This window comes from Staphylococcus sp. ZWU0021 (assembly GCF_000798895.1).
Lineage (GTDB): Bacteria > Bacillota > Bacilli > Staphylococcales > Staphylococcaceae > Staphylococcus > Staphylococcus saprophyticus.
The window spans coordinates 1-57,671 of the sequence record NZ_JTLN01000005.1 but is presented as its reverse complement, the minus strand read 5'-3'; the positions used below and the strand labels follow the sequence as shown (position 1 = coordinate 57,671).

Annotated in this window: 55 protein-coding genes, 1 pseudogene and 1 riboswitch (1 of these 57 running past the window's edge); of the genes and pseudogenes, 39 read left to right on the top strand and 17 right to left on the bottom strand. The window is 32.6% G+C overall.

Going from position 1 to position 57,671, the window contains the following annotated elements:
• The 5 genes in view from purF to purD are tightly spaced (at most 24 nt apart) and all read left to right on the top strand, a layout consistent with a single transcriptional unit that may run on beyond the window.
• On the top strand, window positions 1-454 hold the end of the coding sequence (purF, locus tag L987_RS00915; protein ID WP_011303435.1) for an amidophosphoribosyltransferase. The gene continues 1,034 nt to the left of window position 1, outside the view; the window shows 454 of its 1,488 coding nt (coding positions 1,035-1,488); the start codon falls outside the window, past its left edge; the stop codon is at window positions 452-454.
• Window positions 447-1,475 carry a phosphoribosylformylglycinamidine cyclo-ligase gene (gene purM / locus L987_RS00910; protein ID WP_011303434.1) on the top strand — a complete coding sequence of 343 codons (1,029 nt, stop codon included), beginning with the start codon at window positions 447-449 and terminating at the stop codon, window positions 1,473-1,475. The genes purF and purM overlap by 8 nt, the downstream gene beginning before the upstream one ends.
• A 2-nt stretch (window positions 1,476-1,477) precedes the next feature.
• Window positions 1,478-2,044, top strand: a complete 567-nt coding sequence (gene purN / locus L987_RS00905) for a phosphoribosylglycinamide formyltransferase (protein WP_011303433.1) — start codon at window positions 1,478-1,480, stop codon at window positions 2,042-2,044.
• Window positions 2,045-2,059: 15 nt separating this feature from the next.
• Window positions 2,060-3,538: a bifunctional phosphoribosylaminoimidazolecarboxamide formyltransferase/IMP cyclohydrolase gene (gene purH / locus L987_RS00900; RefSeq protein WP_047502464.1), complete on the top strand. Its 1,479-nt coding sequence runs from the start codon at window positions 2,060-2,062 to the stop codon at window positions 3,536-3,538.
• 24 nt (window positions 3,539-3,562) lie between these two features.
• A complete protein-coding gene (purD, locus tag L987_RS00895) occupies window positions 3,563-4,807 on the top strand; it encodes a phosphoribosylamine--glycine ligase (RefSeq protein WP_047502461.1) in 1,245 nt (414 codons plus the stop codon).
• Between the two features lie 92 nt (window positions 4,808-4,899).
• On the opposite strand, the gene L987_RS00890 is transcribed toward purD, so the two are convergent.
• From L987_RS00890 to graF, 4 genes are all read right to left on the bottom strand, one after another.
• Window positions 4,900-5,706 (bottom strand): energy-coupling factor transporter transmembrane component T family protein, encoded by an 807-nt coding sequence (locus L987_RS00890; protein ID WP_011303430.1) that lies wholly within the window; start codon window positions 5,704-5,706, stop codon window positions 4,900-4,902.
• Window positions 5,699-7,111 (bottom strand): ABC transporter ATP-binding protein, encoded by a 1,413-nt coding sequence (locus tag L987_RS00885; protein WP_047502894.1) that lies wholly within the window; start codon window positions 7,109-7,111, stop codon window positions 5,699-5,701. Before L987_RS00885 ends, L987_RS00890 begins: the two co-directional genes overlap by 8 nt.
• A 12-nt stretch (window positions 7,112-7,123) precedes the next feature.
• Window positions 7,124-7,699: an ECF transporter S component gene (locus tag L987_RS00880; RefSeq protein ID WP_037538842.1), complete on the bottom strand. Its 576-nt coding sequence runs from the start codon at window positions 7,697-7,699 to the stop codon at window positions 7,124-7,126.
• Between the two features lie 86 nt (window positions 7,700-7,785).
• A riboswitch (TPP riboswitch) is annotated at window positions 7,786-7,887 on the bottom strand.
• Between the two features lie 248 nt (window positions 7,888-8,135).
• On the bottom strand, window positions 8,136-8,270 hold the full coding sequence (gene graF, locus L987_RS13845) for a glycopeptide resistance-associated protein GraF (RefSeq protein ID WP_197050266.1): 135 nt from the start codon (window positions 8,268-8,270) through the stop codon (window positions 8,136-8,138).
• A gap of 300 nt (window positions 8,271-8,570) precedes the next feature.
• Here graF and auxA point away from each other — a divergent pair, with 300 nt between their 5' ends.
• The 5 genes from auxA (at window position 8,571) to ptsP (ending at window position 14,137) form a co-directional block, all read left to right on the top strand.
• Window positions 8,571-9,872 carry a lipoteichoic acid stability factor AuxA gene (gene auxA / locus L987_RS00875; protein WP_011303427.1) on the top strand — a complete coding sequence of 434 codons (1,302 nt, stop codon included), beginning with the start codon at window positions 8,571-8,573 and terminating at the stop codon, window positions 9,870-9,872.
• A gap of 345 nt (window positions 9,873-10,217) precedes the next feature.
• Window positions 10,218-11,387, top strand: coding sequence for a class I SAM-dependent rRNA methyltransferase (locus L987_RS00870; RefSeq protein ID WP_047502458.1), 1,170 nt, complete (start codon window positions 10,218-10,220; stop codon window positions 11,385-11,387).
• A 58-nt stretch (window positions 11,388-11,445) separates the two neighbouring features.
• Window positions 11,446-11,988, top strand: a complete 543-nt coding sequence (locus L987_RS00865; protein ID WP_002483689.1) for a hypothetical protein — start codon at window positions 11,446-11,448, stop codon at window positions 11,986-11,988.
• A gap of 164 nt (window positions 11,989-12,152) precedes the next feature.
• Window positions 12,153-12,419 carry a phosphocarrier protein HPr gene (locus L987_RS00860; RefSeq protein ID WP_002483688.1) on the top strand — a complete coding sequence of 89 codons (267 nt, stop codon included), beginning with the start codon at window positions 12,153-12,155 and terminating at the stop codon, window positions 12,417-12,419.
• Between the two features lie 2 nt (window positions 12,420-12,421).
• Window positions 12,422-14,137: a phosphoenolpyruvate--protein phosphotransferase gene (gene ptsP / locus L987_RS00855; RefSeq protein WP_011303425.1), complete on the top strand. Its 1,716-nt coding sequence runs from the start codon at window positions 12,422-12,424 to the stop codon at window positions 14,135-14,137.
• A 301-nt stretch (window positions 14,138-14,438) separates the two neighbouring features.
• On the opposite strand, the gene L987_RS00850 is transcribed toward ptsP, so the two are convergent.
• Window positions 14,439-14,669, bottom strand: a complete 231-nt coding sequence (locus L987_RS00850) for a glutaredoxin family protein (RefSeq protein ID WP_002483686.1) — start codon at window positions 14,667-14,669, stop codon at window positions 14,439-14,441.
• A gap of 199 nt (window positions 14,670-14,868) precedes the next feature.
• Between L987_RS00850 and L987_RS00845 the strand changes: the two genes are divergently transcribed.
• The 3 genes from L987_RS00845 to L987_RS00835 all read left to right on the top strand — a co-directional run bounded on the left by L987_RS00845 (window position 14,869) and on the right by L987_RS00835 (window position 17,991).
• A complete protein-coding gene (locus tag L987_RS00845) occupies window positions 14,869-16,221 on the top strand; it encodes a cytochrome ubiquinol oxidase subunit I (RefSeq protein ID WP_047502454.1) in 1,353 nt (450 codons plus the stop codon).
• Window positions 16,221-17,237 (top strand): cytochrome d ubiquinol oxidase subunit II, encoded by a 1,017-nt coding sequence (locus tag L987_RS00840; protein ID WP_011303423.1) that lies wholly within the window; start codon window positions 16,221-16,223, stop codon window positions 17,235-17,237. The genes L987_RS00845 and L987_RS00840 overlap by 1 nt, the downstream gene beginning before the upstream one ends.
• A 94-nt stretch (window positions 17,238-17,331) precedes the next feature.
• Complete coding sequence (locus L987_RS00835; protein ID WP_011303422.1) at window positions 17,332-17,991, top strand: potassium channel family protein; 660 nt, start codon at window positions 17,332-17,334, stop codon at window positions 17,989-17,991.
• Window positions 17,992-18,722: 731 nt separating this feature from the next.
• Here the strand turns inward: L987_RS00835 and rnjA are convergent.
• Window positions 18,723-20,585 carry a ribonuclease J1 gene (gene rnjA / locus L987_RS00825; RefSeq protein ID WP_047502451.1) on the bottom strand — a complete coding sequence of 621 codons (1,863 nt, stop codon included), beginning with the start codon at window positions 20,583-20,585 and terminating at the stop codon, window positions 18,723-18,725.
• The gene (locus L987_RS00820) at window positions 20,585-20,800 is read right to left on the bottom strand and encodes a DNA-dependent RNA polymerase subunit epsilon (protein ID WP_002483681.1); all 216 of its coding nucleotides are present in this window, start codon (window positions 20,798-20,800) and stop codon (window positions 20,585-20,587) included. The genes rnjA and L987_RS00820 overlap by 1 nt, the downstream gene beginning before the upstream one ends.
• 501 nt (window positions 20,801-21,301) lie before the next feature.
• Between L987_RS00820 and L987_RS00815 the strand changes: the two genes are divergently transcribed.
• Complete coding sequence (locus L987_RS00815; RefSeq protein WP_011303418.1) at window positions 21,302-21,574, top strand: hypothetical protein; 273 nt, start codon at window positions 21,302-21,304, stop codon at window positions 21,572-21,574.
• A 214-nt stretch (window positions 21,575-21,788) separates the two neighbouring features.
• Here the strand turns inward: L987_RS00815 and def are convergent, their stop codons facing one another.
• Window positions 21,789-22,340, bottom strand: coding sequence for a peptide deformylase (gene def / locus L987_RS00810; protein ID WP_011303417.1), 552 nt, complete (start codon window positions 22,338-22,340; stop codon window positions 21,789-21,791).
• A 124-nt stretch (window positions 22,341-22,464) separates the two neighbouring features.
• Between def and L987_RS00805 the strand changes: the two genes are divergently transcribed.
• The 12 genes from L987_RS00805 to auxB all read left to right on the top strand — a co-directional run bounded on the left by L987_RS00805 (window position 22,465) and on the right by auxB (window position 34,491).
• Window positions 22,465-23,091 (top strand): YkyA family protein, encoded by a 627-nt coding sequence (locus tag L987_RS00805; protein ID WP_011303416.1) that lies wholly within the window; start codon window positions 22,465-22,467, stop codon window positions 23,089-23,091.
• Between the two features lie 266 nt (window positions 23,092-23,357).
• On the top strand, window positions 23,358-24,470 hold the full coding sequence (gene pdhA, locus L987_RS00800) for a pyruvate dehydrogenase (acetyl-transferring) E1 component subunit alpha (RefSeq protein WP_002483677.1): 1,113 nt from the start codon (window positions 23,358-23,360) through the stop codon (window positions 24,468-24,470).
• Window positions 24,471-24,473: 3 nt separating this feature from the next.
• Window positions 24,474-25,451, top strand: coding sequence for an alpha-ketoacid dehydrogenase subunit beta (locus tag L987_RS00795; protein ID WP_002483676.1), 978 nt, complete (start codon window positions 24,474-24,476; stop codon window positions 25,449-25,451).
• A gap of 144 nt (window positions 25,452-25,595) precedes the next feature.
• The gene (locus L987_RS00790; protein WP_047502447.1) at window positions 25,596-26,897 is read left to right on the top strand and encodes a dihydrolipoamide acetyltransferase family protein; all 1,302 of its coding nucleotides are present in this window, start codon (window positions 25,596-25,598) and stop codon (window positions 26,895-26,897) included.
• A gap of 3 nt (window positions 26,898-26,900) precedes the next feature.
• Window positions 26,901-28,307 carry a dihydrolipoyl dehydrogenase gene (gene lpdA / locus L987_RS00785; protein WP_002483674.1) on the top strand — a complete coding sequence of 469 codons (1,407 nt, stop codon included), beginning with the start codon at window positions 26,901-26,903 and terminating at the stop codon, window positions 28,305-28,307.
• A gap of 232 nt (window positions 28,308-28,539) precedes the next feature.
• Window positions 28,540-28,818 carry a UPF0223 family protein gene (locus L987_RS00780; protein ID WP_002483673.1) on the top strand — a complete coding sequence of 93 codons (279 nt, stop codon included), beginning with the start codon at window positions 28,540-28,542 and terminating at the stop codon, window positions 28,816-28,818.
• A 141-nt stretch (window positions 28,819-28,959) separates the two neighbouring features.
• A complete protein-coding gene (locus L987_RS00775; protein WP_011303414.1) occupies window positions 28,960-29,499 on the top strand; it encodes a helix-turn-helix domain-containing protein in 540 nt (179 codons plus the stop codon).
• Window positions 29,500-29,511: 12 nt separating this feature from the next.
• The gene (locus L987_RS00770; protein WP_011303413.1) at window positions 29,512-30,606 is read left to right on the top strand and encodes an ABC transporter ATP-binding protein; all 1,095 of its coding nucleotides are present in this window, start codon (window positions 29,512-29,514) and stop codon (window positions 30,604-30,606) included.
• Window positions 30,599-31,402 (top strand): ABC transporter permease, encoded by an 804-nt coding sequence (locus L987_RS00765; RefSeq protein ID WP_011303412.1) that lies wholly within the window; start codon window positions 30,599-30,601, stop codon window positions 31,400-31,402. The genes L987_RS00770 and L987_RS00765 overlap by 8 nt, the downstream gene beginning before the upstream one ends.
• A 5-nt stretch (window positions 31,403-31,407) precedes the next feature.
• Entirely contained in the window at window positions 31,408-32,220 is an 813-nt protein-coding gene (locus L987_RS00760; RefSeq protein WP_011303411.1) for an ABC transporter permease, read from the top strand.
• The gene (locus tag L987_RS00755; RefSeq protein WP_011303410.1) at window positions 32,217-33,290 is read left to right on the top strand and encodes an ABC transporter substrate-binding protein; all 1,074 of its coding nucleotides are present in this window, start codon (window positions 32,217-32,219) and stop codon (window positions 33,288-33,290) included. The genes L987_RS00760 and L987_RS00755 overlap by 4 nt, the downstream gene beginning before the upstream one ends.
• Before the next feature lie 73 nt (window positions 33,291-33,363).
• A complete protein-coding gene (gene auxB, locus L987_RS00750; protein WP_011303409.1) occupies window positions 33,364-34,491 on the top strand; it encodes a lipoteichoic acid stability factor AuxB in 1,128 nt (375 codons plus the stop codon).
• A gap of 119 nt (window positions 34,492-34,610) precedes the next feature.
• Here the strand turns inward: auxB and L987_RS00745 are convergent, their stop codons facing one another.
• Window positions 34,611-35,966, bottom strand: coding sequence for an Nramp family divalent metal transporter (locus tag L987_RS00745; protein ID WP_046199698.1), 1,356 nt, complete (start codon window positions 35,964-35,966; stop codon window positions 34,611-34,613).
• A gap of 199 nt (window positions 35,967-36,165) precedes the next feature.
• Here L987_RS00745 and L987_RS00740 point away from each other — a divergent pair, with 199 nt between their 5' ends.
• Window positions 36,166-36,669, top strand: a complete 504-nt coding sequence (locus L987_RS00740) for a DUF4064 domain-containing protein (RefSeq protein ID WP_002483665.1) — start codon at window positions 36,166-36,168, stop codon at window positions 36,667-36,669.
• 162 nt (window positions 36,670-36,831) lie between these two features.
• On the opposite strand, the gene L987_RS00735 is transcribed toward L987_RS00740, so the two are convergent.
• Window positions 36,832-37,443, bottom strand: coding sequence for a YktB family protein (locus L987_RS00735; RefSeq protein ID WP_011303407.1), 612 nt, complete (start codon window positions 37,441-37,443; stop codon window positions 36,832-36,834).
• Between the two features lie 263 nt (window positions 37,444-37,706).
• Between L987_RS00735 and L987_RS00730 the strand changes: the two genes are divergently transcribed.
• On the top strand, window positions 37,707-38,531 hold the full coding sequence (locus tag L987_RS00730) for an inositol monophosphatase family protein (protein WP_002483663.1): 825 nt from the start codon (window positions 37,707-37,709) through the stop codon (window positions 38,529-38,531).
• An 89-nt stretch (window positions 38,532-38,620) separates the two neighbouring features.
• Here the strand turns inward: L987_RS00730 and L987_RS00725 are convergent, their stop codons facing one another.
• Window positions 38,621-38,812 (bottom strand): DUF5325 family protein, encoded by a 192-nt coding sequence (locus tag L987_RS00725; RefSeq protein ID WP_037538825.1) that lies wholly within the window; start codon window positions 38,810-38,812, stop codon window positions 38,621-38,623.
• A 101-nt stretch (window positions 38,813-38,913) separates the two neighbouring features.
• Here L987_RS00725 and typA point away from each other — a divergent pair, with 101 nt between their 5' ends.
• The gene (gene typA, locus L987_RS00720; protein ID WP_002483661.1) at window positions 38,914-40,761 is read left to right on the top strand and encodes a translational GTPase TypA; all 1,848 of its coding nucleotides are present in this window, start codon (window positions 38,914-38,916) and stop codon (window positions 40,759-40,761) included.
• 356 nt (window positions 40,762-41,117) lie between these two features.
• Here typA and L987_RS13350 read toward each other — a convergent pair whose 3' ends face one another.
• Window positions 41,118-41,291 (bottom strand): DUF2197 domain-containing protein, encoded by a 174-nt coding sequence (locus tag L987_RS13350; protein ID WP_011303405.1) that lies wholly within the window; start codon window positions 41,289-41,291, stop codon window positions 41,118-41,120.
• A 2-nt stretch (window positions 41,292-41,293) separates the two neighbouring features.
• Window positions 41,294-41,776: a hypothetical protein gene (locus L987_RS00715; RefSeq protein ID WP_002483659.1), complete on the bottom strand. Its 483-nt coding sequence runs from the start codon at window positions 41,774-41,776 to the stop codon at window positions 41,294-41,296.
• A gap of 334 nt (window positions 41,777-42,110) precedes the next feature.
• On the opposite strand from L987_RS00715, the gene L987_RS00710 reads away from it, so the two are divergent.
• The 3 genes from L987_RS00710 to L987_RS00700 all read left to right on the top strand — a co-directional run bounded on the left by L987_RS00710 (window position 42,111) and on the right by L987_RS00700 (window position 47,854).
• On the top strand, window positions 42,111-42,386 hold the full coding sequence (locus L987_RS00710) for a YlaN family protein (protein WP_002483658.1): 276 nt from the start codon (window positions 42,111-42,113) through the stop codon (window positions 42,384-42,386).
• Window positions 42,387-42,762: 376 nt separating this feature from the next.
• Complete coding sequence (gene ftsW, locus L987_RS00705; RefSeq protein WP_047502441.1) at window positions 42,763-43,998, top strand: cell division peptidoglycan polymerase FtsW; 1,236 nt, start codon at window positions 42,763-42,765, stop codon at window positions 43,996-43,998.
• 400 nt (window positions 43,999-44,398) lie between these two features.
• Window positions 44,399-47,854 carry a pyruvate carboxylase gene (locus L987_RS00700; protein WP_047502438.1) on the top strand — a complete coding sequence of 1,152 codons (3,456 nt, stop codon included), beginning with the start codon at window positions 44,399-44,401 and terminating at the stop codon, window positions 47,852-47,854.
• 78 nt (window positions 47,855-47,932) lie between these two features.
• On the opposite strand, the gene L987_RS00695 is transcribed toward L987_RS00700, so the two are convergent.
• Entirely contained in the window at window positions 47,933-48,841 is a 909-nt protein-coding gene (locus L987_RS00695) for a COX15/CtaA family protein (RefSeq protein ID WP_011303402.1), read from the bottom strand.
• A 282-nt stretch (window positions 48,842-49,123) separates the two neighbouring features.
• Here L987_RS00695 and cyoE point away from each other — a divergent pair, with 282 nt between their 5' ends.
• Both cyoE and L987_RS00685 read left to right on the top strand, forming a co-directional pair.
• Entirely contained in the window at window positions 49,124-50,035 is a 912-nt protein-coding gene (gene cyoE / locus L987_RS00690) for a heme o synthase (RefSeq protein ID WP_002483654.1), read from the top strand.
• A 24-nt stretch (window positions 50,036-50,059) separates the two neighbouring features.
• Entirely contained in the window at window positions 50,060-50,521 is a 462-nt protein-coding gene (locus L987_RS00685; protein WP_011303401.1) for a DUF420 domain-containing protein, read from the top strand.
• Between the two features lie 96 nt (window positions 50,522-50,617).
• On the opposite strand, the pseudogene L987_RS00680 reads toward L987_RS00685, so the two are convergent.
• A pseudogene (locus L987_RS00680) lies at window positions 50,618-52,875 on the bottom strand (ATP-binding cassette domain-containing protein).
• A 189-nt stretch (window positions 52,876-53,064) separates the two neighbouring features.
• Here L987_RS00680 and L987_RS00675 point away from each other — a divergent pair.
• On the top strand, window positions 53,065-54,114 hold the full coding sequence (locus L987_RS00675; RefSeq protein WP_011303398.1) for a CAP-associated domain-containing protein: 1,050 nt from the start codon (window positions 53,065-53,067) through the stop codon (window positions 54,112-54,114).
• 17 nt (window positions 54,115-54,131) lie between these two features.
• A complete protein-coding gene (locus L987_RS00670) occupies window positions 54,132-54,566 on the top strand; it encodes a YlbF family regulator (protein ID WP_002483650.1) in 435 nt (144 codons plus the stop codon).
• A gap of 129 nt (window positions 54,567-54,695) precedes the next feature.
• On the opposite strand, the gene L987_RS00665 is transcribed toward L987_RS00670, so the two are convergent.
• Window positions 54,696-55,619, bottom strand: coding sequence for a glycerophosphodiester phosphodiesterase (locus tag L987_RS00665; RefSeq protein WP_047502433.1), 924 nt, complete (start codon window positions 55,617-55,619; stop codon window positions 54,696-54,698).
• Between the two features lie 131 nt (window positions 55,620-55,750).
• On the opposite strand from L987_RS00665, the gene L987_RS00660 reads away from it, so the two are divergent.
• Window positions 55,751-56,002, top strand: a complete 252-nt coding sequence (locus L987_RS00660) for a YlbG family protein (protein WP_011303396.1) — start codon at window positions 55,751-55,753, stop codon at window positions 56,000-56,002.
• Window positions 56,003-56,112: 110 nt separating this feature from the next.
• On the opposite strand, the gene L987_RS00655 is transcribed toward L987_RS00660, so the two are convergent.
• Window positions 56,113-56,502 carry a DUF7147 family protein gene (locus tag L987_RS00655; RefSeq protein WP_011303395.1) on the bottom strand — a complete coding sequence of 130 codons (390 nt, stop codon included), beginning with the start codon at window positions 56,500-56,502 and terminating at the stop codon, window positions 56,113-56,115.
• 69 nt (window positions 56,503-56,571) lie between these two features.
• On the opposite strand from L987_RS00655, the gene rsmD reads away from it, so the two are divergent.
• Window positions 56,572-57,114 (top strand): 16S rRNA (guanine(966)-N(2))-methyltransferase RsmD, encoded by a 543-nt coding sequence (rsmD, locus tag L987_RS00650; RefSeq protein WP_047502430.1) that lies wholly within the window; start codon window positions 56,572-56,574, stop codon window positions 57,112-57,114.
• 1 nt (window position 57,115) lies between these two features.
• Entirely contained in the window at window positions 57,116-57,601 is a 486-nt protein-coding gene (gene coaD / locus L987_RS00645) for a pantetheine-phosphate adenylyltransferase (protein ID WP_011303393.1), read from the top strand.
• Window positions 57,602-57,671: the final 70 nt, after the last annotated feature.

The window sequence follows — 57,671 nt, the reverse complement described above, 5'->3', positions numbered from 1 at the left end:
AGATATTGTCTATGATAAAAATATTGTCTTAGTAGATGATTCGATTGTCAGAGGTACTACGAGTAAACGTATAGTACAAATGTTGAAAGACGCAGGCGCTAAGGAAGTTCATGTACGCATTGCTTCTCCTGAGTTTATGTTTCCAAGTTTTTATGGCATAGATGTTTCAACAACGGCAGAGCTTATTTCATCAAATAAATCGCCCGAGGAGATTAGTGATTATATTGGAGCAGATTCACTGGCTTATTTAACAGTCGAAGGTCTAATTGATTCTATTGGACTTGATTGCGATGCGCCTTATAGTGGACTTTGTGTTGAAAGTTTCACAGGTGATTATCCTGCAGGTTTATATGATTATGAGCAAGATTATGTAGCGCATTTAAGTGAACGTCAAAAAGCGTACTTAGCAAATCATCAACAATACTTTGATAGAGAGGGTAATTTAAATGTCTAAAGCATATCAACAAGCAGGCGTCGATATTAATGCAGGGTATGAAGCGGTAGAACGAATGACAAGTCATGTCCAAAGAACAATGCGCAAAGAAGTACTTGGTGGATTGGGTGGCTTTGGTGCTACATTTGATTTGTCACAGTTAAATATGAAAGCACCTTTACTTGTATCAGGTACAGATGGTGTAGGTACAAAATTAAAATTAGCCATCGATAACGATAAACATGACACGATTGGTATAGATGCTGTCGCAATGTGTGTCAATGATATTTTAACTACAGGTGCAGAACCACTTTACTTTTTAGATTATATTGCAACTAATAAAGTCGTTCCTGAAGTCATTGAGCAAATTGTCAAAGGGGTAAGTGATGGCTGTGAAGAGACCAATACAGCTTTAATCGGTGGAGAAACAGCTGAAATGGGAGAAATGTATCACGAGGGTGAATATGATTTAGCAGGCTTCGCAGTAGGTGCAGTAGAAAAGGATGACTATATTGATGGCTCATCTGTTGAACCTGGACAAGCAATTATAGGTCTTGAATCTAGTGGCATACATTCCAATGGTTATAGTTTAGTTAGAAAATTAATACAACAATCAGGTATTAAATTAAGTGAACCATTCAATCAAGAACAGACATTTTTAGATGCTTTTTTGAAACCCACACGTTTATATGTAAAACCCGTGTTAGCTGTTAAATCATCTATTAAGATATATGCCATGACCCATATTACAGGGGGCGGTTTTTATGAAAATATACCTAGAGCCTTACCTGAGGGGATAACAGCCAAGATTGATGTCACGCAATTTCCTACGCCAGCTATATTTGATTGGTTACAAGAACAAGGAAACATCTCAACTGATGAAATGTATAACATTTTTAACATGGGTATTGGCTTTACTTTAGTCGTTGATAATAACCAAGTTGAATCAACATTAGAAATACTTAATGGTCAAAATATCAAGGCATATAAAATTGGTGAAACTGTTAAAGGCAACGAACCAATCCAATTAACGGGGGTATAAAATTGACCAAAATAGCTATATTTGCTTCTGGTTCTGGAAGTAATTTTGAAAGTATTATGTCTAAAATCAAACAAGGGGAACTACCAAATATTGAAGTAACCTCACTTTATACAGATCAAGTAAATGCATATTGTATTGAACGCGCGCGCAAATATCATTTAGATGTTCATATTAATGAATTGAAAAATTTTGATTCTAAAGCGGATTATGAACGTAAAATTATAGAATGGTTAACGTCTGAAAAAGTAGAGTGGATTGTTCTAGCTGGCTATATGAAATTAATAGGTGAAAATATTTTAAGAGCTTATGATAAACGCATTTTAAATATTCACCCTTCATTATTACCAAAATATAAAGGGAAAGATGCTATAGGACAAGCGCTAGCAAGTGGCGATACAATAACTGGTTCAACAGTACATTATGTTGACAGTGGTATGGATACGGGAGAAATTATTGAACAACGTCAATGTGATATTTATCCGGACGATAATAAATCTGATCTTGAAGAAAGAATTAAAGCAATAGAGCATGAATTATATCCAGAAGTCATATCAAAAATCATTCAATAAGAGGTGCTAATTTAAATGAAGAAAGCAATATTAAGTGTGTCTAATAAAGCAGGTATTGTAACCTTTGGTCAATCATTAATAGAGCAAAATTATGAATTATATTCAACGGGCGGAACAATGCGTGAATTAGCCAATGCCGGGTTACCTGTGAAGTCGATTTCAGAGTTGACAGAGTTTGAAGAAATTATGGATGGCAGAGTTAAAACATTACATCCATCTGTACACGGCGGTATTTTAGCTGATAGAGATAAACCTGAACATTTAGAACAACTGCAAGCACAAGGTATTGATTTAATAGATATGGTAGTTGTCAATTTATATCCATTTAAAGAAACGGTTGCAAACCCTAATGTGACAGAAGAAGATGCAATTGAAAACATTGATATCGGTGGACCAACGATGCTGCGTGCTGCAGCAAAGAACTTCAAACATGTTATCACCGTTGTACATCCTGCTGATTATAATGAAGTGATTGATAAATTGAAAAATGGCACATTAAATGAAGCTTATCGCAAATCACTTATGATTAAAGTATTTGAACATACAAATGAATATGACGCAGCGATTGTAGACTATTTTAAAGATAATAAGGAAAGTTTACGTTATGGTGAAAATCCACAACAATCAGCTTATTTTGTTAGAACATCTGATGCCAAACATACTTTAGCAGGTGCCAAACAATTACATGGCAAGCAATTAAGCTATAACAATATCAAAGATGCGGATGCAGCGTTATCATTGGTGAAACAATTTGAACAACCTGCTGCTGTTGCTGTTAAGCATATGAATCCATGTGGCGTGGGCGTTGCTGAAACAATTGATGAGGCATATAAACATGCTTTCGATGCAGATAATCAGTCTATTTTTGGTGGTATTGTTGCTTTGAATAGAACTGTAGAAAAATCATTGGCAGAAGTATTGCATGGTATCTTTTTAGAAGTTGTTATTGCACCAAAATTTACACAAGAAGCTCTAGAAGTGTTAGGTAAAAAGAAAAATATTAGGCTTTTAGAGATTGATATGACAATTGATAATAGTGAACAAGAACTTGTCTCTGTATCAGGAGGTTATCTTGTACAAGATAAAGATAATGTCAAATTAAATAGAGAAGACATGACAGTCGTTACAGAAGTTGAGCCAACAGAAGCGCAATGGGATGCTATGCTTCTTGGATGGAAAGTTGTTGCATCAGTTAAAAGTAATGCTGTTATCTTAAGTAATGCAAAACAAACAGTGGGTATTGGTGCAGGTCAAATGAATAGAGTAGGTTCTGCTCAAATTGCAATTGAAAGAGCGATTGAAATAAACGATGACGTTGCTATGGTTTCAGATGGTTTCTTCCCTATGGATGACACGGTAGAATTAGCTGCAAATTCTGGTATTAAAGCAATTATTCAACCAGGTGGTTCTATCAAAGATCAAGAATCTATTGATATGGCAAATAAACATGGTATTGCAATGGTTACAACAGGCGTAAGACATTTTAAACATTAATTAATATTGGAGGAAATGTAGCTTATGAAAGTACTCGTAATTGGTGCAGGTGGTAGAGAGCATGTATTAGCATTTAAATTAAAACAGTCTCCACTTATTAATGAAATTCATGTGATACCAGGCAATGACGCTATGAAAAATATAGCGACAGTACATACAGATATAGATGAAGCGAATCATGAAAAAATTGTAGATTTTGCTAAGACACAGAATGTTTCATGGGTAATTATTGGACCTGAACAGCCATTAACCGAAGGATTAACCGATAAATTGCAAACAGAAAATATAAAAGTATTTGGTCCAAATGAAGCTGCAGCACAAATTGAAGGTTCAAAATTATTTGCAAAACAACTCATGGAAAAGTATGACATTCCAACTGCAGCTTACAAAGAAACAAATAACAAAACAGATGCATTAGCCTATATTGACACATGTGAATTTCCAATTGTACTGAAAAAAGATGGATTAGCCGCAGGTAAAGGTGTTATTATTGCTAATAATATCGATGAAGCACGTGAAGGAATAGACATTTTATATTCTGAAGAAAATGGCACAGTTGTATTTGAACAATTTCTTGAAGGCGAGGAATTTTCACTTATGACATTTGTTAATCAAGATTATGCTGTGCCATTTGATTGTATTGCGCAAGATCATAAACGTGCGTTTGACAATGATGAAGGTCCTAATACTGGTGGTATGGGAGCATACTGTCCGGTACCTCATATTGATAAGGGTATGATAGAACGTACAAATAAAGAAATTGCTCAGCCAATTGCACAAGCAATGGCGAAAGAGGGCTATTCATTTTTTGGTGTGCTATATATAGGCGCAATTATAACAAAAGATGGTCCTAAGGTGATTGAGTTTAATGCAAGGTTTGGAGATCCAGAAGCGCAAGTGTTGTTGACTCGAATGGAAAGTGATTTGATGCAACACATTTTAGATTTAGAGGCGAAGCAACCGATTCAATTTAAGTGGAAAAAAGATGCGGTTGTAGGGGTTATGCTTGCGTCTAAAGGCTATCCAGGTACTTATAATAAAGGTGAGGTCGTTTCAGGGTTTACATTAGATGGAAGATACTTTGTAAGTGGTTTAAATAAAGTTGATCAACATTACGTAACTTCAGGAGGTCGTGTTATTCTCGCTTTAGGCGAAGGTAGCGACATTAGTGAAGCTAAAGCTAATGCTTATGAAGCGGTTGACCAAATTCAAAGTAATGCATTATTTTATCGTTCTGACATCAGTGACAAAGCGATAAAACAAAAATAGCAAAAAAGCGATGGAACAAACTGGTTTAGGTTTTGTTCCATCGCTTTTATTTTTTTGGATAAAAATGATTTCGAAAAGTTAGTTGAACTTTTTTAATAAATACTTGTTATACGGACATCGTCGATTCCAGTTATTGGGAAATATAGTGATAAGTAATAGGCACTTATTAATATGAGTCCCATAACTATAATTAACAGAATATCTTTATACGAGAAAGGTGCAGGATAATAATATGTTCGAGGCCCATCTTTGAAGCCTTTTTTTTCCATTGCTACTGAAAGCTGATGTGCCTTCCTGATGTTTTGACTTAATAACGGAATGATGAGGTGCTTGACTCTTTTTATACCTCGATAATTTTGGGCACTTATTAATTGATAACGTATTTTTAATGATTTTCTTAATTGTAAAAAAGACATAAACATTAATGGCACCATGCGTATTGCCGCCATAAAGGCATATGCTACTTTGGGTTTTACTTTTAAATGTTGCATTAAACTATAAAATACAAGAACGATTTGTGAAGTAAAAGCAATTAAGATTCCAAAAAATGAAACCGTTGTTGTACGCATCGCTAAATGTAAGCCACGATACAAACTTTCAGTTGTTATTTGTATAAACCCAAATTTGAATAGTAAGTGCGTCCCATCACCATAAAAAATCATGAATAATGCGGACACTAAACTGAAAAGTATCGTAAAAGTGATAAATACTAAGGTAATTTTAAATTGCAAGCCATTGAATATTAATAATAGAGCAAGCATTAAGCACGTAATATAAAACATATAATCGAATTGATGAACAAATATGACAAAGAAGAATAATATAACAGCAATCCCTAATTTAGTAATGATATTTACATCATCGATAAAGGAATGGTGTTTTTTCCACATATCAAACATACGTATCACCTGTCTTTTCTATTAAATGGTGATGTTCGAGATGTAGTCTTCGAGTTGGGTAACGTGCAATAATTTCTGGGTCATGTGTAACCATGATAATGGTTTGTCCTTGTTTAATTCTCTGTTGAAACAGCTTAATTAGGTTAAATGTATTGTGACTATCAAGTCCAAATGTAGGTTCGTCAAGTAAAATTAAATCAGAAGAAGCACTTAAAGCAATGGCAACACTTAAGCGTCGTTTTTGTCCCATAGATAATTCATAAGGGTGTTGTATTTGTACTGATGTTAAGTTAAGCGTTTTTAATAATGATTCAGTTTGCTGTTTAGCTTCATCCGTTGAATTAAATTTGTTTTTGTTTTGTATATGAATTTCGTCGTATACAGAATTTGTTATAAATTGTAATTCGGGATTTTGATACACAAGATACATAGATTTTGCTGCAGATTTAATTTTAGTGTAAATATGATGATTGATGTACATCTGACCTTCATATTTAATTAATTGCATCATTGATTCGAGCAGTGAAGTTTTACCTGAACCATTGGACCCGGTAATGGATATCCATTCTCCCGCATTGACATTTAACTTAGGAATGTTAATGAGTTGCTGCTTTCCACGTTTAATAACTGCATCTTGAATTTGGAAATTAAAATGAGATGAATCAGAATCTGAAAAATTTAGTGCTTTTGGTGCAGAATGCCAAGCTTTTGGATGCCAAACACCATATTCAGTTAATAGCGCTTCATAATAATTTAAAATTTGAGAAGGTGGGGCATCTGCAATGATGGCACCATCATAATTCATTAAAACGACACGATCGACATGTTGCCATATATGTTCGACTTTGTGTTCTACTATAAGTACAGTTTGGTCTCGCCACAATGATTGAATTTTTTGCCATAAATCAGCAGTTGACTCTACATCTAACATCGCGGTAGGTTCATCTAAAAATAGTGTCGTTGCTTGTTGTAAAATTGTCTCAGCAATCGCAAGTTTTTGTTTCATGCCGCCACTTAATTCATTAATATATTGATTTTTGTCCACGTTTAATCCAACTGTCATTAGTGCTTCCTCAATACGATGATCCATTTCTTCCCGAGGAACTTGTTGATTTTCTAGTACAAATGCAAGTTCTTCATAAACTTTAGGCATACAAAATTGAGTATCTGGATCTTGGAATATGACACCACTTGAAGGATCGACTTCTAATGCATCATATTTTAACAGCAAATCTATCAAGTTTGGCACAATGCCACTAAGTACGTTTAATAAAGTACTTTTACCTGAACCAGAAGGACCTAATAATAATACCTTTTCTTTATCTTTTATTTGAATAGACAAATTGTCGAATATTTTTTTTTGACCATTTGGATATTTCAAGCGTAAATTTTTAGTAGCTATCAACATTATTACTCCTTATAGATTGTCATAATCACTCTGGGTTGCTGGTCTGAATAATTTTGTTACACCAGTTTGGTCAAGTGCTTTAACAATATAATAAGATAAGAGACCGGCAACGATAATACCGCTAATTAATCTAAATATGATGTATAAAGCAAGATTCCAACCCGCGACTTCTCCTAGATAACCATAGGCAAAATCTAAAGGTAGTGTTGCAACTGAAGCTAAAAATCCTGCTAGCATCGCAACCATTGCTGAACGTGATTTATATCGAAAAATAGCAAATATAATTTCGCAAGCTAAACCTTGTAATAATGCATAGACCATCGTTGCAATATCAAAACGACCCATTACAATTGTTTCACCAGCACCTGCAGCAAATTCTGCAAGCACAGCAATACCGGCTTTTGGAATTATGAGATAAGCTACGACTGCTGCCATAAACCAGGCACCATAAGTGAGTTCTTCAAAATGAAGTCCAGTTACCTGTACAGCTTTATAGACAAAATTCCAAACATTATAAATAATAGCGAAAACAACTGCGATAAGCACAGTTACAAGTATTTCGGATAGTTTTAAACCTTTTGACATCATTGTTCCTCCTAATATAAAAAACGCACAACCTTCTAGAAAGTTGCGCGTTTTTATATAGGCATACGGATACCAAAGTTACTCAGTGATATCGCAATACACTTTCCTACGCTAGTTTAATCTAGATCAGGTTCAAAGGGTTTGAGGGTATACCTCATCTCAGTCACAAAACACCCCTAGTGCGAATGATTTATTTAAATTTAATTATAATGTATGACTTTTCGTCGTTTATGTCAAGGTTATGCTAGAAATTGTTGGTTAATAGAGTGATTATTTTAAGGACAAACGTTGTTATTTAAGTTTATTACATGTAATCATGTTATAAAACCCTTAAAAATAGGAATGGACACAAACCTCATTTCGATAAGATTTGATGTCGCACTCCCATATCGGATTTACATTTATATTGAATTACTATTAATACCAAGTATCTATACTAGTCTAAAGTATCTTGAATATTTTGTTTAGTTTCTTCAGTGTTATCTTTTGCAGATTCTTTTTCTTTTTTTAATTTATCCTCTGCTTTTTTAGCTTTTTCAGCTGCTTCTTTATTTAATTCTTCTTTACTCATAATTAAAGCACTCCTTCATAGTTATGATTATCTATATTTAGTATATACCACAATTGAATAAAATATAAACACTTCAATATAATTACAATAGTTTGATATGAGATTAATGTTAATTAATGGATAATGTAAATAATGCATCGATAATGTACTTAATAAGTTAAATTTATAAAATTGTTTAAACATGAATTGTAAGTGGGAATTTGACTATAAGTCATTTTATATCATACTATGGACTTATTTATTAGATAATTAAAGACAAGAACTAAATGTTCATATATAATAACTTTTGAGGTGAATGGTATGTCTTTTTTGAAGAAACACGCTGAGATATTATATAGTTATGTTATAGGCATCGTTTCGCTTTTCACAGGTCTTATCATTTTAATTAATTTACCATTAATTAATAAATTAAATGGTAAAGGTAAAATTGATTTGCACATTCATAATGTATGGGATTTTATAAATGCATTTTTTAGTGAAATAATTAGAGTAATGAGTAATTACATAGGTAATTTCCCGATAATTAGTGCCATCATTATTGCTTTATTTGGTATTGGTGTCATTATGATTGGCTTTACTTTATATAGAACGACAAGATATGACTATGATATTTCAGTATTCTTTTTAGTTATTGGTATTCTTTTTTTCATCATAACACTGATATTGATGACTCAAGTTTATAGCTTTTTTGCTATTATTTTCGTAATACCATTTGCAATTCATATTGGTTATATCGTTTATAAGGACGAGTTAAATACAGAACATAGAAAATATCATTATTTATGGATTATTTTCAGTTATGGGATAAGTTACTTAATAACGCAAATTGTTTTATACGGAAGAATTGAAAGCGATGAAATCATTCCTATTGATATTTTGAGTGTTAACACATTCTTTATTATCATGTGGTTACTTGGACAAATGTCTATTTGGAACTTCTTATTTTTAAGAAGATCACTTCCTTTAACAAAACAAGAACTTGGGGAAGAAGAACCAGAATTATCAAGAACTAACAAAGGATCAGTAACAAATCAAACGAAAGAAACATGGAAGACACTACAAGATAAAACAACAGAATTTACACGTAAAACGCGCAGAAGTGTTGATATTCAAAAAGCTAGAGATAAAAAAGATAAATTTATTGCTAAATGGAAAGAAATTATCGATATTCAAGAGGATGATATTCCAAATTGGATGAAAAAACCTAAATGGATTAAACCTGCATATGTAGAGTTGTTCTGTGGAGCCATCTTATTATTCTTTACTTTAATTGAATTTAACAATAGGAATTCACTTTTTGTTTCAGGTAATTGGGAAATTTCCCAAACACAATATGTGATAGAATGGATTACGCTATTCTTTTTAATGATTATTATCATTATTTATATATTGACAACATTAACGAATTTCTTAAAAGATAGGTTCTATTATCTGCAAATGTTTATGGTCAGTTTATTATTCTTCAAATTACTGACTGAGTTTATGAACATTATGGTTCACGGATTATTATTATCCATCTTTATCACACCAATTTTAATCATTATGCTATTGGCTATATTTGTAGCATTTGTTATGAAGTTACGTGAACCAACTAAATATTAATTACTTTAATAGAAACAAGGAAGAAGTCTGGGACATGGCATTGTCTCAGGCTTTTTTTATTTGAAAGTAAAGGTAAAACACAACTTCTAAATAGAATTTCTTTCACATTTTATGTGGATTAGTCGCACTTATTCATGAGCATCGGCTGATGTCATTCACTATATTTGATAAGGTGAGGCGACCCAATCTTTATTGAAAAATTAAATTTCTATAAAAATACTTATGAAGTTTCAGATATAATATTTTGGTGAATTGTAGATAATTGATGTTACGATGTTAATGAGATGATAAAATGAATAAGCAAATAATAAATATAAATAAAAGTAGAAAGGCTGACATAAATTTATGAAAATTGCCACGTTAAATAGAGGAAAAGAAACGAAATATTTAAATGAATACCCATTAGTAGATGAAGAAGATATTTATGCACACGATCATTTAAAAGAGGGGGACCTATTTTATTTAATGAACGATAGAGATCAATATATAGCTACTGCTTATGTTGGTAGACAGCATAAAGGCGTTGGCTGGGTATTGAGCTATGACAAAGATGAAGTCATTAACACACAATTTTTTGAAACATTATTTAAAAATGCCAAAGCTGAACGTGAATATTTCTATAATATTGATGGGACGAATGCTTTTCGTGTTTTTAATGGTGAAGGCGATGGTATAGGTGGTTTAACCATAGATAACTATGATGGTCATTTCTTAATCCAATGGTATTCAAAAGGCATTTATAAATTCCGTTATAATGTATTATCAGCGTTAGAAAATGTATTCGAATATACGTCTATATTTGAAAAAATGAGATTTAAAGACGCAGAAATTCAAGGTGGATTTGTTGATGGTGAAGCACCTGAGTTTCCAATTATTATTGAAGAAAATTTCACATTCTATAATGTAGATTTAAATGATGGACCTATGACAGGCATATTTTTAGATCAAAAAGAAGTACGAAAAAAATTAAAAGATCATTATGCTGAAGATAAAGAAATATTAAATGTATTTAGTTATACGGGTGCATTTTCTGTTATAGCTGCCGAAAACGCAACAATGACAACAAGCGTAGATTTAGCAAACCGATCACGTGCACTTACAGAAGAAAATTTTGGCTTGAATGGTATTGATCCTAAGTCACAATATATTTATGTAATGGATACTTTTGATTACTTTAATTATGCGCGTCGTCATGACTTGTTTTACGATACGATTGTTATTGATCCACCAAGTTTTGCTAGAAACAAGAAAAAAACTTTTTCCGTATTAAAAGATTACGATAAATTAATTAAAGGTGCACTTGAAATATTAGGGCCTGACGGTACATTACTGTTATGCACAAATAATAGTACGTTTTCTTTGAAATCATTCAAAAATGTAATCAATCAAACATTAACAGAAGAAGAAGTAGATTATGAAATTGTAGAAGTAATGGGCTTGCCAAAAGATTTCAAAACACATCCACACTATAAACCTTCTAAATATTTAAAGGCTGTTTTTGTAAAAATAAAGTAAAATTATGAAAAAAGGGTATTCTTTTTAATACGAAGTAATTTACTAAGGAGTGAATAAAATGGGTTTTAAAAATAAAATCACAAATAATGTTACACAAAAAGTTGGTAATAAAGTATTAAAAATTGAAGATATCAAACAAAAAAGTAATATACCTACCACAAATATAGAAATTGAAGAACGACGTAAACGTGCACAGGCACTAGTTAGAAAAAAATCTGTTTTATCATCAAGTATCAGTATTGTGCCAATACCCGGTTTAGATTTTGGTGTCGATATTAAATTGATGAGAGATATTATTGAAGATGTTAATAAAATTTATGGATTAGATCATAAACAAGTGAATAACATGGGCGATGATATGAAAGAGCGTGTCTTAGCTGCCGCGGCGATTCAAGGTAGTCAATTTATAGGTAAAAAAATATCGAATGCGATATTAAAAGTTGTCGTTAGAGATGTTGCAAAACGTGTAGCTGCGAAACAAACGAAATGGTTCCCGGTTGTGGGGCAGGCTATTTCAGCATCAATTAGTTATTACTTTATGAAAAAAATTGGAGATGAACATATTCAAAAATGTGAAAAAGTTGTGAAAGAACTTGTTTAAAACTATAGCGTTTTCACAAATTAGCTAAAATTCTCTGAATATTGTCATGTCATGGGTGCAACGAATTGAATTTATAATAATAATTTGGTAATGTTATTATATAAAACTATGCTAGGTTTTATAATAAACCAACGATTCTAACTATACGAAGGAGAAATCATTTTATGGAACAAAAATCATATGTAATTATCGACGAAACAGGTATTCACGCTCGTCCAGCGACAATGCTTGTTCAAACTGCCTCAAAATTTGATTCTGATATTCAATTAGAATATAACGGTAAAAAAGTTAACTTGAAATCAATCATGGGTGTTATGAGTTTAGGTGTAGGTAAAGATGCTGAAATTACAATCTACGCTGACGGTAGCGATGAAAAAGATGCAATTGAAGCAATCACTGACATTTTATCTAAAGAAGGATTAACTAAATAATTATGTCTAATTATATAAATGGTATAGCTGCATCTGACGGTGTAGCTATAGCTAAAGCATACTTATTAGTTGAACCAGATTTATCATTTGATAGCGAAAAAGTGTCAGATGTAGATGCTGAGATTGCAAAGTTCAATAATGCTATTCAAACATCCAAAGTTGAATTAACTAAAATTAGAAATAATGCTGAACAAAATTTAGGTGCTGATAAAGCAGCAATTTTTGATGCGCATTTACTTGTTTTAGATGATCCTGAATTAATTCAACCAATCGAAGAAAAAATTAAGAATGAACAAGTTAACGCACCAACTGCATTATCTGATGTAACTGGACAATTCATTACTATTTTTGAATCAATGGATAATGAATATATGAAAGAACGTGCTGCTGATATCCGCGATGTTTCAAAACGTGTGTTAGCACATATTTTAGGTGTAGAATTACCAAATCCTAGTATGATTGATGAAAGCGTTGTTATAATCGGTAACGATTTAACACCTTCAGATACTGCTCAATTAAATAAAGAATTTGTACAAGGATTTGTAACTAATATAGGTGGTAGAACTTCACATTCAGCAATTATGAGTCGCTCATTAGAAATTGCTGCAGTTGTAGGTACTAAATCTATTACTCAAGAAGTTAAACAAGGTGACATGATTATTGTTGACGGTTTAACAGGTGAAGTCATCATTGATCCTACTGAAGATGAAGTCATTGCTTATCAAAACAAGCGTGAACGTTTCTTTGAAGACAAGCAAGAATTACAAAAATTACGCGATGAAGAGACAACTACAATTGATGGTAGACACGCTGAACTTACTGCCAATATCGGTACACCGAATGATTTAAAAGGTGTAATTGAAAATGGTGCAGAGGGCATTGGATTATACCGTACTGAATTTTTATATATGGGTAGAGACGAAATGCCAACTGAAGATGAGCAGTTCGAAGCTTATAAAAAAGTATTAGAAACGATGGAAGATAAACGCGTTGTTGTACGTACTTTAGATATTGGTGGAGATAAAGAACTACCTTATCTGAATTTACCTGAAGAAATGAATCCTTTCTTAGGTTACCGTGCTATCCGTTTATGCCTAGATCAACCTGATATTTTCAGACCACAGTTGCGTGCATTATTACGTGCATCTGCTTTTGGTAAATTGAATATCATGTTCCCTATGGTAGCTACAATCCAAGAGTTCCGTGATGCTAAAGCATTGTTACTTGAAGAAAAAGATAACTTAACAAATGAAGGCATTGAAGTTTCTGATGATATCGAACTTGGTATTATGGTAGAAATTCCTTCTACTGCTGCGTTGGCAGATGTATTTGCTAAAGAAGTTGATTTCTTCAGTATAGGAACGAATGATTTAATTCAATATACAATGGCTGCTGATAGAATGTCAGAACGTGTTTCTTACTTGTATCAACCATATAATCCTTCAATATTACGTTTAGTAAAACAAGTAATAGAAGCTTCTCATAAAGAAGGTAAATGGACTGGTATGTGTGGAGAAATGGCTGGCGATGAAATTGCAATTCCATTGTTATTAGGCTTAGGATTAGATGAGTTCTCAATGAGTGCTACCTCAGTACTTAAAGCACGTCGTCAAATCAAAGGTTTAAGTCAAAATGAAATGGAAGAATTAGCTCAAAGAGCAATTGATTGTGCTACTTCTGAAGAAGTTCAAGATTTAGTAAATCAATACGCTAAATAAAATGAGTACTTATTAAAAAATAAAGATATGTCTTGGATATAAACATCTGAGATTAACTAAAAACGCCGATTTCTATTGTAATTAAATAGAAATTGGCGTTTTTTATGTTTGGAAAGTGAATTTAAAGGCTGGAGGGTTTGCATAGAGTGTTTAATATTAATAAATTCTATTTAGAAATGGCTAAAGAAACACGAATGATTAATTTTTAATTTTGTAAAAAGTTACAAAATACGTTACTTTATAATTAGTACTTAATTAACTTTACAACATAATTAAATTGTTAACTTTGAGAATGCATCGCTTATTTAATATTTAATGTGCTATTTATTTTATCCATGTCAATTTGGTGCATTGGTTCACCATTTAATAAAATAAAAGGTGTTGCAAATGCATCATAATCAATCATTTCATTTCTATATTGTGTATTACTGATATTTTTTTCACGATATGCGACATCATTGTCAGCTAAGTAGTTTTTGATGAAAGTACAAGGTGGACAATCATTTTGTGTGTATATGATAATCTCGTTCATAATCGGTTTATCCTTTCTTTATTCAATTTACTATAATATAAGAGACTTTAGAATATATTTCAAGTCTTTTAAATTGTATGAAATTAGACATTAATTTGTCACTTTATTTTGAGAGAAATAAATTTAAAAAATATGTACACCGGTTTATAATGGAAAGACGTTGTGATTTTTGTCACAAATAAATAAAAAAGGTGATATTATGGATTCAGTTGAATTAGCACGGTTTTTAACTGCGATGACACTCGCAGTGCATATAATTTTTGCAACAATTGGTGTGGGGATGCCAGTCATGTTCGCTGTTGCCGAATTTATTGGTATTAAGAAAAATAATCCACTATACACAACATTAGCCAAAAGATGGTCCAAAGGTTATACGATAACAGTAGCTGTAGGTGTCGTGACAGGTACAATTATAGGTCTACAGTTGTCATTACTATGGCCAACATTTATGCAAATGGGTGGACATGTTATAGCATTACCATTATTTATGGAAACATTTGCTTTCTTCTTTGAAGCGATATTCTTGAGTATATATCTATATACATGGGATCGTTTTAAAGGAAAATGGACGCACTTTTTAATTAGTATACCAGTTATCCTTGGTGGATCATTCTCGGCGTTCTTTATTACTGCCGTTAACTCATTTATGAATACACCTGCTGGATTTGAAATGAAAAATGGCAAAATGGTTAATGTAGAACCATTAGCAGCAATGTTTAATGATTCGTTTTTAATTAGATCATTCCATGTGGTTGCAACTGCACTTATGACAATGGCGTTTGTATTAGCGGCTATCGCTGCTTTCAAATTACTCAAAAATAAATTTAAAAAAGATACAGAATATCATAAAAAAGCACTAAAACTAACTATGATCTTAGGTGTTGTTTTTACATTAGGATCTATGTTAGCAGGTGACTTATCTGCTAAGTTCTTACATCAAGAGCAACCAGAGAAATTAGCAGCTTATGAATGGCACTTTGATACGGAATCACATGCAGATTTAGTTTTATTTGGTTCCTTAGATGAAAAAACGCAAGAAGTAAATGGCGCAATTAAAATTCCTGGTCTCCTTAGCTTTTTAGCTGATAATAATACTAATACAGAAGTTAAAGGTCTGGATGAATTTCCAAAAGATTTACAACCACCAATGATTGTACATTATTACTTTGATCTCATGGTTTCGATGGGGGTATTTTGTTTAGTCGTTTCCGGTGCATATGTACTTACACTTATATTTAAAAAACTGCGGAAATTTACACATTCAAAACCTATGTTATATGGTGCACTATTGACTGGTCCAGCGGCTATGCTAGCAATCGAGTTTGGTTGGTTCTTAACAGAGCAAGGTCGTCAGCCATGGATTGTTCGTGGTTATCTTAAAGTAGCAGATGCTGCGACACAAGCAGGAGGATTAACCCTAGTTACAATTCTATTCGGCTTGTTATACCTTGTGTTAATGGTTACCTCTGCTTATGTATTAATTCGTATGTTTAAAGAGAAACCAGCTTATAAAGAAGTTGAAGCACTAGCTTCAGAAAGAGGTGATGCATAATGATATTCGCATATATTGGCATTTCCGTACTTTGGATTTTCTTATTCTGTTACATCATTATTGCATCCATAGATTTTGGTGCAGGTTTCTTTACATTACATGCCAAAATTACAAAGCAAGATAAGAAAATAAATCATTTAATAGCACGTTATTTAAACCCAGTTTGGGAAGTGACAAATGTTTTCTTTGTATTCTTCTTTGTTGGTGTGGTAGGTTTTTTCCCTGACACTGCAATGTATTTTGGAACAGTGTTACTATTGCCAGCCTCTATCGCTTTAATATTACTGTCTATTAGAGGTGCATTTTATGCCTTTGAAAATTATGGCCCAGATAGTAAATTAGTTTGGTTAGCAATGTATGGTATCGCTGGTTTATTAATACCAGCATCACTTGCTACGACATTAACGATTTCAGAAGGTGGATATATCACTGGAACAGAAAATAATTTGGATTTAAATTGGACAGAGTTATTATTAAGTCCATACTCTTGGTCAGTCGTATTCTTAGCGATTATCTCAGTTCTGTATATATCTTCAGGTTTCTTAACATATTATGCTTCGAAAGCAAAAGATAAACCAGCGTATAACTTATTAAGATATTGGTTCTTAATTTGGGGCCCACCAATGATAGCAATTTCATTATTTGTATTTTTATCATTGCGTTTACAAAATGAAGCACACTTCATCAATGCAGTATCTAATTATTGGTGGATATTCTTGTTAAGCTTTATTTGTTTTATTGGTGCAATGGTCTTAACATTAATGAAAAAAGGACATGGTTACGCATTTATATTAGTCATTTTACAAATGGGATTTGCATTTTTCGGATATGGTGCAAGTAAATTACCATATTTACTTTATCCGTTCATTCGTATAAATGAACACGTAGTAAATAGTAGTATGGCAATTGCGTTAATCATTGCTTTTATTTTAGGTTTACTTTTACTGATTCCATCGTTAATATTAATATTAAGATTATTTGTTTTCGACAAAAAATATGTGGAAGGCAAAAAATAGAAGATTTTCAAATGTGGTTATGATTGTTCTAAATAATACTTATGTGGTGTTGTTTAGAATGGTCATGCCACGATTTTTAAATTGGAGGACACACATGGATAAAGAGTATGTTGTAATTGGTTTAGGCCGATTTGGCGGTAGTATTGTAAGAGAATTAAATGCGCTTGATATGGATGTAATGGCAATTGATATGAATGAAGCACGTGTGAATGAATATAGTGATATTGCAACACATGCTGTAGTTGCTGACACTACAGACGAGGCAGTTATGAAGAGTCTGGGCATGAGAAATTTTGATCATGTGATCGTTGCAATTGGTGAAAATATTCAATCGAGTACCTTAACAACATTAATCTTAAAAGAATTAGGTGTGAAAAAAGTTACAGCAAAAGCTCAAAATGATTATCACGCTAAAATTTTAAATAAAATTGGTGCTGACACGGTAGTACACCCAGAAAGAGACATGGGGAGAAGAATCGCACATAATGTAGCAAGTGCCAGTGTTCTTGATTATTTAGAACTTGCAGATGAGCATTCTATAGTAGAAATTAAAGCTAGTGAAAAAATGGCTGGTCAAACTATAATTCAATTAGATATTCGTGCGCAATATGGAATAAGTATCATAGCGATTAAAAGAGGTAGAGACATTTTAGTATCTCCAGATCCTAATATTAGTATTGAAATAGGAGATATTTTAATCATGATTGGACACGATAATGATTTAAATCGTTTTGAGAAAAAAGTAGTAAGATAACTTATTTAAAAATGAGGCAGCAATATTAATATTTTTGATTAAAAATAAACGTCAATTTCTATTGAGATAGTATAGAAATTGACGTTTTTTGCATTTATGAAAGGTGGTAAATTAGCGAGATACTATCTTATTTTGTTAATCACAATTTGTTGTTAAAGTTATTGTTACTATTGTACTTTTTTACATTAGTAATTAAAACATATAACCCAATGATTAACATCAGTATTGGAAGAACTATTATTAAATATATAGAAAATGCACCAAATAAATTAGTAATCATCGCTAGTATTAGAATGATGAGCATAATTAAGATGACTAAATTCAGACTCAAAGTTTTCGACATGATAATCCTCCTATATACATAAAGTGATTCATTTACTCAATTTTATATAATTATGATTATTAAAGGTAGTAGAGAAGAAATAACAACTGATAAATTACTGTTTTTAATTACATATGGTATGACAATAGATGTTAAAATTGCCCAAGTAATTAATATGATAAATATATAACTTATCTGTGTAAATCAAATACTTCTCTTTAAATTAATGTCACATCACAGTTAATATAACATAGCATAAATGCTGTTCATATATTTTAAGTTGTATTAATGCTTGTTTTTTACAGATGTGTTGAATAATAAAATGAGTAAATATAAAGCGGCCTAATCCTTAATGAGGATTAGGCCGCTTACTGTGAGAATGAAGATTTAAGTCCATTCCTGTACTTTTTTAAGATTCTGAATTTTGGTTTTGATTCGATTGTTTTGGTTTTTCAACGGATTGATTGGCTTTATTTGAGCCATTTTTATTACTTGATTTTTCTACATTTTGTTGATTTTTTGATGGTGATTTTGTGTTGTTTTTCTTCGGTTTCGTATTTTTGTTACTTGGTTTTTTAGTGGATGTTTGATTATTATCTTCATTCACTTTCATGATAACTGGTAATATCATTGGTTTACGTGCAGTTTTTTCGAATAAATAGGGTTGTAATGTTTCGATAATTGAAGATTTGATTTGGTGCCATTGAATATCTTGATTCTGATTCAACTTACCAATTACATCCGTTTTGATTCTACGTTGTGCATCATAAATCAATTGACCAGATTCACGCATATATACGAAACCTCGTGAAATAATATCTGGTCCTGAAAGAAGTTTATTCGTTTTAAAGTCAATACTTACTACTACTATGACTAAACCTTCTTCAGATAAAAGCTTTCTATCACGAATAACGACGTTACCAATATCACCAATACCACTACCATCAACTAAAACATTGCCAGAAGGAATTCTGCCGGCTTTTCTAGCTGAATCATGTGTTAATGCTAAAACATCACCAATATCAAAGATAAAGACATTGTCAGAATCAACACCACATTCGATACCTGATTGACCGTGTGCTTTTAGCATACGATACTCACCATGAATTGGTAAGAAAAATTTAGGACGTAGTAGGCGAAGCATTAATTGTTGATCGCCTTTAGAACCATGACCAGAAGTATGAATGTTAGATACTTTATTATGAATAACCTCGGCACCTGCACGGTAAAGGGAATTAATCGTACGATTAATGCTCTTTGTATTTCCTGGAATAGGTGAAGAGCTAAACACGACAGTGTCTTCTGGAATAATTTTGATTTGTTTATGTGTACCATTGGCAATTCTTGATAAAGCTGCCATTGGCTCACCTTGTGAACCAGTACATAAAATTAATAATTCATGTTTTGGAACAGTGTTTATTTTGTTAGGTTCCACAAATGTTTCTGGTGGTGCTTTGATGTAACCTAATTCCATACCAATTTTAATATTGTTTTCCATTGAACGACCGAATGTAACGATTTTACGATTATGTTTAATTGCAGCTTCAACAGCTTGTTGAACTCTGTAAATGTTTGAAGCAAATGTCGCGAAAATAATACGTCCACTGCAATTGCGGAAGATTTTTTCAACATTTTGTCCAACTTCACGTTCACTTAAAGTGAAATCTGGAACGAGTGAATTTGTTGAATCTGAAAGTAAACAAAGTACGCCTTCTTCACCAAGCTTTGCCATTTTTGCAATGTTTGCTGGTTCTCCAACTGGTGTGAAGTCAAATTTGAAATCTCCAGTATGCACAATATTACCTTCTGGTGTATTTACGATAACACCATAGGCTTCTGGAATACTGTGTGTTGTTAGATAGAAAGATACTTCAAAATGCTTCGATTTAATAACGCTACTTTCATCAATTTCAATTAATTCTGTAGTTCTTAATAAATGATGTTCTTCTAATTTGTTTCTAATCAAACCTAAAGCTAATGGACCGCCATATATAGGTACATTAATTTGCTTTAATAGGTAGGGCACACCACCTATATGGTCTTCATGTCCGTGAGTAATAAACAGACCTACAATTTTATCTTGGTTTTGTTCTAGGTATGTGATATCAGGAATAACATAATCGATACCTAATAAATTATCGTCAGGGAATTTAATACCTGCATCAATAATAACGATTTCATCCTGATACTCAACAGCGTAGGTATTTTTACCGATTTCACCTAAACCACCAAGTGCGTATACCGCAACTTCATTTTTGTGGATTTGTTTCATTATTCAGCTTGCTCCACGTTGAAGTGATCAGATTGTTTTTCATATTCTAAATGTGCGCCCTCTAATTTAGTAATAAATTCAATATTAAAATTACGATCCTTCAAATATCTTCTAACTTGTTCTTCAGTTTGTGCTTCAACATAAATAGTTTGTGTGTGTTCACGTACGATTACTTCTTCTTTATTATGTTGATAAAATACTTTAAATACTGCCATTTTATATATTTCCTCCTAAAAATCATGTGTTGATTTTATAATTATTTTTATTGTAATACCCTAGCACTTTGTATATATGAAAAAGATGAGACTACTTTTATAAAACGAGCTCTGTTTTTCATAAAAAGTGTTATTACTACCATCTATAATTAGAACGTACTAGTATTGTCTGGTAAGTTTTTAGGGTGATCTTCAGTTCGTTCGAATAGAAAAACACAAATACTTTAATTTGTATGTTTTCAGTTATTTCTCATTTTACATGATGTAGTGGAATAAATAAAGCAGTTTTATCACAAGAGAAAACTATTTAATAGTACAAGTTACTTCTTATTTAAATTACATATTAAAAATTACTGAAATTAAATACAGAAAATTTTGAAAAAACAACATAAAAACTTGAGTAGTATATAAAAATTAATTAAGATAAAGAAGTATCTTAAAGGGAAAGTTAAGTACAATATATTAAGTATGATACATAAGTAAATATTTGAGGTGGACCATTTGAACAATGTAAAGAGAATAGTAGAAGATGTAAAAAAGGAAAAAGTGCGTACGGATAAAATATTTAAGGATATCACTTTTGAAGTACGTGCTGAGCAAGTTATCATGTTTTTTAATTATAATGAAATTATTGATACAGTGAATGAGGATCAAAATTATGTTAAACATAACCACGATCCAGAGTTTATTGATATTCAGCAATTAACTGAATTAAAGGCTGAGTTTAAAGAGCTAGATATTCCATTTCATGAGCGAAGAGATGATTTCATGTAATTCATAGATATAACAATGAAAGAATATGATATTGTTAATAATTTATTTGTAAAATGTTTGATAACCAAGTTAAATACGATGTTAAGTATACATTGCCAAAGTTAAAAAGTTTAAAAATAAAAAGAGCTAATCCGACTGCGGATTAGCTCTTTTAGTTTGAGCATGGTTATTTATGAACCAAACTCTTGTTTATAATATGTTTTAATCAAATAGATTAAACTTCTACAGCATCATTATGTGGCTGAAGTGGATTATTTGGATCTATATGATCATAGAACATGATGCCGTTGATATGGTCAATTTCATGTTGAACCACAACAGCAGGGTAACCTTTCAAGCGCAATTTAACTTCTTTTCCATCGATATCTGTAGCTTTAACAGTAATTCTATTTTTACGATGAACTAATCCTGGAATGTTTTCATCTACGCTTAGGCAACCTTCACCTGTAGGAAGATACGCTTCTTGAATACTGTGGCTCATGATTTTTGGATTAACTAACATCAAATCATATGACTTGCCATTTCCGTCATCAGGGAGATAAACGGCAATCATTTTTTTTGAAATATTAATTTGTGGCGCGGCAAGACCCACGCCTGAGCGCAAACCATATTTAGTAGCAATTTCATCATCTTGACTATTAATTAAAAATTCACGCATAGCCAATAACGTATTACGATCTTCTTCAGAAAGCGGTAAAGTAACATCTTTTGCTTTTTCACGAAGAGTAGGATGTCCATCACGGATAATATCTTTCATAGTTAACATTTGTTCATACACCTTCCTTAATATAAAATATACCAAAGTTTCATAGATAAAATACAGTAGTTAGATTTGATTTATTATAAAATATTATATAACATTACAAGCACATAAAGGAGGATTTTTCAAAATGAAATTAAAATATGGCATCAGTGCAGTCATTGCTTCTACAGTATTAGTTGCAGGTTGTACAACAGATAAAGGTGAAATCAAAGATTACAACGAACAAGTTCAAAAAGCTTTTGATGAAGAAAAGCCTGTATCATCTGTAGGGAAGAAATTAAATAGTTTAGAACAAGACAAACAAAAATTAGTGAAAAAAATCAACGGTAAAGACCAACAAGAAGTACAAGAAACTTCTAAAAAAGTTGTAGATAATGTAGAACAAAGAGAAAAAGAATTCGGAAAAGAAGAAAAAGCCATAAATAATTCTGAAGAAAAATTCAAAAAAGCGGAAAAACATTTAGATAATATTAGCGACAAAGCGAAGAAAAAAGAAGTTAAACAACTAAATGATGCACTTAAAGAAAAATATAAGGCACATGATGAATATGCAAAAGCCTATAAGAATATCATGAATAAAGAAAAAGATATGTTTGAATATACTGCTGACGATCAAGTAGAACAATCTCAAATTGATAAAAAATCTGAGGCAGTATCAAAATCATATAAAGATATGAATAAAGCCTTCAAAAAGTATTCAGATACAATGAATAAAGTGAATAAAGAAAAAGAAGATGTAGATAGCCTAGCTTAATTCAAAAAAGCGAGTCATTTGAAATTATAATATGGAAGATATAGTATAAGTATTGGTTGCGCTTACATTCAAATGGAAATGCTCAACGATAGACATACAAGGACTGGTAATACAGTTGTAATAATTTCATTAGTACAGTTGCGAAACTGTACCTGTTTTAATTACTACAGAACTTTTTCAAATTGTTTAACTGCATAAAAGTTTTGTGGTACAATGTTTAAGAATAAAATGAATTTCTATTATACGGGAAAGGTTTGGTGAATTGAATGGCTCCGAAATTAAAAGCCCAATTCGATGCAGAGAAAGTATTGAATGATACTCAATCTCAATTTGAAATGATTCAAATTTTGGATGAAGATGGTAACGTCGTTAACGAAGATTTATTACCAGATTTGTCAGACGAGCAGTTAGTTGAATTAATGGAGAGAATGGTTTGGACACGTATCCTTGATCAACGTTCTATTTCATTAAATAGACAAGGTAGATTAGGTTTCTACGCTCCAACAGCAGGACAAGAAGCTTCACAATTAGCTTCTCAATACGCTTTAGAACAAGAAGATTTTATTTTACCAGGTTACCGTGATGTACCACAATTAATCTGGCAAGGATTACCTTTAACTGAAGCTTTCTTATTCTCAAGAGGTCACTTTAAAGGTAACAGAATGCCTGAAGGCGTTAATGCGTTAAGCCCACAAATTATTATTGGTGCACAGTATGTACAAACTGCTGGTGTAGCATTAGGTATTAAAAAACGTGGTAAGCAAGCTGTAGCAATTACTTATACTGGTGATGGTGGTTCTTCACAAGGTGATTTCTACGAAGGTATTAACTTTGCTTCTGCTTATAAAGCACCTGCAATTTTTGTAATCCAAAATAACAACTATGCTATCTCTACACCTCGTAGTAAACAAACAGCGGCAACTACTTTAGCTCAAAAAGCAATTGCTTGTGGTATCCCAGGTTTACAAGTTGATGGTATGGATGCATTAGCTGTATACCAAGCGACAAAAGAAGCGCGTGACCGTGCTGTTAATGGTGATGGTCCAACATTAATTGAAACAATTACTTACCGTTATGGTCCTCATACTATGGCTGGTGACGATCCAACTAAATACAGAACTTCAGATGAAGATTCTGAATGGGAGAAAAAGGATCCATTAGTTCGTTATAGAAAATTCCTTGAAGCTAAAGGTCTATGGACTGAAGAAAAAGAAAACGAAGTAATCGAACGTGCGAAAACTGATATTAAAGCTGCTATCAAAGAAGCAGATAATACAGAAAAACAAACTGTTATTGACTTGATGGAAAATATGTACGAAGAAATGCCTCAAAATTTAGCAGAGCAATATGAAATTTATAAAGAGAAGGAGTCGAAGTAACCGATGGCACAAATGACAATGGTACAAGCGATTAACAACGCGCTTAAAACCGAATTACAAAACGATGAAAATGTTTTACTTTTCGGTGAAGACGTCGGTGTTAACGGTGGTGTTTTCCGTGTAACTGAAGGTTTACAAAAAGAATTCGGTGAAGATCGTGTATTCGATACACCTTTAGCGGAATCTGGTATTGGTGGTTTAGCTTTAGGTTTAACTACTCAAGGATACCGTCCAGTTATGGAAATACAATTCTTAGGATTCGTATTTGAAGTATTCGACTCTGTAGCAGGACAATTAGCGCGTACGCGTTTCCGTTCTGGTAACTCTAAACAAGCACCAGTAACAATTCGTGCTCCATTTGGTGGCGGTGTACATACACCTGAATTACACGCTGATAACTTAGAAGGTATCTTAGCGCAATCACCTGGTCTAAGTGTTGTAATTCCTTCTAATCCTTACGATGCTAAAGGTTTATTAATTTCTGCAATCAGAAGTAACGACCCAGTTGTTTACTTAGAGCATATGAAATTATATCGTTCATTCCGTGACGAAGTACCTGAAGAAGAGTATACAATCGAAATTGGTAAAGCGAACGTTAAACAAGAAGGTAATGATATTACACTAATTGCTTATGGTGCGATGGTACAAGAATCATTAAAAGCAGCAGAAGAATTAGAAAAAGAAGGTTATTCAGTAGAAGTCATTGACTTACGTACTGTACAACCAATCGACATTGAAACACTTGTTGCTTCAGTTGAAAAAACTGGACGTGCTGTAGTAGTTCAAGAAGCGCAACGTCAAGCTGGTGTTGGTGCAGCAGTTGCTTCTGAATTAGCAGAACGTGCAATTCTTTCATTAGATGCTCCAATCGCTCGTGTTGCAGCAGCAGACACGGTTTATCCGTTTACGCAAGCTGAAAATGTTTGGTTACCAAACAAAAACGATATTGTTGAAAAAGCAAAAGCAACATTAGAATTTTAATAATCACTGATAAGAAGTAGCGTATACGATAAGTCGATATACCTACTTCATTCAGGTTTATATATAAGCATGAGATTTGAGTTGTTTAGCGCATTCTCAATTTCTAATTTTTGACTTAATATGAAATTTTAGGAGGATAATAACGTGGCATTTGAATTTAAATTACCCGACATTGGTGAAGGTATCCACGAAGGTGAAATTGTAAAGTGGTTTGTTAAAGCTGGAGATACAATTGAAGAAGATGATGTATTAGCTGAAGTTCAAAACGACAAATCAGTTGTTGAAATTCCATCACCTGTTTCAGGTACTATCGAAGAAGTATTAGTAGATGAAGGTACTGTAGCAGTTGTTGGTGATACAATTGTTAAAATTGATGCACCTGATGCAGAAGACATGCAATTTAAAGGTAGCGAAAGTGACGAGGCTTCAAGCGAGTCAACAGAAGCTCCTGTTGAAGAAAGCACTAAAGAAGAAGCATCAGCACCTGCTCAATCTTCAAATGATGAAGAAGTAGATGAAAGTAAACGTGTTAAAGCAATGCCGTCAGTTCGTAAATACGCACGTGAAAATGGTGTTAACATTAAAGCTGTTTCAGGTTCAGGTAAAAACGGACGTACGACTAAAGAAGACGTTGATGCTTACTTAAATGGTGGACAAGCAACAGCTTCAAATGAAAGTGCAGTAGCAACTAGCGAAGAAACTACAAGTTCTGCACAATCAGCAGCAGTTTCTACAGAAGGGGAATACCCAGAAACTACTGAAAAAATACCTGCAATGCGTAAAGCAATTGCTAAAGCAATGGTTAACTCAAAACATACTGCACCTCACGTAACATTGATGGATGAAATTGATGTGCAAGAATTATGGGATCACCGTAAAAAATTCAAAGAAGTTGCAGCTGAACAAGGTACTAAATTAACTTTCTTACCTTACGTTGTCAAAGCACTTGTGTCTGCACTTAAAAAATACCCATCACTTAATACTTCATTTAATGAAGAAGCTGGTGAAATCGTGCATAAACATTACTGGAATATCGGTATTGCAGCTGACACTGACAGAGGTTTACTCGTACCAGTAGTTAAAAATGCTGATCGCAAATCTATGTTTGCAATTTCAGACGAAATTAATGAACTTGCTGTCAAAGCACGTGATGGTAAATTATCAGCTGATGAAATGAAAGGTGCTACTTGTACAATTAGTAACATCGGTTCAGCAGGTGGACAATGGTTCACACCAGTTATCAATCACCCAGAAGTTGCTATCTTAGGTATTGGTCGTATTGCGCAAAAACCTATCGTAAAAGATGGAGAAATTGTTGCGGCACCAGTATTATCATTATCACTAAGCTTTGACCATAGACAAATTGATGGTGCAACTGGTCAAAACGCTATGAATCATATTAAACGTTTATTAAATAATCCAGAATTATTATTAATGGAGGGGTAAAACATGGTAGTTGGAGATTTCCCAATTGAAACAGATACTATTGTAATCGGAGCAGGACCTGGGGGCTATGTTGCAGCAATACGTGCAGCACAGTTAGGTCAAAAAGTAACAATCGTAGAAAAAGGCGAACTTGGTGGCGTATGTCTTAATGTAGGATGTATTCCTTCAAAAGCGTTATTACACGCTTCGCATCGTTATGATGAAACTAAAAACTCTGAAAATTTAGGTGTTATTGCTGAAAGTGTTTCACTTAAATTTGATAAAGTTCAAGAATTCAAACAATCAGTTGTTAAAAAATTAACTGGTGGTGTTGAAGGACTATTAAAAGGTAATAAAGTTGAAATCGTAAAAGGCGAAGCTTACTTTGTTGATAATAATAGCCTACGTGTTATGGACGAGAAAAGTGCTCAAACTTACAACTTCAAACACGCGATTATTGCAACTGGTTCTAGACCAATTGAAATCCCTAACTTCAAGTTTGGTGACCGTGTAATTGATTCAACTGGCGCTTTAAATTTACAAGATGTACCTGGTAAATTAGTTGTCGTTGGTGGCGGTTATATTGGTTCTGAATTAGGTACTGCATTTGCTAACTTTGGTTCTGAAGTAACTATTTTAGAAGGTGCTAAAGATATCTTAGGCGGTTTCGAAAAACAAATGACGCAACCTGTTAAAAAAGGTATGAAAGAAAAAGGCGTTGAAATTGTTACTGAAGCAATGGCGAAATCAGCTGAAGAAACAGACAATGGTGTTAAAGTGACTTATGAAGTAAAAGGTGAAGAACAAACAATCGACGCTGATTACGTATTAGTTACTGTTGGACGTCGTCCAAACACTGACGAATTAGGCTTAGAAGAATTAGGTCTTAAATTCGCAGATCGCGGTTTATTAGAAGTAGATAAACAAAGCCGTACATCAGTTGAAAACATCTTTGCAATTGGCGATATCGTACCAGGTTTACCACTTGCCCATAAAGCAAGTTATGAAGCTAAAGTAGCTGCAGAAGTTATTGCTGGAGAAGCATCAGAAGTAGACTACATTGGTATGCCTGCTGTATGTTTCACTGAACCAGAATTAGCGACAGTTGGTTATACAGAAGCTCAAGCTAAAGAAGAAGGTTTAGCAGTTACTGCTTCTAAATTCCCTTATGCAGCTAATGGTCGTGCGTTATCATTAGATGATACAACTGGATTTGTTAAATTGTTAACACTTAAAGAAGATAATACATTAGTAGGTGCTCAAGTAGTAGGTACTGGGGCTTCTGATATTATTTCTGAATTAGGTTTAGCAATTGAATCAGGTATGAATGCTGAAGATTTAGCATTAACTATTCATGCTCACCCAACATTAGGTGAAATGTCTATGGAAGCTGCTGAAAAAGCATTAGGATTACCTATCCACACTATGTAATTATAAGTAATTTCATATAAATTTAATTGGGACTGGGACATCGATGAATGTCTCAGTCTCATTTGCTTTTATAGATATAGATAGCAATATCGAGTAGTTAATAAAATAATAGAATAGTATGATTACAGGTTTATTAAGTAAAATCTTTTACTGTTCCATTTTATTTATACATAAAGCATAGCAAACATAAATTGAGGTTTATCATAATTTGAATGAAAGGGTGTTAAAATCTATGGAGTACCAATATCCCATTGATTTAGATTGGTCAAATGATGAAATGATGCAAGTTGTTTCTTTCTTTAATGCAGTAGAATCCTATTATGAATCAAGTGTAGAAGGAGAAAAATTGTTAGATCGCTACAAACAATTTAAAAAAATCGTTCCAGGTAAAGCCGAGGAAAAACAAATTTTTAAAGAATTTGAAAATAGTAGTGGCTATAGCAGTTATCATGCAGTGAAAGCAGTTCAATCATCACCAGATCAAAAATTATTTTCAGCAAAAAGTAAATAAGTATTGTCTTCATCGTTATATTTTGATATTTTTATTAAGCATTAAACAAAATGTTTGATAAATATAAACAGCATATAACGATTTTTTAATTTTACATAATAGCATTAGATTCAATTTTGAAAATTACGAAAAGGTGACAATATGGAAATTGGAAAGAAAATTAAAAATTTAAGAAATATAAAAAAGTTAACGCAAGAAGAATTGGCAGAAAGAACAGATCTTTCAAAAGGTTATATTTCACAAATTGAAAGTCAATATGCATCACCAAGTATGGAAACATTTTTGAATATATTAGAAGTACTTGGCACAAGTCCGAGTGATTTTTTCAAAGAACCTAAATCTGAAAAAGTATTATATAAAAAAGCAACACAAATCACATACGATGAATATGATAAAGGTTATATTTTGAACTGGCCAGTCAGCCAATCAAACGAATTTGATATGGAACCATTGATATTAACTTTAAGAGCGAATGCATCATATAAAAATTTTGGACCATCTGAATCTGATACCTTCATATATTGCTTAAAAGGTGAAGTAGTACTCATGTTGGGTAATCAAAATTATTATGCAACAACTGGTGACGCGCTTTATTTTAAAGCGAACCAAATACATAGACTAGAAAATCAAACAGCGGATGAAGTACAAGTAATGATTGTTGTTACAGCTTCATATCTATAGGAGGACACGCGTATGGAACCATTATTATCATTTAAATCTGTAAGTAAGCAGTATGATGATATGCAGATATTAGACAAAATAGATATAGATATTGAATCAGGATATTTTTATACATTACTAGGGCCATCAGGTTGTGGTAAGACAACGATATTAAAATTAATTGCAGGTTTTGAAGAAGCTGATAATGGTGACATTATTTATCAAGGTAAATCAATTAATCATTTATCAGCGAATAAAAGAAAAGTTAATACTGTGTTCCAAGATTATGCGTTATTCCCTCACTTAAATGTCTATGACAATATCGCTTTTGGGCTAAAATTAAAAAAATTAGCTAAATCAGAAATCAAACGAAAAGTACATGAAGCATTGAAGTTAGTGAAACTGGAAGGTTATGAATCAAGAACGATAGAGGGCATTAGTGGTGGACAAAAACAACGTATTGCAATAGCAAGAGCAATTGTCAATGAGCCTGAAATTTTATTGTTAGATGAATCTCTATCTGCTTTGGATTTAAAATTAAGAACTGAAATGCAGTATGAACTTAGAGAAATACAATCTCGATTAGGCATTACATTTATTTTTGTTACACATGATCAAGAAGAAGCATTAGCGCTTAGTGATTATATATTTGTGATGAAAGATGGTAAAATCCAACAATTTGGTACGCCAATTGATATTTATGATGAACCAGTCAATCGTTTTGTTGCTGATTTTATCGGTGAATCAAATATCGTAGAAGGTAAGATGGTTAAAGATTACTTAGTGAATATCTATGGGCAAGATTTTGAATGTGTAGATATGGGTATACCTGAGCAAAAGAAAGTTGAAATTGTGATTCGTCCTGAAGATATTTCATTGATAGATGCAAAAAGTGGACTGTTTGAAGTTACTGTAGATTCTATGTTATTTCGAGGCGTGCATTATGAAATAAATTGTATTGATAGAAAAGGCTATGAATGGATGATTCATTCAACTAAAAAAGCAGAAGTAGGTAGTAAAGTAGGTTTATACTTCGATCCTGAAGCAATTCATATTATGGTTCCTGGTGAGACAGAAGAAGAATTTGATAAACGAATTGAAAGTTACGAGGAACAAGACAATGCGTAAACTGAATCGATTTCTCTTTATCCCATATGTATTATGGATGATATTATTTATTATTGTACCTGTGTTATTACTTGTTTATTTTTCACTATTTGATATTCAGGGTCATTTCAGTTTTGAAAATTATAAACAAATGTTTTCGTGGAAATACTTTAGCATGATTTGGGATTCAGTTATTTTTGCAGCTGTCATTACTATCATTACATTGTTCATTAGTTATCCAGCTGCTTATTTTATACGAAATTCAAAATATCAAAATTTATGGTTAATGATACTCATTATTCCAACTTGGATTAATTTACTTCTAAAGACCTATGCATTTATAGGGTTATTGAGTCATGATGGTGTTATCAATCAAATGTTAAATTTATTACATTTACCTAAAATGGATTTATTATTTACTGTACCTGCATTTATACTTGTTGCCAGTTATATTTATATACCATTTATGATTTTACCCATTTTCAATAGTATGAAAGACATCCCTAATAACATTTTACAAGCCTCTAGTGATTTAGGTGCTAGTCCGTTTACGACTTTCCGAAAAATCATCTTACCACTTACAAAACAAGGTGTGTTAACAGGGGTTCAAGTGACATTTATTCCAGCATTATCGTTATTTATGATAACAAGGTTAATTGCTGGAAATAAAGTGATTAACATAGGAACTGCGATAGAGGAACAATTTCTAGTGATTCAAAACTACGGCATGGGTTCCACTATAGCATTATGTTTGATTCTCTTTATGGCGTTAGTGTTAATCATTACGAATACTAAATCTACAAATGGAAAAGGGTGAGTCATATGAAATGGTACGGTAAATTATACCTTGGTATATTAATTGCAATATTGTATATTCCAATTTTATTTTTAATGGTATATTCATTTAATTCTGCTGGGAATATGATTCATTTTGAGCATTTCACTTTGGAACATTATCAATCCTTGTTTAGTAATGATCGTCTAATGTCAGTTATATTTAATACGATTGCTGTTGCCTTGTTAGCGGCGGCTTTTGCTACTGTGATCGGTACAATGGGAGCAATTGGTTTATACCATTTGCGAAATAAAAAATTAAAAGTTTCATTGTTGACGCTCAATAATGTATTAATGGTATCTTCTGATGTAGTGATTGGTGCTTCGTTTTTGATTATGTTTACAGCCATTGGCCATTTTACTGGTTTAGGTTTAGGATTTTTAACGGTGCTCATTTCTCACATTGCATTTTGTATACCAATTGTTGTGATTATTGTATTGCCTAAATTATATGAAATGAATGATCATACATTAAATGCAGCACGTGATCTTGGAGCGACTGAATTGCAAGTATTAAACAAAGTCATGTTACCTCATTTAATGCCCGCAGTTATTGGTGGTTTTTTTATGGCGCTTACCTATTCACTTGATGACTTCACAGTAAGTTTCTTTGTTACTGGTAATGGTTTTAGTGTACTATCTGTAGAAGTATACGCCATGGCAAGAAAAGGAATAAGTATGGAAATTAATGCGATTTCTACTATATTATTCTTAGTTATCATGCTGGGTATATTAGCTTATTATTTAATTCAGAACACGCTAAAACACAAAAAACATAGCAAAAGAGGTGTGCAACAATGAAACGATTTTTACAATTAATTATAATTTCAATTGTTGTTGGCGTGATTTGTTTACTTATAAGTCAAAAGTTCACATCTAAAGACCATTCTGCGAGTGGTGAAAAAATATATGTCTATAACTGGGGAGAGTATATCGATCCTAGTTTGATAAAAAAATTCCAAAAAGAAACGGGTATTGAAGTAGTTTATGAAACATTTGATTCTAATGAAGCAATGGAAGCAAAAATACGGAATGGTGGCACAAATTATGATGTTGCTTTTCCAAGTGAATATACTGTTCAAAAATTAAAAAAAGAGAATTTGTTATTGCCGCTAAATCATGAGAAAATACCAAATATGAAGAATTTAGATTCAGATTATATGAATATGTCATTTGATCAAGGTAATCGATACTCTGTTCCTTATTTCTTTGGCACAGTAGGAATTCTTTATAATAAAAAAGCTTATCCGAATGATCATTTCGATTCTTGGAAGCAACTATATGATAAAAAGTATAACAATGATGTACTCTTGGTTGATGGTGCTAGAGAAGCCATAGGTTTAGCCTTGAATAAATTAGGCTACAGTTTAAATGATACAAATTCACAACATTTAGCAGAAGCTGAAAAAACATTATCACACCTAGGACCCAATGTTAAAGGTGTTGTAGGTGATGAAATAACGATGATGTTAGAGCAACATGAAGCAAATGTTGCGGTTGTATGGAGTGGCGTAGCAGCACCTATGGTACAAGGTAGTGATGAATTTAACTATGTTGTACCGAAAGAAGGATCTAATCTTTGGTTCGATAATATGGTGATGCCTAAGACAGCACAAAATAAAGCGGGCGCCTATAAATTTATGAACTTTCTATTAGACGAAGAAATTAGCAAGCAAAATACTGAATGGGTTGGTTATGCTACACCTAATAAAGCAGCAAGAGAGAAATTACCAGATGAAGTTAAAAATGATAAGCGTTTTTATCCTACACAGCAAGACCAAAACAGACTGGAAGTTTATAAAGATTTAGGTAAAGAAACATTAAGCGAATATAATGAGCGATTTTTAAATTTTAAAATCTCCTTGAAATAAGGCGTAGTTAGTAGTTATTTTGCCATTAATTCGCTATAATAGTTTGACAAGCAATATAAGGAGTTGTAAAAATATGTCAGGAGAGCAATATACTCAAGTTAGACGACCAGTGAGTCGACTAGCAGAAAAAGTATTAGGTTGGTTAAGTTGGGTATTCTTATTACTACTAACCGTAATTACGATGTTTATTGCACTAGTATCTTTTAGTAGTGAAACATCAATACAAAATTTAGAAACAACGCTAAATGGTAATGACTTTGTTCAACAAATTCTAGCAAATAATAGTTTGAATACGACACAATTTGTTATTTGGCTACAAAATGGTGTATGGGCAGTCATTGTATACTTTATCGTATGTTTACTGTTATCATTCTTAGCACTGATATCTATGAATATTAGAATCTTATCAGGGTTCTTATTTTTATTGGCTACGGTTATAACATTACCGCTCGTATTATTATTTGTACCACTTATCATACCAATTCTATTTTTAATCGTTGCAATCATGATGTTTGCTCGAAAAGACAAAGTAGAAACAGTACCTGCATATTATACTGAAGGTTATAGAGGTCATTATTCTGATTATGATCAACCGTCAGAACCAGAACCACAACCTCAATATTATGAGAAACAACAAACTGCTGATGTTGAACAACCTACTAATGATGATTCGTTAAGAAGAGGGGGCTATTCATCTGAAGTTGCTAATAAAGTAAATGGTAAAAATGATGCGACTGAAGAGGAACCTCAAGTTCTATCAAGACAAGAAAAATACAACTATAAGCAGAAAAAACAAAATGAGACGCAAGCAGATGCGCAAAATGTGGAAGATGATTTTGGTAATGTGAGTGATGTGTATGATGAATCTGGTGAATACGTATCTAAGCATAACCAAGAAGATGAAGCAGCTGCAGCACAACGTAGACAAGAAGAACATGAAGCGGAGCAACGTCGTCAACAAGCTGAGTATGAAGAACAACAACGTCGACAACAAGCTGAGGCCGAAGAAGCGGCGCGATTAAAACAAGAAAAAGCTGAAGAAAAAATGCGTGTTAAGCAAGAGAAGAAAGAACGTAAGAAACGCGAAAAAGAAAGACGCAAACAACAGCCGAGCGCAGTTAGTCAACGCAGACAAAATTTTGAAGAACGCAAAAAGATGACGTCTCATGAAACTGAAAAAGATCAACAAGATAAATCGTAATAAGAGACGATGCTTAATAAAAAAGATGAGCGAGGACATAAAGTGTACCTCGCTCATCTTTTTTATGTTTATCTTTTACATAAAATATTCATTTTAGTTATATACAATAATGCTATATATTATAACTCTTGGAATGTTTGAATAATTAGGTAAATATTTAGAATGCTAAGTATAATGATTAAACACCATGATATGATATTTACCCATAATTTATTTTTAAATTGTCCCATTAAACGTTTGTCATTCGTTGATAATTGAAGTGGAATGAGTGAAAATGGTAAAGCTAAACTTAAAAATACTTGTGAAAATACTAATAATTGTTCCATTTTTGCTTCATTACTATTAAAGACGATTAAACAGATAATGATAGGTAATATCGCAATTAAACGTGTAATCAATCTTCGTAACCAATTTGGTATTTTTAAATTTATAAAACCTTCCATGACGATTTGACCTGCCATTGTTCCAGTTATTGTAGAATTTTGACCTGACGCAAGCAGTGCGATTGCAAATAAAGTACTCATAATTGCACCTAACGACGCGCCTAATAATGGTTGATTCTGTAATGCATTATATAAATCATAGAATCCACCTAATTGCTCTGTATTTACACCAAAGAAAAGCGCTGCCCCTAATACTAGTAATAAACAATTCACGATGAATGCAATTGATAATTGTATATTTGAGTCCATTGTTGCATATTTGATTGCGTGTGCTTTTGATTGTATGCTATTGCGATCATACATACGTGATTGAACGATTGATGAATGTAAATATAAGTTGTGCGGCATAATTGTCGCTCCGATAATACCTAATGCAATAAAGAGTGCACCATTATCTGTAATAATTGTTGAACTCGGAACAAAACCATTTAATACTTCAGTAACGTGAGGTGATGCAATAAATACCTCGAAAACAAAAATAACAAGTACTGTGAATATAAGTGTTCCCACAATTGCTTCGATTTTTCTAAAACCAAAGCGCATAATAAATAGTAATAAGAAAACATCAAATACTGTGATTAACGCGCCTACAAGAAGCGGAATACCAAATAATAAATCTAAGGCAATGGCACTACCTATAACTTCTGCTATATCTGTCGCGATAATTGCTAACTCAGCAATGATCCAAAATACAAATGCAACGGGTTTATTTAAATAGTGTTTAGTAGCCTGAGCTAAGTCCATACCTGTTGATATTCCTAACCTTATTGTCATACTTTGTAATAACATTGCTGACAGACTAGAAAGTAAAATCACGAATAGCAAAATGTATCCAAACTGCGCGCCACCTTGCATAGAAGTAATCCAATTACCTGGATCCATATAGCCAACAGCGACTAATAAACCTGGCCCTAAAAATGAAAATAATTTTTGGCTAAATTTGCCATGAGTATTGATGGAAACCGTATTATTAATTTCATCTAAACTCTTATTATGGGTTTGAACATGATTTTTCAATACCCCCACCTCCATATTAATTTATTAACATTTTATAGATTACTCCAAAATAATTATTAGGTCAACCTAAAAATACATAGAGAATAAATTTCTTGGCTACATTAAATTTTGAATAGGGGCTATTGATTAATTAGTTTGATCATTATACGAGATGATTTTTAATTAAATGCAATTTTGATATGATAGAGGAAAGTATAATCTAAGGAGGAAGTCGATGAATAGGAAACCTGAACGTATCATGGCGTGGATTGCAAATGGTCTTAGTATACTGTTTCTATTATTAATGGTTCTAGTCTTTTCATTTATGAATGTACCAGAATTTAAAGAGGCATTTCATCAAATGAATCAGCAACAAGGACTAGAAATGTCGATGGAAACATTTAAAACATCTATTATGTTTCAAGGCGTTTTATTAATTATTTCTACGATACTTGGTATATTGGGAACTTTTATTATCAAAGGAAATCGTGTGTTGGCTGCTTGTGTTTTTATAATTGCAGCAATCACTAGTATATTTTCCGGGAATTTTGTTGCGCTCATTTTGTGGTTTATTGTTGGTATCATGTTATTCGTCAAAAAGGATAAGCGCTTTGACCATCACAAAGGTATTGTTTCAAACGATAACGCTAATGATACGCATAATGCCAATCGAACTGAGGACATGGATCCAGATCGTGAAATGAAACAGAAGAAAGATAATGACCCTTATATTTATTAAGTATCATTAGGCAACATACAAAATATCATGATTTAAATCTGTGTTAATAAATAGCGTGATAACGCAAAAAAACAACTGACCTCATACATTGTCGTACCTTCATAAATGAGTTATATAACTCATTTATGAAGGTGACATTAGAATCGTATAGGTCAGTTGTTTTTATTTATAAAATTTTAACAGTTGTTCAAACGTTTCTTCTAAGAAAGATAGGAAAGCTTTATCATTTTTAAGGTGTTCTGAATTTGGTGACAAAGTACGAGCAACGAAAAATTCACCTTTTTTCACTTCTTTAACGCGCCTAAACGCTTTGAATAAATCTTCGTCAGTCATATTGTGGATATACGTTTTTTCTTGACTCATATGGTCTAAACTCACGCTATAATCTGAGGGTAAATTTCTCAATGCATCGAATTGATCTACAAAAGCTTGTACTTGTTGCGCTTTATCCTTGGCTTCATGCATCACACCATACATAACGAACAATTGATTTTCAAAAAGGCCTATTTGAAAATGTGGTTGCATTTTATAACCACGATTATTTGTTGCAAAAGCGACCCAAGTATCTTTGGGTGGATTGACACTTCTACGTGCATGTTTAGCAACATGTGGATAGAAAATTTCGCCAGTAGCAGTTTCCAAGTATTGTGCGAAGTAGTCACCCAAATGATTTAATTGTGGTCTAACGCGTTCGTTGAGTGCTTCCATTCTTGCATCAAGACCATCAACAGTGAATGCTTTAAAATTCTTAGGTTTAAATGTATATTTAGTCATTTGGTCCTCCTATAATCATTCTATACGTTTGTATTGTAGCATAATATAAACATTGAAACATTTGCTTTGCTCTATACCCTTATGATACTGAATAAGTGATATCTAGTGCGTGTATACAACGAGTAAAAAGGGTAATTATAATAGATAAATCATACTTAGATGAAATTTAATGCTTGATTATTGAAGTATTTAATAAATTGTTGGCTAATATCTTTTTAAGTATTAACTAATGTATAATAAATAGTGAACAAGGAGCTGATACAATGACTGTTTATGAATTTGCAAAAGGCCTTATATTAGAAGCAGGAATCAATGTAAAAAAAATAATGAAACAAGACATTAAGATTGAGACAAAATCAAATCCTAATGATCTAGTGACGAATGTGGATAAAGCTACGGAGAAATATCTTTTTGATAACATCAAGCAAACATACCCGAATCATTTAGTTATAGGTGAAGAAGGACATGGACATGAGCTGAAAGACGAGGCAGGGGTAGTTTGGGTTATCGATCCAATTGATGGTACGTTGAATTTTGTACATCAGCAAGAAAATTTTGCAATTTCAATCGGTATCTATAATGATGGGAAACCATATGCTGGCTTTGTTTATGACGTTATGAACGATGTATTATATCATGCTAAAACGGGTGAAGGCGCATATGAAAACGGTAATTTGTTACCAGCAATTTCTTCCACACAACTAAAAACGAGTATTATTGGTATCAATCCCAATTGGCTAACTAAACCACGCTTAGGTGAAATGTTTAAACCCATCGTAAATGAAGCAAGGAGCGCGCGTGCCTATGGTTCTGCAGCGTTAGAAATCATACACGTGGCAACTGGTAAATTAGGTGCATATATGACACCTAGATTACAACCATGGGATTTTGCAGGTGGTTTGATTATCTTAAATGAAGTGGGGGGCGTCGGCACAAACTTATTAGGAGAACCCTTATCCATATATGAACCGAGTTCGATTATAATGGCAAATAAGGATTTACATTCAGAGTTAATAGATAACCATTTCAAAAAAAATTATGAAATAGTTCAATTATTACAGCAAAAATTAAAAGCTAAAAATGATTAGCTAAATCGATTTTTAAAAATAAAAAAGCGTCTCACTCCTACTTAGAAGAGTGAGACGTATTTATGAATATATGTTAAATCAACATGAAATTATAGCCAATCATTTTCACGATATTTCTTCTTTAACGTGAAACCGTAACCAAATGTTGCAATGAATAATATAAATGTTAAAATCATGAATGGAACATTTGTAGCAGCTAAACTGAAGCTAAATAAAAGTAAAAATACTATAGCAACCACAGCGAGTACCCAAAATATTGCTTTTGATTTTTTTTGTTGCATCCCTACCACACCTTTATAGTTTTCTTTAATCAATTATATGATATAATAAAAAAGTTGCAAAGAAAAGTGGGAATTTACTCGAGAAAGGAAATTGTATAAAAATGACTAAAATAAGAGAAGATGTTCGTAATATAGCTATCATTGCTCACGTTGACCATGGTAAAACGACACTTGTAGACGAATTGTTAAAACAATCAGGAATTTTCCGTGAGAATGAGCACGTAGACGAAAGAGCAATGGATTCAAATGATATTGAAAGAGAACGTGGTATCACTATCCTTGCGAAAAATACAGCAGTAAATTACAAAGATAATCGAATTAATATATTAGATACACCAGGACATGCTGACTTCGGTGGAGAAGTAGAACGTATCATGAAAATGGTTGATGGTGTTGTTTTAGTAGTAGATGCATATGAAGGTACAATGCCTCAAACACGCTTTGTTTTGAAAAAAGCATTAGAACAAAACTTGAAACCAGTTGTAGTTGTAAATAAAATTGACAAACCAGAAGCTAGACCTGAAGGTGTAGTTGATGAAGTTTTAGACTTATTTATTGAATTAGAAGCAAACGATGAACAACTTGATTTCCCAGTTGTATATGCTTCAGCAGTGAATGGTACTGCAAGTTTAGATCCAGAAAAACAAGATGAAAACATGCAATCATTGTATGAAACAATCATTGATTATGTACCAGCTCCTGTAGATAATAGAGATGAGCCACTTCAATTCCAAACAGCACTATTAGACTATAGTGACTATTTAGGACGTATTGGTGTTGGTCGTGTATTTAGAGGAACAATGCGTGTCGGTGACAATGTATCATTGATTAAATTAGACGGATCAATTAAAAACTTCCGTGTAACAAAAATCTTTGGTTTCTTCGGTTTGAAACGTGAAGAAGTTAATGAAGCATATGCTGGGGACCTAATTGCTGTATCAGGAATGGAAGATATTAACGTTGGTGAAACAGTAACGCCAACTGATAACCAAGAGGCATTACCAGTATTAAGAATTGATGAACCAACACTAGAAATGACTTTCAGAGTAAACAATTCTCCATTCGCAGGTCGTGAAGGTGATTACGTGACTTCACGTCAAATTCAAGAACGTTTAGATCAACAATTAGAAACAGACGTTTCTTTAAAAGTTACACAAACTGAATCTCCAGATAAATGGATTGTTGCAGGTCGTGGTGAATTACACTTATCTATATTAATTGAAAATATGAGACGTGAAGGTTTCGAATTACAAGTTTCTAAACCACAAGTTATCTTAAGAGAAATTGATGGCGTACAATGTGAGCCATTTGAACGTGTACAATGTGAAGTACCACAAGAATATACAGGTGCTGTGATTGAATCATTAGGACAACGTAAAGGTGAAATGTTAGACATGGTCACTACAGACAATGGCTTAACACGTATTATCTTTATGGTACCAGCGCGTGGATTAATCGGTTATACTACTGAATTTATGTCTCAAACACGTGGTTATGGTATTATTAACCATACATTTGAAGAATTTAAACCACGTGTTAAAGGCCGTATCGGTGGTAGAAGAAATGGCGCATTAGTATCATTAGATCAAGGTAAAGCAAGTTCATATGCACTTATGGGCTTAGAAGACCGTGGTGTAAACTTTATGGAACCAGGTACTGAAGTTTATGAAGGTATGGTTGTTGGTGAACATAACCGTGAAAATGACTTAACAGTTAATGTAACGAAAGAGAAAAACCAAACTAACGTACGTTCTTCTAATAAAGACCAAACAGTTACAATGAAACGTCCAAGAACGTTAACACTTGAAGAAGCTTTACAATTTATTAATGACGATGAACTTGTAGAAGCTACGCCAGAAAACATCCGTATTAGAAAAACAGTATTAGAGAAAAATGCACGTGAAAAAGAAGCGAAACGTATTAAACAATTAATGCAAGAAGATGAATAATAAAACGTTTTTTTCTAAAACATTTTAATTTCAATATAAGAGGACTCATTCGTATTAAGGATGAGTCTTCTTTATATTTAAAATATTATTATTTTAACCATCTCAGGCTTGTAAGATAGACGAGCTTATAGTCTCACACGCTTACTATTGCTCTGGGCGCCAGCAAGTTATGTTATGATTCAAAATACGTATATTAATATTCAAAAAATAAAGGCACCTCATTTTTAAATTACCATTAAATAATTTAAAAATGAGGTGCCTTATTAATTAGAGACATTTATGTCACGGATGCTTTATTGGGTTGTTAGTATATTATTATCAAATTTTAAGAAACGTTTTAATACATATTTAACTGTTTAACGATGATTATACGTTGTATCTTGATTACGTTGTTTTGGTGTATCAAGTCTACTTTTACATTCATCACACATAAACGTATGCATTGGATCGTTACGTAATCTTTTGGCTTCTAATGTATTTTGATCTATGAACACTTCCGTATCACAAATGATACATTTCACTTTCTTCATAACTAGATCACCTCTATACCAGTAACATATTGAAACTGATAAGAATATCCTTCTTCAGGAATATAAACAAAGCTATCAACAGAATAATCCTCATATAATCTTTTACCATCTTTGGCGAATTGGAAAAAGAGGTAAGGTAACAAGTCGATTGGTATTTCAATTGACTCATTATCATTAAACAAACGTATTGTGGTTGCATTATCATGAGGTTCAGCATTTTTGAAAAATGGTGTCATATTGATAACAAAAGATTTTTCTAATACTGCGCGTCTTTTATATTTAATTTCTGAATTTAGAGTTGGCGGATTCGTTTGACCTTCTAGAATGGCTCTATTCCATTCGCGATTATCGTCAAAATTGATTGGCTTTGTGCCGTCAAAAACGCCTTGTTCTAAATCTTCAATTTGTACTTTTCTGTCATCAAAAATCCAAGTCGTACTATCTAGCGTAATTGGAAATTTAACTTCACCCTTAATTTGAATCATAATCCCACTCCTATTGGCATAAATTACAAATATCTATAATCATTTTATTGAAAAAATTTTAGTGATAAAAATGACTTTTTTGTGAACAAAACACTTATCTATGTTACATTTAATTCAAGTTTAGCAGAGCTAAAAAATAAAAATCATTAAACCGTTTTCAAGTAATGGCCTGTATAAAGGCACATTGATTATAAATAAGAGTAAATTAAATTATCGTTACTATTAATATTATCACAAATTAGACAGTAACGTATATTCTTGAATTCACTTGCTTTTTACTATTTAGTAAGATACACTCTTCTTATAAAGTTACAATTGATAGGGGGAGTATGTCTTGGAAAAAAATCAAAAAATTAACAATGCGGCATATGACCAATTGAATAAAGATGCTGATAGGATTCTCCAACTTATTAAAGTACAAATGGATAATCTTACATTACCTCAATGCCCATTATATGAAGAAGTACTTGATACACAAATGTTTGGATTACAAAAAGAAGTGGATTTTGCTGTACAACTTGGTTTAGTTGACAGAGAAGTGGGCAAAGATTTAATGCTTCGTTTAGAAAAAGAACTTTCTAAATTGCATGATGCATTTACTAATGTTTAATTTGGTTACAGTAGGTAGATTTATTTCTGGAAACATAAGATTCCAAAATTGATATATAAACTTATATAGGAATTTATTATTTAAAACTACATAAGTATTGTGAAAGTGGCTGGGACATCAATCATTTGTTGATCATTTCTTAGCCACTTTTGTCGTGCTTTAAAAAAATAACTCAACAATAAAATAAAATAATGATTATTAGTGTTATATTTGCTCGAGAAATTGTTACAATGTTTGATATAATGTTAAAAGTAAAATTTATTTTTATCAAACGATTACCGTAAAAGGATTACGGATGATTCAAATCACTTTTATTAAATACAGTTATCGAATTAACAAATAGAATATTAAAAATTAGAATTGGATGATATGTCATATGAATAACATAAAACGGTTTTTTCGATATATAAGTAAAAATGCCAAATATATCGATTATCCACTCGTAGTTACATATTTATTATTATGTCTAATTGGTTTGGTTATGGTATATAGTGCAAGTATGGTTGCTGCTACAAAAGGATCGTTGACAGGTGGCATATCCGTACCAGGTACGTACTTTTATACAAGACAATTAATGTACGTGATAATGAGTTTAGTTATAGTATTTTTCATGGCATTCTTCATGAATGTTAAATTATTAGAAACAATTAGATTTCAAAAATGGATGATGATTGGCATCATTATTTTACTTGCTGCAACACTAGTTGTTGGTAGTAATATCAATGGTTCCAAAAGTTGGATTAATTTAGGTTTTATGAATTTACAAGCTTCTGAATTGTTGAAAATTGCAATCATCTTATATATTCCTTACATGATTGAAAAGAAACGACCAAAAGTATTTAAACAGCCAAAATTAATGACTTCACCAATTATTTTAGCAGGATTGTGTATCGCATTAGTGCTGTTACAGCGCGATGTCGGACAAACGTTATTGATTATGATTATATTCGTTTCAATACTTTTCTATGCTGGTATTGGTGTCCAAAAGTCCATTAAATACGGTCTGTTAATTATAGTAGGTGTCGTTATTATTGGCTCGCTCTTCTTAATTATTGGTTTAGTACCAGATTACTTAACAGCGAGATTTAGTACGTTAACAAATCCATTTAGCCAAGAATCAGGTACGGGGTATCATATTTCTAATTCCCTAATTGCCATCGGGAATGGTGGCTTGCTAGGTAGAGGCCTAGGCAACAGTATCATGAAATTAGGTTATTTGCCTGAACCACATACAGATTTTATTTTTTCTATTATATGTGAAGAATTAGGTTTAGTAGGTGGCCTTGTAGTCATTTGTTTACTATTCTTTATCGTCTATAGAGCCTTTGAGTTAGCTAATAAGACAAATTCTTATTTTTATAAACTCGTATGTGTTGGTGTAGCTAGTTATATAGGAAGTCAAACTTTCGTTAATTTAGGTGGTATTTCAGGTACAATTCCTTTAACAGGGGTGCCATTACCATTTATCAGTTTTGGTGGTTCATCTATGATTAGTTTAAGTATCGCTTTAGGTTTATTACTTATTACCGGTAAACAAATAAGAATAGAAGCTTATAGAAAAAAACAAGAGAATAAGAAAAAGACTCATATCGGAATGACTAGACGGTATTAATAAAAAACTAAATTAAATGTTTAATAATCAGTAAAAGGATTTAAAGACAAACGTTTCAACTTTTAATAGTTGAAATGTTTGTCTATTTTTTTACAATTTAAACCTAATTTTGAAATACTTTTTACAGATAGATATAATGATAATAAAAAGTTATCAATAGTAATAACTTTTTATTAATTGTAATACGTGATATAATTTTCTTCTAAGCTTGTTATAGTAAGGCTTTCGATTCATTCGGAAGAAGTACATTTAAATTATAAAAATTTTACAATTTAACATCTTATAAATAGTTTCAAGATAAAACTTAATAATTTATTACTGTATACATTGTTCGTATTTTGCTATAATGAAAATCATATCTAACTTTTTAGAAAATTCAAAATTTAAGGGGGACCATGATGTGAAACAAATAAACAAGCTTTTGGTAGCCAATCGTGGTGAAATAGCAATAAGAATTTTTAGGGCAGCGACAGAATTAGATATTAAAACAGTTGCAATTTATTCAAATGAAGATAAAGGATCTTTACATAGATATAAAGCAGATGAATCTTATTTAGTAGGCAAAGATTTAGGACCTGCTGAATCTTATTTAGATATAGAAAGAATCATTGATGTTGCTAAGCGTGCAGATGTAGATGCGATACATCCTGGTTATGGCTTTTTAAGTGAAAATGAAACATTTGCTCGTAGATGTCAAGAAGAAGGAATTAAATTTATTGGTCCACGTGTTGAACATTTAGACATGTTTGGCGATAAAGTTAAGGCAAGAACAACAGCGATTAATGCGGATTTAAGAGTCATTCCAGGTACGGATGGTCCTATTGATAATCAAGAGGATGCGATTGCATTTGCTAATGAAGCAGGTTACCCATTGATGATTAAAGCGACAAGTGGTGGCGGCGGTAAAGGTATGCGTATCGTACAATCGGAAGATGAATTAGAAGACGCATTCCATCGAGCTAAATCTGAAGCGGAAAAATCATTTGGTAATAGTGAAGTATATATTGAAAAATATATAGACAATCCGAAACATATTGAAGTACAAGTTATCGGTGATGAACATGGTAATATCGTACATTTATATGAACGTGATTGTTCTGTACAAAGACGACACCAAAAGGTAGTAGAAGTGGCACCTTCAGTTGCATTGTCAGATGATTTAAGGGAACGTATCTGTGAAGCAGCAATCCAATTAATGGAAAATATTGAATATGTCAATGCAGGTACGGTGGAATTCCTTGTATCGGGCGAAGAATTCTACTTCATTGAAGTTAATCCGCGTGTTCAAGTGGAACATACGATTACTGAGATGATTACAGGTGTTGATATCGTTAAAACACAAATACTTGTTGCTGATGGTGAAAATCTATTTGACGAAGAAATAAGTATGCCAAGTCAAGCAGATATTAAAACATTAGGATATGCGATTCAATGTCGTATTACTACTGAAGATCCAACAAATGATTTTATGCCAGATACTGGACGTATCATAGCTTATCGTTCAAGCGGTGGTTTTGGAGTGAGATTAGATGCTGGTGATGGATTCCAAGGTGCAGAAATTTCACCTTATTATGATTCGTTATTGGTAAAATTATCTACACACGCTATGTCTTACAAACAAGCAAATGAAAAAATGGATCGTTCATTACAAGAAATGCGAATCCGTGGTGTGAAAACCAATGTTCCGTTTTTAATTAATGTTATGAGAAATGAGCAATTTAAAACAGGTGATTATACTACTAAATTCATTGAGCAGACACCTGAGTTATTTGATATTGAACCGATATTAGATAGAGGTACAAAAACGTTAGAATATATTGGTAATGTTTCGATTAATGGATTTCCAAATGTAGAAAAACGACCTAAACCGATCTATGAAACATCGCCAATTCCACAAATCCCTAGAAAAGAAATAGCAAAATTAGAGGGAACGAAACAAATACTGGATACTAAAGGACCTAAGGCAGTAGCAGAATGGTTAAAAGAGCAAGACGATGTATTAATCACCGACACTACATTTAGAGATGCGCATCAGTCATTATTAGCTACACGTGTGAGAACAAAAGACATGATGAATATTGCTTCTAAAACAGCTCAAGTAATGAAAGACAGCTTTTCATTAGAGATGTGGGGCGGTGCAACTTTTGATGTTGCGTATAATTTCTTGAAAGAAAATCCATGGGAACGCTTAGAAAGATTAAGAAAAGAAATTCCAAATGTTTTATTCCAAATGTTATTACGCGCCTCAAATGCTGTTGGATATAAAAATTATCCAGACAATGTTATAAAAAAATTCGTTAAAGAAAGTTCAGAAGCTGGCATAGACGTGTTCCGTATCTTTGACTCTTTAAATTGGGTTGATCAAATGAAAGTGGCCAATGAAGCTGTACAAGAAGCGGGTAAAATTTCGGAAGGGACGATTTGTTATACAGGAGACATATTAAATCCAAATCGTTCGGATATTTATACTTTACAATACTATGTTGATATGGCGAAAACACTTGAACGTGAAGGATTCCATATATTAGCGATTAAAGATATGGCGGGATTATTGAAACCTAAAGCTGCCAATGAACTAATTGGAGAATTGAAAGCTGCGGTTGATTTACCAATTCACTTACACACACATGACACAAGTGGAAATGGTTTATTAGTGTATAAACAAGCTATAGATGCAGGTGTAGACGTCATTGATACTGCAGTAGCTTCTATGAGTGGTTTAACAAGCCAACCAAGTGGCAACTCTTTATATTATGCATTAAATGGATTTGATAGAAATATGCGTGCAGATGTAGATGGTATGGAAGAGTTATCACACTATTGGGGTACAGTACGTCAATATTACAGTGATTTTGAAAGTGATATTAAATCACCTAATACTGAAATTTATAAACACGAAATGCCTGGTGGTCAATATTCGAACCTAAGCCAACAAGCTAAAAGTTTAGGATTAGGCAATCGATTTAATGAAGTAAAAGAAATGTATAGACGTGTGAACTTCTTATTTGGTGATATTGTTAAAGTAACGCCGTCATCTAAAGTTGTAGGTGACATGGCATTGTACATGGTACAAAATGATTTAAATGAAGATACTATTATAAAAGATGGCTATAAATTGGATTTCCCTGAATCAGTTGTGTCATTCTTTAAAGGTGATATTGGACAGCCGGTCAATGGTTTCAATAAAACGTTACAAAAAGTTATTCTCAAAGGGCAATCTGCCATTACAGATCGACCAGGGGAACATTTAGATCCTGTTGATTTTGAAGCAGTAAGAAAAGAATTAGAAGAAAAACAAGAGAGAGAAGTAACAGAACAAGACATCATAAGTTATGTGCTATATCCTAAAGTTTACGAACAATTTATAGCAACACAAAAACAATTTGGAAATGTGTCTCTTTTAGATACGCCAACATTCTTCTTTGGTATGCGTTCAAATGAAACGGTTGAGATTGAAATTGATACAGGTAAACGTTTAATCATTACACTTAAGACAATTACGGAACCAGATGAAAAAGGTATACGTACAATCTTTTATGATATGAATGGCCAAGCGCGACGTATCTTTATTCAAGATGAAAATGTTAAGGCGAATGAAAGTGTTAAGCCAAAAGCAGATAAATTAAACCCAAATCATATTGGTGCACAAATGCCAGGTTCAGTTACGGAAGTGAAGATTGCTGAAGGAGAATCTGTAACGAGTGGTCAAGCGTTATTGATTACTGAAGCTATGAAGATGGAAACAACGATTCAAGCACCGTTTGATGGCGTTGTTAAAAAAGTAACAGTACAAAGTGGTGAAGCGATTGAAACAGGCGACTTATTGATTGAAATTGAAAAAGAACCTGTTGATTAGTTTAAAAATAAAAAGCAAGCTCAGTTTTCTTAAAAACTGAGCTTGCTTTTTTATGTGATTATATACCCAAAACGTTAATTATCCGCCACTTCGAATTGTACGTAACATTAATATGATAAAGTATGCGATTAATCCGAAGAGTAATGTAATAAACAATGCATGTAACAATGCGATGAATAAATTAACTTCAGTAATAATGGATAATGCGCCTGTAGTTACTTGTAAGATAACTAAAATAAATGCCGCTGTATAACCGTAACGAATTGTACGATTTTCTCTATAATTGTTTACGGCGTGGATAAATGTAATTAAAATCCAAATAAAGGCAATGAGTGCCATACCTCTATGTGTTAAATTTACCCAATCCTGAACATTATGTGGCATTAAATCATTAAACGGTAATGGCCATTGACCATACGCTAAACTTGCTTCTTTATGTCTTACTAAAGCACCTGTATATATCGTCATATAAACAATGAGTGCCATAATCCATGTATAAATTCTCAATGGTTTTCTAATAAACAATTCATCAGCTTCATATTTACGGTCAACTTCATATATAATTAAAGTTAATACAAATACAGATGAAAAGGAAATTAAAGAGATACCAAAGTGAAGTGCTAATACATATGCATTTTGTTGCCACATTACTGCTGCCGCACCAACTAAAGCCTGAATTAGTAAGAAACCAACACTAATACAAGATAATGGTTTAACTTCTTTGATATAACCAATATGTTTCCAAGCAACAATAACCAACCATAAAACGACAATTAATGATAAGCCAGATACTGCACGATGACTTAATTCAATTAATGTTTGGATTGGTAAATTTTGAGGTAAGAACGCGCCATGACAAAGTGGCCAGTCAGATCCACAACCATCTGCTGAACCTGTTTTTGTTACTAACGCGCCACCAAGTTGAACAAAAGCCATTATGACTGTTGCTAACACAGATAACCATTTAAGGTTTTTTTTGCTAAACAAGAATTAACCCCCCACTTTAAAAATATAATAATGAAAATATTTAATTACGCCCAGTAGTGCTAAAAGCAACTTAGGTATACATAATGATACATCTCATTTATATATTTTTATATGTTCATAAATCTTAAATTTTATTATAACAATAAATAGCAAATAAAATGTGTCACAAAAATGACTTTTTGCTAATGTCGATAAAGTGTCACAAATATCTTTACATTAATGTAGTCAATTGAACAAAATTAATATATCATTGTATTATATGAAAAAAATAGGAGGGAAATTATGAACAAAGAACAAACTTTGGCGCATAATTCTAGCCGTGTAACTTTTAAAGAGTTACAGCAAATCATCAAAATGGGCTTGGTTCAAGGGAATTTAATTCCTGCATTTGCTGGATCATGGTTAGCGATTGTGTTGGCAAATCATTCCTTCCTCTCGTCAATACCACAAATCTTAATGATGTTAGTGGGCTCTACGTTAATTATGGGGGGCGCATGTGCTTTAAATAATTACTACGATCAAGATATTGACAGTATCATGCCAAGTAAACAACAGAGACCTACAGTTAATGAAAGAATTTCAAATAGAAATTTATTAATTCTCAGCTTTGGAATGATGCTCATAGGGGAAGCATTACTATTTGCACTCAATATACCTTCAGGCGTTATTGGTCTATTGGGCATTGTTGGTTATGTATCATTTTATTCAATTTGGTCTAAAAGACATACGGTTTGGAATACAGTCATAGGTAGTTTTCCAGGAGCAGTTCCACCGCTAATTGGTTGGACAGCGATAGAAGGAAATATAAGCTTAGTAGCCGTTGCACTATTCTTAGTTATCTTCTGTTGGCAACCGATTCATTTTTATGCTTTAGCAATTAAACGTAAGGATGAATATTCATTAGCAAATATACCAATGTTACCATCAGTTAAAGGATTTAATCGTACGAGAGTAAGTATGTTTTTCTGGTTAGTTGTCTTGTTACCACTACCATTCTTATTAAGTAGCTTAGGTGTTACATTTATTGTGTTAGCTACTTTATTAAATTTAGGATGGCTTTACTTAGGATTAACAAGCTTCAAAAAAGATACAGATCAAACAAAATGGGCAACAAAAATGTTTATATATTCACTAAACTATTTAGTCGTTTTCTTCGTACTCGTTGTTGTCATCTCGCTCATTCAAATGTTTTAATAACTTATGATAAGGATGTATTATATGAACTTACCAATTTTACCCACAATCAGTACAAGCTTTATTGTAATTAGTGCAATCCTTATTGCAATAGGTTGGCGTCAAATATGGAAAAGAAAAATTGAAAGTCATAAAAAGGTAATGTTGGCTGCAGCATTTTTTGCACTAGCATTCTTTATCATTTATGCTTCAAGAACAATTTTTATAGGTAATACTGCATTTGGTGGTCCAGATTCTATCAAAATTTATTATACGATTTTCTTGATTTTCCACATTAATTTGGCAACAATCGGGGGCATTTTAGGACTTGTACAAATCATTACCGCCTTTAAAGATAAATTTAAGGTACATAGATTTGTTGGACCTATAGCATCGATTGTCTGGTTCTGTACAGCTATTACAGGTGTAGCTGTATACCTATTGCTTTACGTATTATATCCAGGTGGCGAGACAACATCGCTACTTAAAGCAACGTTTGGATTATAATAATCAATAAATAAAGCGTTAGTTTTTTAAAAGGCATATAAGAGGAGTCATCTCAATGAGATGACTCCTCTTTGTTTTGAATAGCTAACAAGACAATTAGCGTTCTGTATATCTTTTTAAGTGCTTGGCTGTAAGCGACGCATTTATTTGAAGTAAACCTTGAGGTTCCCCTTGATAAAGTAATTGGCCCCCTTTTTCACCTGCAAATGGGCCGATATCAATAATCCAATCAGCATAAGTCATCATCGTTAAATTATGTTCTATAATAACAACTGTATTGTGTTCATCGATGAGTCGTTTAAAGCAATCTATTAATATGGGGATATCATCTTCATGTAAACCAGTCGTTGGTTCATCAAAAACAAAGATATGTTGGTAGACAGTCTTTGTTAAGTATTTACTTAATTTGACTCTTTGTACTTCGCCACCAGACAATGTATCAAGTGTTTGTCCCAATGTCATATAGTTTAAACCAGTTGATTTTAAAGCTTGGAGTGGTTGAGCGATATCCTTATTTTTATTGAAAAAGGTGATTGCTTCATCAACCGTTAATGCTAAAATATCAGCAATATTATACCCCTCCACTTTAACATCTAACACTTCTGGTTTGTATCGTTTACCATGACAAACATCACATGTTTGTGTGAAATCTGGCATAAAGGCTAGCTCTGTTTTGATAATGCCTTTACCGTGGCATTCAGGGCAAGCACCTGCAGAATTATAGCTAAACAACGATTTCTTTAAACCGGTTACTTCACTAAAATATGAGCGCACATCATCAAATATATTTAAATAAGTCAATAAATTGGAGCGACTCGAAGCATGCGCTGGTTTTTGGTCTATAAAAATGGTGTCTGCTAGCGCTTCTAAACCTGTATGGATTAACGAACTTTTACCAGAACCTGCAACACCAGTTACGACAGTCATAGCTTGTTCAGGCAGTGTCACAGTCATATTCTTAATATTGTTACGAGAAACATTCTTTAAATTTATGAAATTTGAAGCGCTTAAATTCGGTGATTTTAATTGGTGCATTCTGCGCAAAGCATCACCTGTATGTGTTGTTGAATTGAGTAACTCATGATAACTACCTGTAAAAGTAATGTCACCACCATATTTGCCAGCTAAAGGACCTAAATCAATAATATAATCGGCTATTTTTATAACATCTGGGTCATGTTCGACTACTAAAACTGTATTCCCTTTATTTTTCAAGGACAGAATAATTTCATTAATACGCTGAATATCTTCTGGATGAAGTCCAATACTCGGCTCATCAATAATATATACTAAATCACTCAACGCACTGTTTAAATGTCTAATGAGTTTAATTCTTTGTGATTCTCCACCTGATAAAGAGGTGGATTCTCTAGATAAAGTTAAATAATTTAAGCCGATATAACTCAATGATTCTAACTGCTGTTGCAATGGTTCAATAATGACATTTGCTTTTGGTGAATCAATTTTTTTGATGAATTTTAAAGCATCATCAATTGATAAATTTGTAAAATCAGCAATATCTAAGTTATTGATTTTACACTTTAAAACTGAAGTGCTCAGTCTTTTTCCGTGACAAGTAGGGCATTTTTTAGAAGTAACCACTCTATCAATCGCTTCTTTAAATTTATTTTTTCAAAGTTGTCATTCAATAAAAATGAACGTCTAAATCTATGGATGAGACCTTCAAATTTTGCAGTCTTAGGCCAGTTTTCTGGTGGGTGTTTAATTTTCATTGGCTTAGCGTACAAGAAGGTATCTAGTTCTTCTTTGGTAAAATGTTTTAATTTTTTATCGTTGTCAAACAAACCAGAATATAAATAGCGTTTTCCTCGCCAACTATCTGGTCTGAAAGAAGGGAAACGTATCGCATCTTCATTGAGCGATTTATTAAAATCTAATAATTCATGTAAATCAATGTCCTCAACGTAACCAAGCCCTGAACAAGTTTCACACATACCTTTAGGATTATTAAATGAAAAGATATCTGAGTAACCAACAAACGGTTTGCCAATTCGTGACCAAAGTAATCTCACAGATGCATAGATGTCCGAGATTGTACCGACTGTAGAGCGAGAATTTCCACCTAATCTTTTTTGATTTATAATCATTGCCACTGGTAAATGTTCGATTAAGTCGACCTTTGGTTTTGAAAATTGAGCTAGTTGATGTTGTATGTATGTTGAGTAAGTTTCGTTTAAAAGCCGTTCTGATTCTGCGGCAATTGTATTAAACACTAAAGAAGATTTTCCTGAACCCGAACGCCCAGTAAAAACAGTTATTTGATGTTTAGGTATATCAACAGAAATATTTTTTAAATTATTTTGCTTTGCGCCATGTATGCGTATCATTGACATGCATTTTCACCTCTTATTTCATAGTATACCCAAAGTTGAGTTGTGTATTACCTTAATTTGTAATAGAGCGTAATATGTTGAAAATCTGTCGTATTTTACAATATACTTCTAATATTACGACGGCATGCCTTGTTTGTGATATATTGAAACATGTACAATAAATGAAAGAGAAGTATAGGTGGGTGAGCGATGAAAAAATTAATAATTAAAATTATTGGTGTACTGTTATTAATATGTTTCTTGATTTACCTTTTTTACTCACCACGTTTAAAGTTTGATGTTTTGGAGAATCCTAATAAAGATTCAACGAAGACTACTCAAAATGAAAATATTAATAAAAATGAGGAATCAGTTGAAAATCCGATGCCAAAAGAAGGTATCGGTACGTGGGTAGGTCAAAACCTAAAAAAACTTACAAATACATATGGGCAAGCTGAACGGGTTTATTCATATAAAGGTGATTTTAAAAATTATATATTTAAAGAGCATAATCAATATTATCTTGTTACAACAAAGCATAATATTATTAAATCTGTGTACGCAACTGGTAAAGATGCAAAAGTCGATCCATTAAAGATTTCCGATAATGCATCACATGTTTTTGAGAAATACAGTATTAATCCTGAACCAACGATTAAAGTTGATGGTAAAGAATATGAACTTGAATTATCTGATTTAGATATGAAGACGCAAACACTTATAAAGTTTAAAAATATTTATGCACAAATTTATATTGACCAACAATCAAATGAAATTGTAGCTGTTAGATATTTAGATAGCGAAGCCTTAGCAGCCTTTAAACCATATCAAATGTTAAGTTCTCAAGAAGATAAAGAAGTTCAAAGTGAGCATGGTGATTTGCCCTATGAGCAAAATTCAAATCAATTGATGACATTATATGAAATTACAAATGAAATGAGAAAGTTAAAGGATGCCAAGCCACTTAAAATTAACAATGATATAGCTCATATTGCATCATTTAACTTGTATGAAGCTACAGGGACTGATAGTGTTGAATTTACAGAAGATGCTTTAAAACAACAGTTGAATGAACAAAAAATATCATTTGTCTCCACGAGTCAAAACGTAGGATATGATTTTAATGAAGTACCTACGTTGATTCATAGTTGGTTAAATTCGGATATCCATAGATCAAGGATGTTAAATTCAAAATATAATGAAATGGGTGGCGAAGTAACAAATGGTTATTACACACTTATTTTCGTAGAGGATAAATAGAAAGGAGATGGACGACGATGATTACAGAAGAAACTTTAACAGTGCTAGATGAAATAGAAATGCTCAGTGATAAAATATTACAATCTCGATTATATAAAGCATACAAAACAGCTGAACAGACATTAGCCAATGATGATGAAGCGCATCTACTTTATCAAGCTTTCTTAAAATCTAAAGAAAAATATGATGAAATTATGCGGTTTGGTAAATATCATCCAGATTATCAAAGTGTCATGTTAGAAACACGTAAACGTAAACGTGCATATGAAATGCTTGATGTAGTGATGGATTATAAACAAAAAGAAGTTGCTTTGCAGGAATTGATAGATCAAGTTATTGTGAAAATTGCTTACGCAGTTTCTGAGAATGTGAAGATTGAAGCGGGCAATCCATTTTTCCAAAAAGAATCAGGTGGTTGTGCCACTGGCGGTTCATGTGGTTGTTCATTATAAAAGATAGATTGGAATTTTTAAGAAAATAGTAAAGGAGGCAGAGCGCTAACAGGACTCTGCCTCCTTTTTTGTGAATTTAATCAGATATTGAAATCATTGTAAATAGCACTTGTCGTTTATTTTATAATATTATTTGGGATACGTATTTTTAAATCTTTCTGCTAAATCAGGTCGATCAGTGACTAAGGTATGTGCACCATAAAAGATTAAATCATTCATCATATCTAAATTGTTAACACCATAGTAGCCTGGAACGATATTTCGTTCGTTTAACCATTGTATAAACTTGGGCGATGTTAGCTTAATCCCGTTAAAAGAAACAGGCATTTGAAACGTATTCGCACGAGGTTGGAAAGTATTGCCAAGACCTGTGAAGAATTTCAATACGCCTTCAGCTACTTCATTTTGACTTGCACCAATCGCCACAGTACCATGGCTAATTATATTAAATCTTTCAATTTGTTGACTGTGAAAACTTGTCACTAAAACGCGTTTTTGTGCATGGTGTGCAACGATGACTTCATAAATGATTTCTGGCGCTAATTCACCTTCTTTGCTTTTGGGGTCATCTTTTAAATCCACATTAATTAATTGATTTGGATAATGTTCTAATAATTCATCAAATGATAATATTTTGGCATCTTCATGTCCACGATAAACTTTAGTCCCATTAATATCGGTGAATCGATAACCTGCATCTAGTTGTTTTAATTCTGCTAAGGTGTGTTCAGATACTTTACCTGATCCATTTGTAGTACGATCAACAGTAGCATCATGAAATACTACAAGTTTATGGTCTTTCGTAAGTCTGACATCTGTTTCAAAACCATCTATATCATGTGCGAGTGCATTATCAAAAGCAAGCTTAGTTTGCTCTGGTCTGACAGCCATACCACCTCGATGTGCAAAAATATATGGTGCAGTTCTAGAAAAGAAAGGTGGTATACTTTGATTATGCGGTTGTGTTTTATATTTATTAATAAAAATTAAACTTCCTACCAAACCGACTGTGCCTAAAAATCCAGCTTTAATTATGTTATTAATTTTTGTCACGAGCCTTCCTCCTCAAATTTGGGTATATAGAGTAATATAGCAAAAGTTCATGCTACATCAAAATAATTATTATTTATAAAATGGAAAAGCCATGATATTATATAATAGCTAATAAATGGAGTGATGAATAAATGAATATTGTACCAAGAACAAGTATAATTATATATCTAAAACATATGAAGCATGAAAGACAAGTACGTAAATTCGGGCATATTGTCAGTACTAATAGACTAGAGAGATTTGTTGTCATGTACATTAATGAAGACGAAGCGGATCAAGTTGTTGATAAATTAATGAGATTAAAATACGTGAAGCATGTTGAAGGTTCACCTTATAAATATTTGAAGAAAGTTTATGAGAAAGAACAGCATGAAGTTTTATAATATGAACTTAACGATACTGCTGCACACTGACTGAAGCAGTTGCTATATCAGCGTTAACAATAGAAAAGCCACAATAGTATATGCAATAGCTATAGTGGCTTTTTGTTATATTATTGCAAAGGTGGAATCCATCTTTGTAAGCGCAAGACACTTGTTAAATAATTAAAATATAATTCAGTGTCGTGAAATCGTTCGGCGGGCTGGACGTCAACAGCTTTTATATTGACGTGATATTTTTCAGCCTGGTTATTTATCAGTTCAAATTTTTTATTGGAATCAGGGTAAGGGTATTTCACTGCGTTAAGCATAATATACATTGCTTGGAAATGTTGTTCACTGGTTGGTTGCATGATGATAGCGACAGATGAACGTGCGTGTGCACAATTTGGAGAATGAAAATAAACGATATGTGCTATACGTTGGTGGTTATATTCTATTAATGTATTAAATTCGAATAAATCTGTAAGGCCTTCTCCGAGCTTTATAAATGATTGTTTCAAAATACGATGCCTCCTTATCTGCAGTATGCATTATATAAAATATATTTTGAGAATGGAAGTGTAAATCATATGAGAGTAATTTCTGGAATACATAAGAGTAAGGCGCTTGAGAGTTTAGAAGGACGCAATACTAGACCGACAATGGATAAAGTAAAAGAAGGTATATTTAATAGTTTACACGAAGTTTCTGGCATTGGTCTTGATTTATTTGCTGGTAGTGGAGCACTTGGAATTGAAGCATTATCTCGAGGCATTGACCAAATGATATTTGTTGATCAAAATTTTAAAGCTGTAAAAGTCATTAAAGCAAATTTAAAAAACCTTAATATTGATACACAAGCAGAAGTATATAAAAACAATGCTGATCGTGCTTTAAAGGCCTTAGCCAAACGAGAAATACAATTTGATGTAATATTTTTAGATCCTCCTTATGAAAAAGGGTTAATTGATGAAGCATTGGAAGGTATTGCAAAGTTTAATTTATTAAAAGAAAATGGTATTATCGTTTGTGAGTTTAAACATCATGAAAAAATCAAGACGGAGCCATTCCATGAGATAAAACGTTATCATTATGGTTTGACAGACACTTTGTTATTAGAAAAAGGAGATTAATATGTCTACAACTAAAGCAGTCATTCCAGGAAGTTTCGATCCGATTACATATGGTCATATCGATATCATAGATAGAAGTGCGGATCGCTTTGATGAACTACATATTTGTGTATTGAAAAATAGTGGTAAGTCAGGCACATTTTCAATAGAAGAACGTATCGCGCTGATTGAAGAATCAGTGAAACATTTGAATAACGTAACAGTTCATCATTTCAATGGTTTATTAGTCGATTTTTGTGACAAAATTGGAGCAGAAACGATTATAAGAGGATTAAGAGCTGTGAGTGATTTTGAATATGAATTAAGACTTACATCAATGAATAAAAAATTAAACAGCAATGTAGAGACAATGTATATGATGACGAGTACAAATTATTCATTCATCAGTTCTAGCGTTGTGAAAGAAGTTGCAGCATATAAAGCAAACGTTTCAGACTTTGTACCTGTACATGTTGAAAAAGCGTTAAACGAAAAGTTTAAAAAATGATAAAGAACCACTTACCAACTTGTTGGTTAGTGGTTCTTATGCAATTGCAAGGCAATTGTAAACCAAAGTA

What these genes read in the sequence shown, in the direction of transcription:
- purM (WP_011303434.1), top strand. Translation starts at nt 447, where the DNA reads ATGTCTAAAGCATATCAACAAGCAGGCGTCGATATTAATGCAGGGTAT.
- purH (WP_047502464.1), top strand. Translation starts at nt 2,060, where the DNA reads ATGAAGAAAGCAATATTAAGTGTGTCTAATAAAGCAGGTATTGTAACC.
- purD (WP_047502461.1), top strand. Translation starts at nt 3,563, where the DNA reads ATGAAAGTACTCGTAATTGGTGCAGGTGGTAGAGAGCATGTATTAGCA.
- L987_RS00890 (WP_011303430.1), bottom strand. Translation starts at nt 5,706, where the DNA reads ATGTTTGATATGTGGAAAAAACACCATTCCTTTATCGATGATGTAAAT.
- L987_RS00880 (WP_037538842.1), bottom strand. Translation starts at nt 7,699, where the DNA reads ATGTCAAAAGGTTTAAAACTATCCGAAATACTTGTAACTGTGCTTATC.
- graF (WP_197050266.1), bottom strand. Translation starts at nt 8,270, where the DNA reads ATGAGTAAAGAAGAATTAAATAAAGAAGCAGCTGAAAAAGCTAAAAAA.
- auxA (WP_011303427.1), top strand. Translation starts at nt 8,571, where the DNA reads ATGTCTTTTTTGAAGAAACACGCTGAGATATTATATAGTTATGTTATA.
- L987_RS00870 (WP_047502458.1), top strand. Translation starts at nt 10,218, where the DNA reads ATGAAAATTGCCACGTTAAATAGAGGAAAAGAAACGAAATATTTAAAT.
- L987_RS00865 (WP_002483689.1), top strand. Translation starts at nt 11,446, where the DNA reads ATGGGTTTTAAAAATAAAATCACAAATAATGTTACACAAAAAGTTGGT.
- L987_RS00860 (WP_002483688.1), top strand. Translation starts at nt 12,153, where the DNA reads ATGGAACAAAAATCATATGTAATTATCGACGAAACAGGTATTCACGCT.
- ptsP (WP_011303425.1), top strand. Translation starts at nt 12,422, where the DNA reads ATGTCTAATTATATAAATGGTATAGCTGCATCTGACGGTGTAGCTATA.
- L987_RS00850 (WP_002483686.1), bottom strand. Translation starts at nt 14,669, where the DNA reads ATGAACGAGATTATCATATACACACAAAATGATTGTCCACCTTGTACT.
- L987_RS00845 (WP_047502454.1), top strand. Translation starts at nt 14,869, where the DNA reads ATGGATTCAGTTGAATTAGCACGGTTTTTAACTGCGATGACACTCGCA.
- L987_RS00840 (WP_011303423.1), top strand. Translation starts at nt 16,221, where the DNA reads ATGATATTCGCATATATTGGCATTTCCGTACTTTGGATTTTCTTATTC.
- L987_RS00835 (WP_011303422.1), top strand. Translation starts at nt 17,332, where the DNA reads ATGGATAAAGAGTATGTTGTAATTGGTTTAGGCCGATTTGGCGGTAGT.
- rnjA (WP_047502451.1), bottom strand. Translation starts at nt 20,585, where the DNA reads ATGAAACAAATCCACAAAAATGAAGTTGCGGTATACGCACTTGGTGGT.
- L987_RS00820 (WP_002483681.1), bottom strand. Translation starts at nt 20,800, where the DNA reads ATGGCAGTATTTAAAGTATTTTATCAACATAATAAAGAAGAAGTAATC.
- def (WP_011303417.1), bottom strand. Translation starts at nt 22,340, where the DNA reads ATGTTAACTATGAAAGATATTATCCGTGATGGACATCCTACTCTTCGT.
- L987_RS00805 (WP_011303416.1), top strand. Translation starts at nt 22,465, where the DNA reads ATGAAATTAAAATATGGCATCAGTGCAGTCATTGCTTCTACAGTATTA.
- pdhA (WP_002483677.1), top strand. Translation starts at nt 23,358, where the DNA reads ATGGCTCCGAAATTAAAAGCCCAATTCGATGCAGAGAAAGTATTGAAT.
- L987_RS00795 (WP_002483676.1), top strand. Translation starts at nt 24,474, where the DNA reads ATGGCACAAATGACAATGGTACAAGCGATTAACAACGCGCTTAAAACC.
- lpdA (WP_002483674.1), top strand. Translation starts at nt 26,901, where the DNA reads ATGGTAGTTGGAGATTTCCCAATTGAAACAGATACTATTGTAATCGGA.
- L987_RS00780 (WP_002483673.1), top strand. Translation starts at nt 28,540, where the DNA reads ATGGAGTACCAATATCCCATTGATTTAGATTGGTCAAATGATGAAATG.
- L987_RS00775 (WP_011303414.1), top strand. Translation starts at nt 28,960, where the DNA reads ATGGAAATTGGAAAGAAAATTAAAAATTTAAGAAATATAAAAAAGTTA.
- L987_RS00770 (WP_011303413.1), top strand. Translation starts at nt 29,512, where the DNA reads ATGGAACCATTATTATCATTTAAATCTGTAAGTAAGCAGTATGATGAT.
- L987_RS00765 (WP_011303412.1), top strand. Translation starts at nt 30,599, where the DNA reads ATGCGTAAACTGAATCGATTTCTCTTTATCCCATATGTATTATGGATG.
- L987_RS00760 (WP_011303411.1), top strand. Translation starts at nt 31,408, where the DNA reads ATGAAATGGTACGGTAAATTATACCTTGGTATATTAATTGCAATATTG.
- L987_RS00755 (WP_011303410.1), top strand. Translation starts at nt 32,217, where the DNA reads ATGAAACGATTTTTACAATTAATTATAATTTCAATTGTTGTTGGCGTG.
- auxB (WP_011303409.1), top strand. Translation starts at nt 33,364, where the DNA reads ATGTCAGGAGAGCAATATACTCAAGTTAGACGACCAGTGAGTCGACTA.
- L987_RS00745 (WP_046199698.1), bottom strand. Translation starts at nt 35,966, where the DNA reads ATGGAGGTGGGGGTATTGAAAAATCATGTTCAAACCCATAATAAGAGT.
- L987_RS00740 (WP_002483665.1), top strand. Translation starts at nt 36,166, where the DNA reads ATGAATAGGAAACCTGAACGTATCATGGCGTGGATTGCAAATGGTCTT.
- L987_RS00735 (WP_011303407.1), bottom strand. Translation starts at nt 37,443, where the DNA reads ATGACTAAATATACATTTAAACCTAAGAATTTTAAAGCATTCACTGTT.
- L987_RS00730 (WP_002483663.1), top strand. Translation starts at nt 37,707, where the DNA reads ATGACTGTTTATGAATTTGCAAAAGGCCTTATATTAGAAGCAGGAATC.
- L987_RS00725 (WP_037538825.1), bottom strand. Translation starts at nt 38,812, where the DNA reads ATGCAACAAAAAAAATCAAAAGCAATATTTTGGGTACTCGCTGTGGTT.
- typA (WP_002483661.1), top strand. Translation starts at nt 38,914, where the DNA reads ATGACTAAAATAAGAGAAGATGTTCGTAATATAGCTATCATTGCTCAC.
- L987_RS13350 (WP_011303405.1), bottom strand. Translation starts at nt 41,291, where the DNA reads ATGAAGAAAGTGAAATGTATCATTTGTGATACGGAAGTGTTCATAGAT.
- L987_RS00715 (WP_002483659.1), bottom strand. Translation starts at nt 41,776, where the DNA reads ATGATTCAAATTAAGGGTGAAGTTAAATTTCCAATTACGCTAGATAGT.
- ftsW (WP_047502441.1), top strand. Translation starts at nt 42,763, where the DNA reads ATGAATAACATAAAACGGTTTTTTCGATATATAAGTAAAAATGCCAAA.
- cyoE (WP_002483654.1), top strand. Translation starts at nt 49,124, where the DNA reads ATGAACAAAGAACAAACTTTGGCGCATAATTCTAGCCGTGTAACTTTT.
- L987_RS00685 (WP_011303401.1), top strand. Translation starts at nt 50,060, where the DNA reads ATGAACTTACCAATTTTACCCACAATCAGTACAAGCTTTATTGTAATT.
- L987_RS00675 (WP_011303398.1), top strand. Translation starts at nt 53,065, where the DNA reads ATGAAAAAATTAATAATTAAAATTATTGGTGTACTGTTATTAATATGT.
- L987_RS00670 (WP_002483650.1), top strand. Translation starts at nt 54,132, where the DNA reads ATGATTACAGAAGAAACTTTAACAGTGCTAGATGAAATAGAAATGCTC.
- L987_RS00660 (WP_011303396.1), top strand. Translation starts at nt 55,751, where the DNA reads ATGAATATTGTACCAAGAACAAGTATAATTATATATCTAAAACATATG.
- rsmD (WP_047502430.1), top strand. Translation starts at nt 56,572, where the DNA reads ATGAGAGTAATTTCTGGAATACATAAGAGTAAGGCGCTTGAGAGTTTA.
- coaD (WP_011303393.1), top strand. Translation starts at nt 57,116, where the DNA reads ATGTCTACAACTAAAGCAGTCATTCCAGGAAGTTTCGATCCGATTACA.